The sequence below is a fragment of the Nitrosospira multiformis genome (genome assembly GCF_900111585.1).
Taxonomy (GTDB): Bacteria; Pseudomonadota; Gammaproteobacteria; order Burkholderiales; family Nitrosomonadaceae; genus Nitrosospira; species Nitrosospira multiformis_B.
The window spans coordinates 1-57671 of sequence record NZ_FOHI01000008.1 but is presented as its reverse complement, the minus strand read 5'-3'; the positions used below and the strand labels follow the sequence as shown (position 1 = coordinate 57671).

The 57671-nt window shown below is 53.3% G+C and carries 47 protein-coding genes (1 of these 47 running past the window's edge); 34 read left to right on the top strand and 13 right to left on the bottom strand.

From position 1 onward, the window contains the following. Window positions 1–784, bottom strand: the 5' portion of a protein-coding gene (locus BMW46_RS12110) for a tetratricopeptide repeat protein (RefSeq protein ID WP_074708929.1). The gene continues 152 nt to the left of window position 1, outside the view; only the first 784 of its 936 coding nucleotides appear in the window; the start codon lies at window positions 782–784; the stop codon falls past the left edge of the window. A 167-nt stretch (window positions 785–951) separates the two neighbouring features. Between BMW46_RS12110 and BMW46_RS12105 the strand changes: the two genes are divergently transcribed. The 4 genes from BMW46_RS12105 to BMW46_RS12090 are packed head-to-tail and all read left to right on the top strand — an operon-like array spanning window position 952 to window position 3844. Beyond that, window positions 952–1998, top strand: coding sequence for a quinone-dependent dihydroorotate dehydrogenase (locus BMW46_RS12105; protein WP_074708928.1), 1047 nt, complete (start codon window positions 952–954; stop codon window positions 1996–1998). Beyond that, complete coding sequence (gene rsxB / locus BMW46_RS12100; RefSeq protein WP_074708927.1) at window positions 1995–2756, top strand: electron transport complex subunit RsxB; 762 nt, start codon at window positions 1995–1997, stop codon at window positions 2754–2756. Before BMW46_RS12105 ends, rsxB begins: the two co-directional genes overlap by 4 nt. 3 nt (window positions 2757–2759) lie before the next feature. Further along, window positions 2760–3407 carry an endonuclease III gene (gene nth, locus BMW46_RS12095; RefSeq protein WP_074708926.1) on the top strand — a complete coding sequence of 216 codons (648 nt, stop codon included), beginning with the start codon at window positions 2760–2762 and terminating at the stop codon, window positions 3405–3407. A gap of 8 nt (window positions 3408–3415) precedes the next feature. Beyond that, the gene (locus BMW46_RS12090) at window positions 3416–3844 is read left to right on the top strand and encodes a DUF1841 family protein (protein ID WP_074708980.1); all 429 of its coding nucleotides are present in this window, start codon (window positions 3416–3418) and stop codon (window positions 3842–3844) included. A gap of 182 nt (window positions 3845–4026) precedes the next feature. Here the strand turns inward: BMW46_RS12090 and BMW46_RS12085 are convergent, their stop codons facing one another. The 7 genes from BMW46_RS12085 to BMW46_RS12055 all read right to left on the bottom strand — a co-directional run bounded on the left by BMW46_RS12085 (window position 4027) and on the right by BMW46_RS12055 (window position 9874). Further along, window positions 4027–4353 carry a c-type cytochrome gene (locus BMW46_RS12085; protein WP_011381981.1) on the bottom strand — a complete coding sequence of 109 codons (327 nt, stop codon included), beginning with the start codon at window positions 4351–4353 and terminating at the stop codon, window positions 4027–4029. A gap of 28 nt (window positions 4354–4381) precedes the next feature. Further along, complete coding sequence (locus BMW46_RS12080; RefSeq protein ID WP_074708924.1) at window positions 4382–4711, bottom strand: c-type cytochrome; 330 nt, start codon at window positions 4709–4711, stop codon at window positions 4382–4384. Window positions 4712–4800: 89 nt separating this feature from the next. Continuing rightward, window positions 4801–6723, bottom strand: coding sequence for an ATP-binding cassette domain-containing protein (locus BMW46_RS12075; RefSeq protein ID WP_074708979.1), 1923 nt, complete (start codon window positions 6721–6723; stop codon window positions 4801–4803). Window positions 6724–6833: 110 nt separating this feature from the next. Then, complete coding sequence (locus BMW46_RS12070; protein WP_081355794.1) at window positions 6834–7397, bottom strand: inorganic diphosphatase; 564 nt, start codon at window positions 7395–7397, stop codon at window positions 6834–6836. A 22-nt stretch (window positions 7398–7419) separates the two neighbouring features. Beyond that, on the bottom strand, window positions 7420–8256 hold the full coding sequence (locus tag BMW46_RS12065; protein WP_074708922.1) for an HlyC/CorC family transporter: 837 nt from the start codon (window positions 8254–8256) through the stop codon (window positions 7420–7422). A 72-nt stretch (window positions 8257–8328) separates the two neighbouring features. Next, a complete protein-coding gene (ybeY, locus tag BMW46_RS12060; RefSeq protein ID WP_074708920.1) occupies window positions 8329–8898 on the bottom strand; it encodes an rRNA maturation RNase YbeY in 570 nt (189 codons plus the stop codon). Continuing rightward, window positions 8882–9874, bottom strand: coding sequence for a PhoH family protein (locus tag BMW46_RS12055; RefSeq protein ID WP_371113512.1), 993 nt, complete (start codon window positions 9872–9874; stop codon window positions 8882–8884). The genes ybeY and BMW46_RS12055 overlap by 17 nt, the downstream gene beginning before the upstream one ends. 854 nt (window positions 9875–10728) lie before the next feature. Here BMW46_RS12055 and BMW46_RS12045 point away from each other — a divergent pair. The 3 genes from BMW46_RS12045 (at window position 10729) to BMW46_RS12025 (ending at window position 18325) form a co-directional block, all read left to right on the top strand. Further along, a complete protein-coding gene (locus tag BMW46_RS12045) occupies window positions 10729–14085 on the top strand; it encodes a response regulator (protein WP_074708914.1) in 3357 nt (1118 codons plus the stop codon). Further along, the gene (locus BMW46_RS12040; RefSeq protein ID WP_074708912.1) at window positions 14082–14990 is read left to right on the top strand and encodes a GGDEF domain-containing response regulator; all 909 of its coding nucleotides are present in this window, start codon (window positions 14082–14084) and stop codon (window positions 14988–14990) included. The genes BMW46_RS12045 and BMW46_RS12040 overlap by 4 nt, the downstream gene beginning before the upstream one ends. A 1355-nt stretch (window positions 14991–16345) precedes the next feature. Continuing rightward, window positions 16346–18325, top strand: a complete 1980-nt coding sequence (locus BMW46_RS12025) for a patatin-like phospholipase family protein (protein WP_074708906.1) — start codon at window positions 16346–16348, stop codon at window positions 18323–18325. Between the two features lie 271 nt (window positions 18326–18596). Here the strand turns inward: BMW46_RS12025 and miaB are convergent, their stop codons facing one another. Together miaB and ppc are read right to left on the bottom strand one after the other, a co-directional pair. Beyond that, on the bottom strand, window positions 18597–19949 hold the full coding sequence (gene miaB, locus BMW46_RS12020) for a tRNA (N6-isopentenyl adenosine(37)-C2)-methylthiotransferase MiaB (RefSeq protein ID WP_074708904.1): 1353 nt from the start codon (window positions 19947–19949) through the stop codon (window positions 18597–18599). An 89-nt stretch (window positions 19950–20038) separates the two neighbouring features. After that, window positions 20039–22852 (bottom strand): phosphoenolpyruvate carboxylase, encoded by a 2814-nt coding sequence (gene ppc, locus BMW46_RS12015; RefSeq protein ID WP_074708902.1) that lies wholly within the window; start codon window positions 22850–22852, stop codon window positions 20039–20041. 150 nt (window positions 22853–23002) lie between these two features. On the opposite strand from ppc, the gene hemC reads away from it, so the two are divergent. Genes hemC through BMW46_RS11995 form a run of 4 tightly spaced genes read left to right on the top strand, consistent with a single transcriptional unit; the run spans window position 23003 to window position 27031 of the window. Continuing rightward, window positions 23003–23968, top strand: a complete 966-nt coding sequence (gene hemC / locus BMW46_RS12010) for a hydroxymethylbilane synthase (RefSeq protein WP_074708900.1) — start codon at window positions 23003–23005, stop codon at window positions 23966–23968. After that, window positions 23965–24762, top strand: coding sequence for a uroporphyrinogen-III synthase (locus tag BMW46_RS12005; protein WP_074708899.1), 798 nt, complete (start codon window positions 23965–23967; stop codon window positions 24760–24762). Before hemC ends, BMW46_RS12005 begins: the two co-directional genes overlap by 4 nt. Then, window positions 24759–25808 (top strand): uroporphyrinogen-III C-methyltransferase, encoded by a 1050-nt coding sequence (locus BMW46_RS12000; RefSeq protein ID WP_074708898.1) that lies wholly within the window; start codon window positions 24759–24761, stop codon window positions 25806–25808. Before BMW46_RS12005 ends, BMW46_RS12000 begins: the two co-directional genes overlap by 4 nt. Beyond that, window positions 25805–27031 carry a heme biosynthesis HemY N-terminal domain-containing protein gene (locus BMW46_RS11995; protein ID WP_074708896.1) on the top strand — a complete coding sequence of 409 codons (1227 nt, stop codon included), beginning with the start codon at window positions 25805–25807 and terminating at the stop codon, window positions 27029–27031. The genes BMW46_RS12000 and BMW46_RS11995 overlap by 4 nt, the downstream gene beginning before the upstream one ends. 78 nt (window positions 27032–27109) lie before the next feature. Here the strand turns inward: BMW46_RS11995 and BMW46_RS11990 are convergent, their stop codons facing one another. Next, window positions 27110–28168 carry a CDP-6-deoxy-delta-3,4-glucoseen reductase gene (locus BMW46_RS11990; protein ID WP_074708894.1) on the bottom strand — a complete coding sequence of 353 codons (1059 nt, stop codon included), beginning with the start codon at window positions 28166–28168 and terminating at the stop codon, window positions 27110–27112. A gap of 56 nt (window positions 28169–28224) precedes the next feature. On the opposite strand from BMW46_RS11990, the gene BMW46_RS11985 reads away from it, so the two are divergent. The 4 genes from BMW46_RS11985 to BMW46_RS11970 all read left to right on the top strand — a co-directional run bounded on the left by BMW46_RS11985 (window position 28225) and on the right by BMW46_RS11970 (window position 32171). Next, on the top strand, window positions 28225–29118 hold the full coding sequence (locus BMW46_RS11985) for an SDR family oxidoreductase (RefSeq protein ID WP_074708892.1): 894 nt from the start codon (window positions 28225–28227) through the stop codon (window positions 29116–29118). A 46-nt stretch (window positions 29119–29164) separates the two neighbouring features. Further along, window positions 29165–29530 (top strand): divalent-cation tolerance protein CutA, encoded by a 366-nt coding sequence (gene cutA, locus BMW46_RS11980; protein ID WP_074708890.1) that lies wholly within the window; start codon window positions 29165–29167, stop codon window positions 29528–29530. 16 nt (window positions 29531–29546) lie between these two features. Further along, a complete protein-coding gene (gene dsbD, locus BMW46_RS11975; protein ID WP_074708888.1) occupies window positions 29547–31508 on the top strand; it encodes a protein-disulfide reductase DsbD in 1962 nt (653 codons plus the stop codon). Window positions 31509–31619: 111 nt separating this feature from the next. Continuing rightward, a complete protein-coding gene (locus BMW46_RS11970) occupies window positions 31620–32171 on the top strand; it encodes a TlpA disulfide reductase family protein (RefSeq protein ID WP_074708886.1) in 552 nt (183 codons plus the stop codon). Window positions 32172–32240: 69 nt separating this feature from the next. On the opposite strand, the gene BMW46_RS11965 is transcribed toward BMW46_RS11970, so the two are convergent. After that, window positions 32241–33218 (bottom strand): sulfite exporter TauE/SafE family protein, encoded by a 978-nt coding sequence (locus BMW46_RS11965; protein WP_074708884.1) that lies wholly within the window; start codon window positions 33216–33218, stop codon window positions 32241–32243. 131 nt (window positions 33219–33349) lie between these two features. Between BMW46_RS11965 and BMW46_RS11960 the strand changes: the two genes are divergently transcribed. Together BMW46_RS11960 and BMW46_RS11955 are read left to right on the top strand one after the other, a co-directional pair. Beyond that, window positions 33350–33721 (top strand): DUF2784 domain-containing protein, encoded by a 372-nt coding sequence (locus BMW46_RS11960; protein ID WP_074708882.1) that lies wholly within the window; start codon window positions 33350–33352, stop codon window positions 33719–33721. Between the two features lie 137 nt (window positions 33722–33858). Continuing rightward, window positions 33859–37041, top strand: a complete 3183-nt coding sequence (locus BMW46_RS11955) for a DUF748 domain-containing protein (RefSeq protein WP_074708880.1) — start codon at window positions 33859–33861, stop codon at window positions 37039–37041. A 93-nt stretch (window positions 37042–37134) separates the two neighbouring features. Here the strand turns inward: BMW46_RS11955 and BMW46_RS11950 are convergent, their stop codons facing one another. Beyond that, the gene (locus BMW46_RS11950; RefSeq protein WP_074708878.1) at window positions 37135–38814 is read right to left on the bottom strand and encodes an OprO/OprP family phosphate-selective porin; all 1680 of its coding nucleotides are present in this window, start codon (window positions 38812–38814) and stop codon (window positions 37135–37137) included. A 330-nt stretch (window positions 38815–39144) separates the two neighbouring features. On the opposite strand from BMW46_RS11950, the gene BMW46_RS11945 reads away from it, so the two are divergent. From BMW46_RS11945 to BMW46_RS11855, 17 genes are all read left to right on the top strand, one after another. Beyond that, entirely contained in the window at window positions 39145–39402 is a 258-nt protein-coding gene (locus BMW46_RS11945; protein ID WP_074708876.1) for a DUF2024 family protein, read from the top strand. 85 nt (window positions 39403–39487) lie between these two features. Next, the gene (locus tag BMW46_RS11940; RefSeq protein WP_074708874.1) at window positions 39488–40288 is read left to right on the top strand and encodes a S1 family peptidase; all 801 of its coding nucleotides are present in this window, start codon (window positions 39488–39490) and stop codon (window positions 40286–40288) included. A gap of 77 nt (window positions 40289–40365) precedes the next feature. After that, window positions 40366–40851 carry a response regulator gene (locus BMW46_RS11935; protein WP_074708872.1) on the top strand — a complete coding sequence of 162 codons (486 nt, stop codon included), beginning with the start codon at window positions 40366–40368 and terminating at the stop codon, window positions 40849–40851. Between the two features lie 27 nt (window positions 40852–40878). After that, on the top strand, window positions 40879–41544 hold the full coding sequence (locus tag BMW46_RS11930; protein ID WP_256377055.1) for a LuxR C-terminal-related transcriptional regulator: 666 nt from the start codon (window positions 40879–40881) through the stop codon (window positions 41542–41544). A 383-nt stretch (window positions 41545–41927) separates the two neighbouring features. Continuing rightward, window positions 41928–42128, top strand: coding sequence for a hypothetical protein (locus BMW46_RS11925; protein ID WP_074708870.1), 201 nt, complete (start codon window positions 41928–41930; stop codon window positions 42126–42128). A 10-nt stretch (window positions 42129–42138) separates the two neighbouring features. Beyond that, window positions 42139–43530, top strand: a complete 1392-nt coding sequence (locus BMW46_RS11920; protein ID WP_074708868.1) for a TIGR03013 family XrtA/PEP-CTERM system glycosyltransferase — start codon at window positions 42139–42141, stop codon at window positions 43528–43530. A 22-nt stretch (window positions 43531–43552) separates the two neighbouring features. Continuing rightward, window positions 43553–45634 (top strand): XrtA/PEP-CTERM system histidine kinase PrsK, encoded by a 2082-nt coding sequence (prsK, locus tag BMW46_RS11915; RefSeq protein WP_074708866.1) that lies wholly within the window; start codon window positions 43553–43555, stop codon window positions 45632–45634. A 45-nt stretch (window positions 45635–45679) separates the two neighbouring features. Further along, window positions 45680–47029 carry a PEP-CTERM-box response regulator transcription factor gene (prsR, locus tag BMW46_RS11910; protein ID WP_074708864.1) on the top strand — a complete coding sequence of 450 codons (1350 nt, stop codon included), beginning with the start codon at window positions 45680–45682 and terminating at the stop codon, window positions 47027–47029. 54 nt (window positions 47030–47083) lie between these two features. Continuing rightward, a complete protein-coding gene (locus tag BMW46_RS11905) occupies window positions 47084–48679 on the top strand; it encodes an acyl-CoA ligase (AMP-forming), exosortase A system-associated (RefSeq protein ID WP_074708862.1) in 1596 nt (531 codons plus the stop codon). Then, window positions 48676–49908 carry a pyridoxal-dependent decarboxylase, exosortase A system-associated gene (locus tag BMW46_RS11900; protein ID WP_074708860.1) on the top strand — a complete coding sequence of 411 codons (1233 nt, stop codon included), beginning with the start codon at window positions 48676–48678 and terminating at the stop codon, window positions 49906–49908. Before BMW46_RS11905 ends, BMW46_RS11900 begins: the two co-directional genes overlap by 4 nt. A 129-nt stretch (window positions 49909–50037) precedes the next feature. Beyond that, window positions 50038–51927: an asparagine synthetase B family protein gene (locus BMW46_RS11895; protein ID WP_074708858.1), complete on the top strand. Its 1890-nt coding sequence runs from the start codon at window positions 50038–50040 to the stop codon at window positions 51925–51927. Between the two features lie 373 nt (window positions 51928–52300). After that, window positions 52301–52477 (top strand): hypothetical protein, encoded by a 177-nt coding sequence (locus BMW46_RS15830; protein ID WP_371113511.1) that lies wholly within the window; start codon window positions 52301–52303, stop codon window positions 52475–52477. 734 nt (window positions 52478–53211) lie between these two features. Then, window positions 53212–53739, top strand: coding sequence for a cupredoxin domain-containing protein (locus BMW46_RS11875; RefSeq protein ID WP_081355788.1), 528 nt, complete (start codon window positions 53212–53214; stop codon window positions 53737–53739). A 12-nt stretch (window positions 53740–53751) separates the two neighbouring features. Then, window positions 53752–55239 carry a cbb3-type cytochrome c oxidase subunit I gene (locus BMW46_RS11870; RefSeq protein ID WP_074708850.1) on the top strand — a complete coding sequence of 496 codons (1488 nt, stop codon included), beginning with the start codon at window positions 53752–53754 and terminating at the stop codon, window positions 55237–55239. A gap of 30 nt (window positions 55240–55269) precedes the next feature. Continuing rightward, window positions 55270–55884: an SCO family protein gene (locus BMW46_RS11865; RefSeq protein WP_074708848.1), complete on the top strand. Its 615-nt coding sequence runs from the start codon at window positions 55270–55272 to the stop codon at window positions 55882–55884. After that, entirely contained in the window at window positions 55881–56504 is a 624-nt protein-coding gene (locus BMW46_RS11860; RefSeq protein ID WP_074708846.1) for a hypothetical protein, read from the top strand. Before BMW46_RS11865 ends, BMW46_RS11860 begins: the two co-directional genes overlap by 4 nt. Window positions 56505–56541: 37 nt before the next feature. Next, window positions 56542–57393 (top strand): formate/nitrite transporter family protein, encoded by an 852-nt coding sequence (locus tag BMW46_RS11855; protein WP_074708844.1) that lies wholly within the window; start codon window positions 56542–56544, stop codon window positions 57391–57393. The last annotated feature ends 278 nt before the right edge of the window (window positions 57394–57671 follow it).

Here is a 57671-nt window from a genome sequence, read left to right as displayed (position 1 = left end):
GCGCACGGCGAAACAGCGGTTCAGCGTGAGGATATTTACCCTGGTCCTTATATAGTCCGCCGAGATTATTCAAACTCAAGGCGACATTGGGATGATTCGGTCCGAAAGCTCTTTTCGTGATTGCAAATACACGCTTGTATAACGGTTCAGCTTTCACATACTGCTTCTGAGCATTGTAAAGCAAGGCGAGATTGTTGAGACTCATGGCCAGGTTGGGATGGTGGGGGCCTCCCGTTTTTTCCAATATTGTCACTGCCCGTTTAAGGAGGGGTTCGGCCTGAGGATATTGTCTCTCCGCCTGATATAACTGCGCCAGATTGTTCAAGCTTGCAGCGACGTTGGGATGCTCCCCTCCGAAAGCTTTCTCATCGATCGCCAGCGCGCGCTTATAAAGCGACTCGGCTTCCGCATAATCCCCTTTGTTCCGGTACAGCATGGCCAGGTTATTCAGCGTTGCCGCCACTTCCGGGCTTTCTGCGCCCAATGATTTTTCAAAAATTGCCTGCGCACGCTTGAGAAGCGGCTCCGCCTCCTTATAGTGCCCCTGAGCACTATGGATCATGGCAAGGCTGTTGAGGCTGGTAGCGATATCCGGATGATCCAGCTCCAATCCCTGTTCTGCTGCTTGCAGCGCCTTCTTCGCCGCTACCGCCGCTCCTTTATAGTCTCCCTGCTGATAAAGTGTTTCCACCTCATCATTGAATTTGTCCCATAATGTGGCGGCGCGAGCAGTTCCCGAAAATAAAATGAGAACCAGGATCAGAGAAAGGTGCTGCAACTTCATGAATGCTCCTGTTCAAGACTGATGTAACCGATATCACCGGGTAGGGTCTTCAATATGACAGGCATGGCGTCTGAACCTCGCCTGCCGCCTGTTATCATGGATCACAACTCGGTATAGACCGGATCAGGTAACAAGCGTTCACCCCGGCGGCAATGGTAAAATGAATAATGCTTTACTCATTGCTCCGTCCGCTGGTATTTGCCCTCGAACCCGAAACCGCGCATCGTATTGCCTTCAATGCGATGGAGACGGCACATCGACTTGGGCTCTACCATGGCCATCCCGTGCCCTGCCATTCTCGCAGCATAATGGGGCTGACTTTTCCCAACCCTGTCGGCCTGGCAGCGGGATTGGACAAGAATGGCGAACATATAGACGCGCTGGCGGCCCTTGGATTCGGATTTATCGAAATTGGCACAGTCACGCCCCGCCCCCAGCCGGGAAATCCGAAGCCCCGATTGTTTCGCCTACCGCAGGCAAATTCCATTATCAACCGCATGGGCTTCAATAATAACGGTATTGAGCGTCTTGTCGCAAACGTGAAGACGATGGACTACAAAGGCATTCTGGGAATCAACATCGGGAAAAACTTCGACACGCCGGTAGAAAAAGCCGTGGATGACTATCTGATATGCCTGCAAAAGGCGTATCGCTACGCCAGTTATATCACCGTCAACATTTCTTCTCCAAATACCCCTAATCTTCGGCAACTGCAACAGGCCACCGAACTGGACTCCTTGCTCGCCACGCTGAAACTGAATCAGCAGCGTCTGGCTGACGAACATGGGAAATACACGCCATTTCTGGTGAAAATCGCTCCTGATCTCGAGTTGCCGGAAATCGATTCCATCGCCGCACTGTTGATGAAGCATCGGATTGACGGTGTTATTGCCACCAATACCACCCTCTCCCGGGCAGGTGTGGAAACACTTTCCCATGGACGGGAAGCGGGCGGATTGAGCGGCGCGCCGCTTGCAAAACGCGCGACATCAGTCGTCGCGCGCCTCCACCATGCCCTGCAAGGGACTCTGCCCATTATCGGGGTGGGCGGCATCATGGATGCGGCCGGCGCTACCGAAAAAATCGAGGCCGGCGCTAGCCTGATACAGGTATACAGCGGCCTCGTTTATCGCGGCCCTCATCTCGTACGTGAGATTGCACAGGTACTGTGCAATGCAGATGGGGGACGTCTCGATGTCGCCAGTTCGACATGAAAGACATTTCTCTGGCAGAGGAAATTGACGCCATCCTTCCGCAAACCCAATGCCGACAGTGCGGGTTTTCGGGTTGCAGGCCTTACGCCGAAGCAATTGCAGAGGAGCGGGCACAGATCAACCAATGTCCCCCGGGTGGAGAAGACGGCATCCATCAACTGGCTCGACTGCTGGGGGTAGAGCCCCTTCCTTTGAATACAGCTCATGGCGTGTTCAAACCGAAGGAGGTGGCATTGATTGATGAGCAAGCGTGCATAGGTTGTACCTTATGCATACAGGTCTGCCCGGTGGATGCGATTGTGGGGGCGGCGAGACAAATGCATACGGTTATTTCCGGGGAGTGCACCGGCTGCTCGTTATGCCTGGAACCCTGCCCAGTAGACTGTATCCAGATGGTTCTCCCGAAGGAGCGTTCATCGAGCGCAGAGATCGGCGTTCACGTTGCGTGGACTGAACCGGACCATCAAGACTACGCAGTGGAAAAGGTGGAAAAAAAGAAAGCAGCCGACCGTGCACGCGCGCGCTACCAGTTGCGGTTGCAGCGGCTGGAACGCGAGAAACAGGGAAGGGAGGAAAGGCTGGCAAAAAGAACCGAAGCAACAGTCACCATGGCGCGTTTATCATCCGCGGCCAGTCTGAAAAAAGTCACCATTCAGGCGGCGCTGGAGCGCGCAAGAGGTGCCAAGGCGCAGGCATCGCCCGGAATATCAAAAAAGGAGGACTGGAGTGACAGAACGTCAGACATTTCTTCCCGCTGATTCATGAATTCAAGCATACGGCGTGAGATTTTTACCCGCTTCAGGGCTGCTAATCCTCATCCTACCACTGAGCTGGAGTACAACTCCCCATTTGAACTGCTGGTAGCAGTGGCGCTCTCCGCCCAGGCGACCGACAAAAGCGTGAACCTTGCCACCCGGAAGCTCTTTCCCAAGGCCAATACACCCGAGGCAATACTTGCAATGGGGGAAGAAGCGTTGAGGGAACACATCAAGAGCATCGGTTTGTACAAAACAAAGGCAAGGAACATCCTTGCGACATGCCGCATACTCATTGATCAGTATGGCGGAAAAGTACCCGAAACGCGGGAGCAGCTGGAAAAACTGCCCGGCGTAGGGCGTAAGACCGCAAATGTGTTATTGAATACTGCCTTTGGTCAGCCCACTATTGCGGTGGATACCCATATTTTCCGCGTGGCTAATCGTACGGGAATTGCAAGGGGAAAGAACGTGCTGGAAGTGGAGTCAAAGCTCCTCAAGTGCGTCCCTAAAGAATTCCGCCAGGATGCCCACCACTGGTTGATTTTGCATGGGCGCTACATCTGCGTGGCAAGAAAACCAAAATGCGCGATCTGCCTGATAAACGACCTATGTGAATACGAGTCAAAAAACTTTGAGGATACTCCTCGTTAAAAAACTTGATATTCAATCCTTCCAGAGACCAGGCGCGTCAATTTTTTTTCGAGACCTGGCGCAAATACAAGCAACGGGAAATGCTCAGCGCGATGGAGGACATGGCGCTTGAGGTGATTTTGCAGCACCCGGAATACCATGCGCTGCTTGATGATGTGGAACATCATCAGGATAAGGATTATCTGCCTGAAATGGGCGAAACCAACCCGTTTCTGCACATGGGGATGCATATTGCAATCAAGGAGCAGCTTTCAATAGATCAACCGGCAGGAATCCGCGCGCGGTTCGAGCGTCTGCTGAAGAAAACCGGCAATGAGCATACAGCCATGCACCAAGCCATGGAATGCCTGGCGGAAATGATCTGGCAGGCACAACGAAACCACACCACGTATGATGTCATGGTTTATTTCGAATGCCTGGATAGACAGGGAATTTGATATTCGAAGCGACTTTTTCGGATGCTTCGGCGGGTTATTCGAGTGTCAGACAAGCGGGCAAGAAAGTTACCTGCTTTTTTCCACCCGGGCCTTCCGTCCTGAAGGCCTTTGGGCAAGTCCTCCGAACAAGTTCTCCGCGGAGCGCATTGAAGCACCCGCGGGACTTTATTCAGAGACTCCAATCAATACTTCGTTTTGAGGCCTTTTTGGGTGGCAAAGTACGCAGCCACGTTTTCGATGTCTTCCTTGCTCAGAGCTGCCGCCATACCTGCCATCACAGGGTCTTGCCGAACCCCGGATTTATACTCATTCAAGGTCTTTGCGAGGTAACTCGCCTGTTGCCCGGCCAGTATCGGAAACGCCGGCGCAGGACTATTGCCATCCGGACCATGACAGGCGGCACACACCTCGGCCGCTTTTTTCTTTCCCGCTTCTATATCCGTTGCCATTCCCTGGCTGGAAATCAGCATTAAGGCTGCGCTTGCAGCGCCAATAATAAGATGTTTCATGAGGCTTTCCTTGCTTGGTCAGTGGTTGTTATTTGCCAGCGCCGGCATAGTACGCGGCCAGATCTTCCATATCCTGTTGAGACAATGTGGCGGCTATCCCCTTCATGCTGGGGTGATTACGTGCCCCGGTCTTGTATGCTTGCAGGGCTTTTACCAGATATTCAGCATGCTGACCGCCGAGTCTCGGCACGTGATATACACTAGGATAGGATGTCCGGTATCCTTCTATTCCATGGCAGCCGATGCACATGGCATTCTTCTGCTTTCCTGCCTCCGGATTACCTACTGCCTGAGCAGTGCCCGCCAGCGCGAGAAGCAATCCGCATGCAAGTAAACTGACTATTGCAGGTCTTTTCATTATCAGTCCCTCTTTACAAAAAGAGCGACTCTAAACGATGTGCCATTTCTGGTCAATGAATAAAACGCTAGAATAACGGGAACTTACCGTTATTTTTTCTGTCCTGCGGCAGAGTTTTTCACTTCGAGTTCCTCCCACCGGGTAAGACAGTTCGTCAGCTCCTCTTCAATCGCAGTAAAACGCCGCTGCAAAACAGCAGCTTTTTCCGGGGAATCGCGGTAGATATCCGGCAAGCATAACTGACGGGTAACCTCCGTCTGCTCCTTCTCCAGGAGTTCGACTTTTCCAGGCAATTCCTCAAGTTCGCGGCTTTCCTTGTAACCCAGTTTAACGGAAGGTTTGGACCCATGTGTTTTAAGGGGCATCGGTTGACATGGTTTGGGAGTCGGTTGTTTGGCCGCCACCTTCTGGAAATTTCTGGTGCGCACCCAATCTTCATAACCACCTACATGTTCCCGCAATATACCGGCCCCTTCGAAAGCAATTACCTGGGTCACTACATTGTCGAGAAATTCTCGATCGTGGCTTACCAGGAACAGCGTTCCCGAGTAATTCTGCAGCAATGCTTCAAGCAGTTCCAGCGTTTCGATATCAAGATCGTTGGTTGGCTCGTCCAGAACCAGTACGTTGGCGGGACGAGTGAACAACCTTGCCAGCAGCAACCGGTTGCGTTCGCCGCCGGAGAGCGATTTTACGGGCGAGCGTGCCCGCTGCGGAGCGAACAGGAAATCTTCCAGGTAGCTGATGACATGCTTTCTGCTGCCACCGATATCGATGAAATCCGAGCCTTGACTGATGGTATCGACCAGCGTTGCATCCTCATTGAGTTGCTCCCGCATCTGGTCGAAATAGGCAACGGCTACTTTCGTGCCTAGCCGGACGCTACCGCTGTCCGGCTGCAACTCGCCCAGGATCAGTTTGAGCAGCGTGGATTTTCCGGCGCCATTGGGTCCGAGCAATCCCACGCGGTCTCCCCGCATGATCCGGCATGAAAAATCCTTGATAACCGCTTTGCTTCCGTAGCTTTTGCTGACATGCTCCAGTTCAGCCACCATCCCCCCGGATTTAATGCCTTCTTCCAGGCTTAAGCTAACCTTTCCCGCCTGCTCGCGCCGGGCGGCACGCTCCTGCCGCAGTGCTTCGAGCCGTCGTACCCGTCCCTCGTTACGCGTGCAACGCGCCTGCACCCCCTTACGTATCCATACTTCTTCCTGTGCCAGCACCTTATCGAACTTCTGGTTATGGGTCGCCTCGATTTCGAGCATTTCCATCTTCTTTCGCTGGTACGCGGAAAAATCGCCTGGAAAGCTCGTCAGTTTTCCCCGATCGAGTTCGACGATGCGGGTAGCCACACGGGTGAGGAAGCGGCGATCATGAGTGACGAATACGACACTCCCCGAAAAATCCTTGAGCAATCCTTCCAGCCATTCGATTGCCAGAAAATCCAGATGGTTGGTTGGCTCATCCAGCAACAGCACCTCGGGTGATATCACCAGGGCGCGCGCCAGTGCCACCCGTTTTTTTTGTCCCCCGGAAAGCTGTCCGATCAGGGCATCGGCAGGAAGGTTAAGCTTATCGATAGCCGTTTCCACCTTCGCCTGGATACGCCAGCCATCCTGAGCTTCCAGCTCGGCCTGCAGTTTCTCCAGGCGCAACAGAAGAGCGTCTGTGTCATCTGCACCATCGCCCAGGAGGTGAGATGCTTCGTGGTACTGGATCAGTACCCGGCTGACCGAACCTAGCCCTTTGGATACTTCCTGAAACACGGTGAGCTCGGTGTCCAGTTCCGGTTCCTGCGCGACATAAGCCAGTTTCAGTCCCGGCGCATACCACACTCTGCCATCGTCAGGCTGGGCCTCACCTGCCAGCACGCGCAGCAGACTCGACTTGCCCCCGCCGTTCCGACCGATGAGCCCGATGCGCTCACCGGAATCAAGCTGTAGATCCACCTGATCGAGCAAGGCATGATGACCGAAGGCCAGACTTGTTTTTTCAAGCGTGAGCAGAGGCATAAGGGGAAATAAAGGGAAATAAGGGGAAAAATGGCAAACAGGGTAATTTATAAGGGGCGCAATTCTGCCACGTTCATACCGGCTTGGCAAAATCAGCAAGGGAGCTGCGATCAACTGGATGAGGGTGTCCGCGAGGAACTGCCAAGCGGCCGTGCCCGTGCTATCGCTTGAGTCGCATCACGCCACCCTTCGCACGCGTTTCGTCCTAAGCGGCCACGCGCCACATTGAGCAGTCCTTTGCATTTTGCATAGAACCGAAAAAATCGCAGTACTTTTTGGCGCTGCAATAGGTCCGGTGGCAAGTCGCTACAGATAAGCTTGTCATCCAGCATGCCGTGATCCACCATGCGAACAGCGCCCCAAGCCTTTGCCCGTATGCGGGTACCGGCAGGCAAACGGGGACCGAGCACCAGTGCATCCAGGAGATCTCCATCGAGACCGAGATAGTCCGGGAGTGAGCCGTAGTTGAACGGGCACGGGAGGGGTGAGATAAAATCCATTTTTCCGGTGGAGTCGCGTTTGATAAAACTGCCGCGAGGAATCTCGATGATCACTTCCACCAGCGGCGGCTCTCGTTGCATCTCACTGACCAGGCGTCGGTCCGGGTTTGTACTGCTTGCTTCAAGGTTGTCCTGCATTCCTGACTTATTCCTGTCCAGTCTGATCTCAACCATTTTTTTGAAACCCTGCCGCATCCTACTGCTCGAGTTGGCCGTTGCTTCTTTCCACCAGCAACGTATGCAATCTGCGGCTGTCCGCGCGAAGCACCGTAAACTTGAAACCTCCGACAATGACTGATTCTCCCCGTTTCGGCAGACGCCCAAATTCGTGCAGTACCAGACCTCCGATCGTGTCGTAATCGGCTTCGTTTAATTCCGTTCCAAGCCTTTCATTGAAATCCGCGATCTCGGTAATCGCCTTGACCCGATAATGGCCGCTTGGCGTCTGCACAATGTTGTCTTCCACCTCATCGAAATCATGTTCGTCCTCGATATCGCCGACAATCTGCTCCAGCACGTCCTCGATCGTCAGCAATCCTGCAACTCCGCCATACTCGTCCACGACGATTGCGATGTGATTGCGATTGGTACGAAAGTCGCGAAGCAGGACATTGAGGCGCTTGGATTCAGGAATGAATACCACTGGCCGCAACATGTCGCGCACGTCAAACTCTTCCTCTGCCGCGTAATACCGCAACAGGTCCTTTGCCAGCAATATACCGATAACATTGTTTTTGTCATTTTCGGTAACCGGAAAACGCGAATGCGCTTTCTCGATCACGTCGGGAATGAATTTCTCGGGCGGATCGCTGATGTCGATGACATCCATCTGCGAGCGGGGAACCATGATGTCGCGTGCCTGGATCTCTGATACCTGTATTACACCTTCTATCATGCTCAACGCATCGGAATCGAATAAATTGCGTTCGTACGCGGCATGCAGCAGGGACATCAATTGGACCCGGTTTCCCGGTTCGCGCATGAGCATGCCACTTATGCGTTCCAGCCAGCCAGGTTGGGGAGGATCATCCATTTGTAAAAGTTAACATAGCCATAAAAATCCAATCCGTTGAAATCTCGCGGTCAGCCATCAACTGTGCTCGCATTATCCACAATCCACCGCTTCCGCCGACTGATAGCCTGCATAAGGATCCTCATATCCCAACCACGCGAGAATCCGGGTTTCCGTTTCCTCCATGTTTTTGGCATCCTCATCCTCCTGATGATCATAGCCCTGCAGATGCAGGACTCCATGCACTGTCAAATGCGCATAATGCGCCATCAGATCCTTTTGCTGCTGACCTGCTTCATTTTCCACTACCGGCGCACAGAGTACGATATCGCCGGTCAGAGGGTAAGCATCTTGCTTTTCTCCGAGTGGAACCTCAGGATCAATTTGCCCATCCCTGTAAACGAAGGTCAGGACATTGGTTGCATAATCCTTGTTGCGAAAGTCCCGGTTGAGGCGGCGGCCTTCCTCTTCGTCCACGATGCGTAATGCGATTTCCGCATCATGCGCCAGAGCCGCTTTGACCCATTTACGAAGCAAGGCTCTGGGAGGAAGCGGCTCTCGTGTGGAAGTCGCATATTGGACAGTCATTTTCAATTTCGCCGGTTTCGGCTTGGGGTGCACAATGCTATCGGGGGTCCCCGTAGAATTACTCCTTTCTTTCATATTTTTCGTATGCGTTGACAATTCTTTGCACCAGCGGATGCCGCACCACATCCTCCGCATCGAATCGGGTAAACGCGATCCCCCGTACTTTTTCAAGGACCTGCTGAGCTTCCACCAGGCCGCTTTTCTGATGTTTTGCCAAGTCAATCTGCGTGACATCCCCTGTCACCACGGCCTTGGAGCCAAAGCCGATGCGGGTCAGGAACATTTTCATCTGTTCCGGCGTGGTATTCTGCGCCTCATCCAGAATGATGAAAGACTGGTTCAGCGTTCGTCCGCGCATGAACGCGAGCGGCGCCACCTCGATTGCGTTCCGTTCAAACTGTTTGCTGGTTTTATCGAACCCCATCAGATCGTAGAGTGCATCGTAAAGGGGGCGCAAATAAGGGTCCACTTTCTGCACCATATCGCCCGGTAAAAACCCCAGGCGTTCGCCCGCTTCCACCGCCGGCCGCACCAGTATGATACGCGCCACGATATCCCGCTCAAGTGCATCCACTGCGCTTGCAACCGCAAGATACGTTTTCCCGGTGCCTGCGGGGCCGATGGAAAAAGTGATGTCATGTGTCTGGATCTGGTGCAGATACTCCACCTGACGGGGTGTGCGCCCGCGCAGATCGCTACGCCGCGTATACAGGGCGGGCTCCACTATTTCCTTGTCATCTGGCCCCTGTTTCTTCTGGTGATAGGGATTCATCCCCTCGATCAGGCCCAATTGAATCTGTTCGATACCGAGATGATGGTGTGACTGATCGTAGAAGTTCTGCAGAGCTTCCGCGGCAAGTGAAGTCTGAGCTGGTTTCCCGCGGATACTGAAATGTTCTCCCCGCCTTGCAATCGCGACATCAAGAACCGTCTCGATCTGCCTCAGGTTTTCATCCAGCACACCACACAGGTTCGCCAGACGCTGGTTGTCAGCGGGGGAAAAGGAAATTTCTACGGGTTTGGGCTTCAATGGCGCGGTAAAGCGACACAATATGGAAGTGAGTTCTTAATTCTGGCAGCGACCGACCTTCTTTGCAACTCATCCTATTCAGGAAAGGTTGGAAATCGCCTTGCCTATTGGTTGATCCTCTGCTCCGGCAAGGAAATGGGGGAAGAGAAGGCAGCGGAGGTGAGATGATAGTCAGTAGAGGCACGGTTGGGAAGAGCGGGCAAATCTTGTTGCCTCAAGGATCATTCATTTGGCACTATGCTCCTCCGCCTCATTATCACTATGCACCTGTAAGATACTCCAGTTGCTTGGAACTTGCTTTTGTTATCTGATAGCGGTATTAAGAGGCGGCTTGAAAAGCCAGGTACAGACCAGACCAGGCGCGCGGAAAGAAGATCATTGCCTCAGGTGTTGATTGAACAGGGAGTCCATGAATTTTTTTGAGATTCGAGTTCGACCTCCGCTAAAAAGCTCAGTTCCCTTTGATGCGCACGCCAGCTCCATTCAAGGCCGGAACGGGCAATTCCAGCCGGGACGAAATCTAAGGAATCACTGAACAAATCCTCCGCAGTGCGCGTTGCTGTTAAAATCGCGATGATCACGAGGCGCGCGAAGAAGGTCGCAGCTTGCGCATTTAAGTGTTATAGCGATGCCAAGGAGCGCTGGGAAGTGGCGCCCCAAAGCGAGCCCGAGGATTCCGCGAAGCGGATGGGGCAGTGGTGTAACGACCGCGCAAGACCGAAGCTGGAGCGCCAGCATCCTGCTGCGAGGCTGCATCTTCCTGGCAAGACACTGCTCCTCTCTCCGAGGTCCTCGCCTCTCGTGCATCTCATCCCGCAAAGCCCTCCGTTGCGCCTGCGAGGGATTTATTCAGCGGTTCCCAAGGAAGGAGATCGATGACAATTCGGAAAATGAGTTATATTTTTTACTTCGTAACCGGAGTACTTATTTCCCTGCTTACCCTGTTTGTTGCGCTTCGTTTCTTCGAGCTCCGGAAACTGAATGAGGCCGAAAACGTGCGCTATGCCGCCTTCCTTGCAGTGGATGAGCTGCGCCAATCTTCCGATGACTTGACCCGCACGGCTCGTGCCTATGTCGCCACAGGCAACCCAAAGTTTGAGCAAATCTACTTCGATATACTGGCCATCCGCAACGGCGACAAGGAACGCCCGCTGCATTACGAGCGCGGCCACTGGGATTTGATCCTCGGTCATTTGACCCCGGAGTCCGCGCCCGGGCGCAGGATTTCCTTGAGATCGCAAATAAAGAAACTCGGATTTACGGCGGCTGAGCTTGCGAAACTTACGAAAGCCGAGAGTCGCTCAAACCAGTTGACGGAGCGAGAGCACAAGGCATTCAATGCAATGAAAGGGCTATTTCAGGATTCAGCCGGAGAATTCAACGTGAAGGGGGCTCCCGACGCTGCATTGGCCAACAGCCTGCTGCATGATGAGAGCTACCATACGGCCAAGGCTGAGATCATGCGTTTGTTGAACGAGTTTCATGAATTGCTCGACAAGCGTACCCGCAATACCGCGACCCTCGCCCAAAACCGCGCCAATCTCTACATATCCGGCGTGTTCTTCATGCTTGCCTTTCTCATGGCCTGGTTCGCCTTTTCGTATCGTGTCGTGCGTCGGAAGGTGCAGAATCTTGCATGGCTCGAAGATAAAGCCAGGAATATCGGAGAGGCGAGCAGCTCGCCCAGTTTCTACATTGATTCGAACGACGAGATAGGCAGCCTTTCCCGCGCCTTCATCGTAGCTCAGGCTGAACGTGATCGCTATTTTAATCAGTCTCTCAACTTTCTTGCGATTTCCGGGTTCGATAATCGTTTCAAGCGGGTGAATGCAGCCTGGACCAAAGTTTTTGGCTATTCGGAGGAAGAACTGCTGTCCAAACCTTTTATGGACCTTGTCTTCTCCGGTTCACGCGCAGATACGACGGCAGAGCTGGACAAGCTTGTCATGGGTAGCAATGTTTCCTTTGAAAGCCAGATGCGCTGTAAGGATGGCTCCTTCCGCTGGGTCTTGTGGAATATAGCTGCTGCGCAGGATGTCCGTGAATTCTATTTTTCGGGCCAGGATATCACCGCAAGGAAGAATATCGAGAGAGAGCTCCATAATGCCCGAAAAGCGGCAGAGGCTGCCAACCGGGCCAAAAGCGAGTTTCTGGCAAATATGAGTCACGAGATCCGCACACCGATGAATGGCGTGCTTGGCGCAGTCGGGCTGCTTTTGAACACCACGCTAACCGCATCACAGCGCGAGCTGGCGGGACTGGCGCGCGCGAGTGGCGAGACGCTGCTTTCCATAATCAATGACATTCTCGATTTCTCCAAAATCGAGGCCGGTAAACTCGTTATTTCACCGGTTCCTTTTGATCTGCTTCAGGCCGTTGAAGAAGTAGCCAGCATGGTTGCCATGCAGCCGGCAAGAAAGGCAAATGTGAATGTAATAGTACGTTACCTGCCGAATGTGCCGCGTTATGTATTCGGCGACCTGGGACGCATTCGCCAGGTACTGATAAACTTGACCAACAATGCAATCAAGTTTACAGACAAGGGCCACGTACTCATCGATGTAGAAGCCGAGGCTCTCAGTGAAGATGAAGTATCACTCCGCATCAGCATCGAAGATAGCGGACTGGGAATCGCGCCAGATAAGCTGCAAAGCATCTTCGACAAATTCACGCAGGCAGATGCCTCTACCACGCGGCGTTATGGGGGGACAGGCCTGGGACTGGCTATCAGCAAGCAGCTGGTCCAGCTAATGGGGGGTGCCATCGCTGCGAAGAGCCGGGTGGGCGCTGGATCAACGTTCTGGTTTACGCTGCCTTTGGTCTTGCAGAAAGATTGGCCGACGGATGTGGGTCTGCACGTGGACCTGACACATGTTCGGGTGCTGATTGTGGATGATAACTCAGCTAATCGCCTGGTCCTGCAAGAGCAGCTGCGCAGCTGGAGGATGCGTATCGGCAGCTGCGCGTCCGGGGCAGAAGCCTTGCGGGCTTTGCACACATCTCACGCCTCCGGCGATCCCTACAGGATTGCAATCCTTGATCATCAGATGCCAGATATGGACGGAGAAATGCTGGGCCGGACCATCAAGGCGGACCCCTTGCTCCGCAGCATTCATCTGGTGATGTTGAGTTCCCTGGGACAAGAAGGCGATCTCAGAGAGCGGCTTCAGAAGATCGGCTTCGCGGCCTATCTGGTCAAGCCGGCGCGGCAATCGGAATTGCTGTCGACTCTGGTAAATATCTGGGACGCGCAACGCCATCAGCGAACTATAAATCTCATCAGTCAGCCTTTCTTCCCGGTGAATCCCGAGATGCAGGCCGCCGACTCGAATTGTCTGTTTGCCGGTACCCGCGTGCTGCTTGCTGAGGACAATGCTACTAATCAGATCGTCGGAGCGATGATATTGCGCAATCTGGGCTGTGTGGTGGATGTTGCCGCTAATGGGCGGGAAGCCATGGAGATGGTGGATGCATTCCTCTATGATATGGTGTTTATGGATTGCGAGATGCCAGAGATGGATGGTTTTGAAGCCACTGCCGCACTTCGCCGGCGGCTCGACAGCAAATCGCGGCTTCCCGTCATTGCGGTAACGGCACAAGCCATGCAGGGTGATCGAGAACGTTGCCTGCGCGCGGGCATGGACGATTACATCAGCAAACCGGTAAAGCTGGAGGACTTTGCGGCAGCGTTGAAGCGCTGGATGCCGGGCAGGGAACAGGGGCAGAAAAGTGAAACACCTCCTCCCACGGCAAGGCATGAAAAGTCGATGGCAGGCAGCACCCCGAATCATTCCCCACCAATAGTCTCTTCCTCTCTACCTGTTTCTTCATCCCTTTCGATGTCTTCCGCATCCTCTGCATTGAATGCGGAAGTCGTTGCGAGACTTCGATCGCTCGCGGAAGCGACGGACCCATCCTTGATTACCCAGATATTCGCATCGTTTCTGAGCGATGGGGCGGAGCGCATCGATGCGCTGAAGGAGGCCCTGGCAGGAAGAAATATGGAACTTCTGTACAAGACTGCTCATGCCATCAAAGGCGCCAGCGCCAATATCGGTGCGCATTCCATGGCGGATATGGCTCAAAAGCTGGAGCTTGCAGGCAAAGCCGGCGACATGACTGGAGCAGTCACTTTGATTGAGCAAATTGAAATGGAATTTGGACGCGTGCAGCATGAAATTACCCAGGCAGATCCCCATTGCGTAGCGCTGCCGGAGGCAACTCGGTCATGAAGATACTTATTGCCGAAGACGACACGACCTCGCGCCTGTTGTTTGCCGCCACCCTCAGGAAATTGGGCCATGCCGTAACGGCAGTAGAGGATGGGCGTAAGGCATGGGAAGCCTGGCAAAAGGACGAATATCCGCTGCTCATCTCCGACTGGATGATGCCTGATATCGATGGTCTGCAGTTATGCAGAATGATTCGCAGCGAACCTAGCCTGCAATATACCTACATCATCCTTCTTACGGCGCTGGACAGCAAGGGCAGCTATCTCGAAGGCATGGACGCAGGGGCGGATGATTTCATTACCAAACCGTTCGATGAAGAACAGCTGGCAGCTCGGCTACGGGTGGCTGAACGAATACTTGGCCTGCATCAAAAGCTACATATCCAGGCCACGCGGGATTATCTGACGGGCGTATGGAACCGAGCCTCTATCATGGATTATCTGCAGAAGGAGTTGAAGCGAGGAGCGCGTCAGGATATCTGCACGAGCGTGATGATGGCGGATCTCGATCACTTCAAGCGAATCAACGATACCTATGGGCATCTAACGGGCGACGAAATACTGCAAGAGGCAGCCCGCCGTATGTCAGGTGTATTGCGGGGTTATGACCGGATCGGACGCTATGGAGGCGAGGAATTTCTCATTACGGCATCGGGTTGTGACAGGAGCGAGGCCATGGCCCTGGGCGAAAGAATCTGTAGCTCCATCAGGAGCGAGCCTGTCAACAGCCGTGCAGGACAAATTGACATGACTGTGAGCATAGGTATCGCGACGAGTTGTGGACAGGTTAATGATATAAGTGAGCTTATCGCAGCCGCCGATCAAGCTCTCTATCAAGCAAAAGAGGCTGGGCGTAATCGCGTTGAATTGTCACGGCTGACGACTGAATCAAGACCCAGGACATAGCGCCGAAAAGTTGCCGCCTCCGGCTCTTGTTTCTCTGGTTTTTAATAAAACTGTAGCAGAGCTTATCAATTCTCTGTAGTTCTCTCCCGAAACTCACACCGGGAGTCCTCCTATAGGTATTTGGTCGAACTCCACCCTCGCGTAGCCTCAAATCCGGTCCCCTTAACTTTGAATTCCCACCCGCCACGTACTTTTCTCATCTCGTCCGATGTGAAGCCTGGAAATCAGGTTGAGCGAACGGCTCGTCAGCATGGATGTACATAGTGAAGGGGTTGTTCAAGAGCGCGCGCAAGTAGTATTGTTTTCGGAAAATCACGTTGTCCGAAAATCCCACCCCGTAGATATCTCGTTCGCCCAGGTAGACGTCCAAGCGCATAACCATATCTTTTACTGTAATGCTCTTGTCTTCCAGGATTGAACTGGTATCAAGATACCCTTCCAGATCAGGCGATCAGGCCCGGCCCACGAAAAAGCGACTTGTCATCGCTCAGGTTATCTTTGTGGAACAGGCCGTAGCAATTCTCAGCTTCGGCACTTTGGTGAATAGTTCGAAGTTGACACGGCGTGGTTTGATCGAAACCCCGAAGAAGAATTCGCTTTTGCCGAAAAAATCCTGACCGCGAAGGATTTTTGCCTTTACAAGGCGGAGCCTCGCTCGGACATTGCCGAAGAAGAAGCGTATCGCCACTTCAAAAGATTCACGAGCGGTTACAAGTGAGTCAAATTCTCCATGGCACTTGTGAATAAAAGTACGGGGCGCTTTGGGAATCTGCGCGTACTGTTGTTTTACAAGCCCATCACTACGGTTTTAGGTGGGACCAAACTCTCCTGAGATAGACGGTGCCGTCGTTGAAGCCTTGGTAAGCAATCCGCTTTTCGTCTTCAACATCGAGTCCTCCAAATCCCTGAATGAGAATTAAAGGAAGGCGATCCCGAGTAGGTAGAGCCATATTTCCCCTTGGCTGTCCTTTTATTTACCGACTTCAACATGATTGATGATCCTTCACAAATAGCCAGCGAAAGGAGCATCGTGCATTAAGGTAGCGCAGAGAAAAGAATGGCTCTTTTAATGCTAGATTCTCTTCTAGAGAGGGGTATCGGGATATCGCCATTTCTATGGGGATATCGATCTCAATCTAACTTTTTTGAATGTGACACAGTTATTTATAGACTGAATCGAGCTTGAAGGTTTTCAGTTTGCCAGCCAATTGGTGCAAAGAGACCAGAAGAGGATATATTGTTTTCTCCATTTTCTAATCTATAAATGAAATATGAATAGCATTGAATCGAGTTCCTATTTAATTAATGCTAATAGCCGCCCTATTTAATAAAGTACTAAAAATCAGAGGTGCATAATGAGTGCAGAGAATATTGTTGGCGTCACTAGAGAGAAAGTGTCAACACTCGGGAGCTCCGAGCCGCCAGATGATCGTTTCTGCGATTTGGTAATGAAGGGGGGGATCACGAGTGGGGTGGTATATCCGCGTGCCATCAGTTTGTTATCACATCATTATCGCTTCAGGGGTATCGGGGGCACCTCAGCCGGTGCAATAGCAGCTGCAATTACCGCAGCTGCTGAATATCAACGCCGAGAAAAAAATGGCTCTCGCAAAGGTTTCAATCTTCTTGAGAATCTTCCTAGGCAACTGGGAAGCGAGGCAAAAAAGGGGAAACGCAAGCTTCTCAGCCTGTTTCAGCCGCAGCCAAGTACACGTCGGTTATTTGCAGTATTAGTCAGAACCCTAAACAAGGGCAGCACAAAAAGCCGGTGGTTCAGTGTATTCAAGGGATTGCTGATAGCGTATTGGCCTGCGACCGTACTTTCGATAATAGTAACGTGGGCAATTGCTCAAAGCGGAGCATGGTTTGCTGCATTTTTACTACTGGTCATTGCACTGCCGCTGAGCATAGGCACTTGGGTTTACTTGGACATTACGGAGAAAATGGTTGCCAATGGATTCGGATTGTGCAACGGAATGTCCGAGGAAAAAGATGTTGACGCTCTTACACCCTGGTTGCACGACATGATTCAGAAGGCAGCGGGACTGGGCAAGGAGGATGACCCTTTAACGTTTGGTGACCTATGGAATGCAAAAGGATTTCCACCTACTTGGATCAAGATACCAGAAGGGGTAACAAAGCGTTCCATTGATCTCCAGATGTTTTCAACCAATCTTGCTCACGGACGGCCATACGTTTTTCCATTAGCCGAACCAGAAACTGGAGAGAGTCGCTTCAAAGGCCACGAGCGATTGTATTTTACTGAAGCGGAAATGCGGCAGTATTTTCCTCCTGAAGTCGTGAAGTGGATGGTGGATCATTCTCCTACGGAGATAGAGAGAAAAAGAAAGGAAAAATCAACTCCGGGGGAAGAGACAAAGGAAAAGACACTGTCAGTAGAAGACGGAAAGGACATGCTCGAGTTGCCAGAACCAAAGAATTTTCCCGTGCTGCTGGCTACGCGAATGAGCCTTGCTTTTCCATTCTTAATCTCGGCCATTCCCCTATATGCTCTAGATCCTGATCTCTCACCAGAGGAGCGGAAGTTTCACCGGTGCTGGTTTTCAGATGGAGGAATCAGTTCAAATTTTCCTATCCATCTTTTTGATGGCTTGGTTCCAATTTGGCCTACATTTGGGATCCATTTAGAACCCGCAATAGATGGCCAGGAGGAATCTTATTTACCATCTATATATGATGAAGGTTATGCGGAATCCTGGAGTCTGTTTGCGGAGAAGGTTGAGCCCGCTGGCAGGTTAGGGGGATTCATCAGCGCGATCGTTAATGCCATGCAGAACTGGAACGACAATACCGTCAGGCTTATGCCCGGCTTCAGGGATCGTGTCGCCCGCGTAAGGCTTAAGGAAGGAGAGGGAGGCATGAACCTGGACATGGAACCCCCTATAATCGACACGCTTGCTGAGCGCGGTAAGGCCGCCGCTAATAAGCTCATCCAATGCTATGCAATTCAACCCTCCCAGGGAGAGGAAGCACCAGGTTGGGACCAGCATCGTTTTGTTCGATTCAATAATCTTCTCATGATGATGAAAGCGAGGACCCCCGGTTTAGTGGAAGCACTTGGTAACGACTGCAGGTACGCAACAAAGCTGGAGGATTTGCTTCAAAAATTCAGTTGTGCCACGGATGAAAGTGGGATGCTGACTCCTCCACCTGGTTATGAAGAACCAATGACTCAGAAAGAAAAGGATGCATATAAAAGGTTAGTAGCTGCTTTAAATGCCTTGGCGACGGAAATGCTCGAGGTGGAGAATAATATTCCATTCAAACCAATTCCCAAGCCGGAACCAGAGCTTAGGGTTAGACCCCCTCTGTAGTTTGTCCCTAATCCGCTTGGTGCCTGCTTGGGGCCTCGTTGGGTTCGGTCGGCTTGATTCTGACCTGCCGCCTCACGACCATCTTGCGCCGTCTGGGCAATTTTGAGCGAAGCCGCAGCTGCTCTTTGCTAAAAAGCTACGCCAGGTATTTACCCAGTTGCCAGCCTTCGCGCTTGAGAAGCACATGGATCGTCGAAGACAAGTCGTTCTTCTCTATTTTTTATACCTTGCCAGGATGATTTTTTCCTGAAAACCCCTTCGCCTGCCGCTTCTATTGAGGGGTTATATCAGCTTCCACGCTTTCGCCACGTAGAGTGTGGGACAGGGCTGCGGTAATTTTTAGATCTGCAAATTTTCCTATCATTTCGGGCGGACCGGGAAAATTGACCACCCGGTTATTATCGGTGCGCCCGCTCAATTCGCCGGGATCTTTTCTGGACAAGCCTTCCACCAGAACGCGTTGTATTGTCCCAACCATCCTGACGCTGATCGCTTGCGCCTGTAGCTCCACTTTTTCCTGCAACCGCTGCAGCCGCTCCAGTTTGACCTGCTGCGGCGTAGTATCTTCCAATCCGGCTGCTGGGGTCCCCGGACGGGAACTGTAAATAAAGCTGAAGGAACCATCGAAGTTCAGCGCCTCGATCAGTTTCATCGTTGCCTCAAAGTCTGCTTCGGTTTCCCCAGGAAAACCGACAATGAAATCAGAGGTAATCGAAATGTCTGCCCGGGCAGCACGCAACCGGCGAATGATCGATTTGTATTCCAGCGAAGTGTAGCCTCGCTTCATGGCCGCCAGGATGCGATCCGAACCAGACTGAACCGGCAAATGCACGTGACTTACCAGCTTGGGAGAAGTCTTGTAAGCCTCGATGAGGCGAGGTGTGAATTCCCTCGGATGAGAGGTGGTATAACGAATGCGTTCGAGACCCGGGATTTCATGGAGATATTCCAGCAACAGCGCAAAGTCGGCTAATTCGCCCTCTTTTGCATATTGCATCCTGCCGCGATAGGCGTTGACGTTTTGTCCCAGCAGAGTTACTTCCTTGACACCCAGATCTGCCAGACTCGCGATTTCCGTCAGGATATCGTCGAGCGGACGTGAGATTTCCTCACCGCGTGTATAAGGAACCACGCAAAAGCTGCAATACTTGCTGCACCCTTCCATAATGGACACGAAGGCGGTCACGCCCTCCGTGCGCGCTGGCGGCAGATGATCGAATTTCTCGATCTCGGGAAAAGAAATATCCACCTGCGGCTGGCCCGTAATCTGACGCGTCGAAATCATCTGTGGCAACCGGTGCAGCGTCTGCGGACCAAATACCAGGTCTACATAGGGCGCGCGTTTGACGATTTCCGCCCCTTCCTGGCTGGCCACGCATCCGCCCACGCCTATCAACAGATCGGGATTGGCCGTCTTGAGATGTCTCACGCGCCCAAGGTCATGAAACACCTTTTCCTGCGCTTTTTCCCGCACCGAGCAAGTATTGAAAAGAATTACGTCAGCCTCGGTGGGATCATCCGTTTTTTCCATGTGCTCCGCATCACGCAGCACGTCCGCCATCTTTTCCGAGTCATACTCGTTCATCTGGCAGCCAAATGTTTTGATGTAAAGTTTTTTTGCCACGACCTTACTTGCTGTTTCAGTAAATCATGATGAGCGCCAAGGCAATTTGCAATTTAGAAGTGTCCGGGCGATATCGTTCCTGACCGGAGTTACCCGCTGTTCCTCAGTCCGGCGGCAACTCCATTGATAGTAAGCTGGATGGCGCGTGTTACCGCATCTGTAGCGTCTCCGGACCGGTATCGGCGCAACAGCTCCACCTGCAAATGATTGAGTGGATCGATATAAGGGGTACGATTGCGAATGCTGCGCGCAAGCGTGGGATTATCCTGCAATAGTTCAGTTCGGCCGGTCACGGCAAAAAGCCATTTCACGCTAAGTTCCCATTCTTTTTGTATCCGCCCGAAAACTTCACGCCGCAGTTCCACATCCGTAACCAGTTCAGCGTAGCGCGAAGCAATACCCATGTCAGTTTTGGCCAGTACCATGTCCATATTCGACAGCAATGTCTGCAGGAACGGCCAGGCCTGATACATTTTCTGCAGGAGTCCCAGTCCGTTGTCGCCCCTGCCTTCGCGTTGCACGAACATTTCCACGGCTGTGCCGAAACCATACCAGCCGGTAATCATCGCGCGGTTGACACCCCAGCTGAACGTCCATGGAATGGCGCGCAGATCCTCTATCAGGTCGGATTTTTTGCGGGAAGGAGGACGGCTGCCGATATTGAGTCCCGCAATTTCCTTTATCGGAGTCGATTCCTGAAAATACCGGTTAAATCCAGGGGTTTCATATACTAGGCTGCGATAAGCCCGCAGGGCATCGCCTGCCAGTACTTCCATGACCCCATAATATTCATCCGCGCATTGGCCAAGCGTATCATGGCTCAGCAGCGTTGCCTCGATGGTTGCTGCGACCAGTGTTTCCAGATTACGCCGTCCGATCTCCGGATCGGAATATTTGCTGCCGATGACCTCGCCCTGCTCGGTGATGCGTATCTGTCCGTTGACGCTCCCCGGCGGCTGCGCCAGTATTGCCTGATAACTGGGTCCGCCGCCGCGGCCGACTGTGCCGCCGCGTCCATGGAACAGCCGCAGCTCGACTTTATGCTTGGCAAAGACCTTTGTGAGTTCGGTTTCGGCCTTGTAAAGTTCCCAGTTGGCTGCGAGAAATCCGCCATCCTTGTTGCTATCGGAGTAGCCGAGCATCACCTCCTGAACGTCATTGCGCGAATCCACCAGCTTGCGGTAATAAGGGATCGAGAACAACTCATCCATGATGCGGGCACAGCCACGCAGGTCGGCAATGGTTTCGAACAACGGAACAATATTGACATGCAGGCAGGGTTTTTCTCCTGCGCGCAGCAGCCCTACTTCTTTCAACAGCAGCGCAACTTCCAGGATATCGGATATGCCATCAGCCTTGGAAATGACGTAATTGGGCAATGCCGCCGGACCAAAGCGTCGATGGATTTCGGCCGCCGTCTCCACGATATGCAATTCACTCTGGGCAAGCTCCGAATAGTCGAGGTAAGGCGAGCGCAGGAGACGCGGACTGCTGACCTCGGTCAGGAGGCAGCGCACACGTTCCGCTTCCGGCAAGTCTGAATAGCCTTTCAGGTTGGCGCCGCGTTCGAACAGTTCGGCCACGACCTGCTCATGAATGTGGCTGTGCTGACGCATATCCAACGGCGCGAGATGAAAACCGAATACTTCGGCCGCCCGCCGCACGCGGCGCAGATCGCCCCGCGCCAGTAACTCCGACTTATGCTGTTCGAGCGAATGGATGACGATATCGAGATCGCGAACGAGTTCCAGGCTGTCAATGTAAGGCTCCGCCGGACCGACCGGACGCCGTTGCCTGATTGCATGACCAAGCCCCATGCTGGTGGCAGCGAGCCGCGCGTAAATACCGATCAGGGCGCGTCGATAAGGCTCATCAGCGCGACTTGGCGCCCGATCCGGCGAAGCCTCAGCCAGCGCCGCCAAGGCATCATCCACGTCGACCAGGCGATCAGTCAGGCTTAACCGGCGGCCGATCCGGTGGACCTCGCCCATGTAAAAATCCAGTGCCAGGGCGGATTGCCGCTCAGCGGCGTGCAGTAATACCTCATGAGTAACGAAGGGATTGCCGTCGCGATCGCCGCCTATCCAGCTGCCAATACGAAGAAACGGAGGAACACGGGGGGCTTTATCGCCCATCCGGCGTTCAAGCAGATCTTCGATTTCCGCATACAGATGCGGCACTTCTGTAAGAAAAGTGTAGTGATAATAGGCCAGGCCATTTTTGATTTCGTCATATACGGACAGGCGCGCCGAGCGCAGCATGCGAGTCTGCCATAATATCTGAATGTTGGTGCGCAATCCTTCTTCGTTCTTGCTTAGCTCATCCGGCGTGAGCTGCACCCGGTCGCGCTCGTTCAACAGGCGAGCAATTGCCAATTGGCAATCAAGTATGCTTCTCCGCTGCACTTCCGTCGGATGGGCCGTCAACACCGGCGAAACGAGCGCTTTGTCAAAGAACCGGCCAAGAGTTACGCTGCTTGTTTCCTTGGAGAAAACCAGATCGAGCGCGCGCGCCACACTGCCTGCCTGCGGTTGCGACCGGGCTAGAAGGTAGCTGCGCCGCCGGCGGTTGTGATGCATATCCTCGGCTATGTTCGATAGCTGCGAGAACTGGCTGAATGCGCGAACCACTGCTTCGGTAGCCTTGTTGCTCAACTGATTAAGCAGCCTGTCCAGTTCCTGCCGCGCCTTCGGATCCTGGTCGCGGCGAAACCGGATGGCTGTCTGGCGAATGTTTTCCACCAGATCAAAAGTAGGCTCGCCCTCCTGTTCACGCAGGGTATCGCCCAGCATGCGTCCGAGCAGGCGGATGTCCTCCCGTAGAGGATCATCCTTCGGCTCCTTGTCATGGATGTAATTAGGATTAGTATCAATACTTTCGCTTGGGGAAGCGAGCGATGCCATAAACAACCTCTTCTCTGGAAGATGGGGGCTCATGCCCTAAGTACTTACTTAGTTTGGCACTTCAGTTTGCTACTTCAGTCCGGCTTTGGCATCCACCATGGTAAAATAAGCGCCGGCAGGATTTCCAAACTTTTGTTTATTTTAATAGGAATGCCTAATTCATCCGCACTCACTAAAATAGTTATCGCGACACGGGAAAGCGCCCTTGCCCTGTGGCAGGCCAATTTCATCCGGGATCGACTGGCAGAATTATACCCGCAAACGGAATTTCAAATATCCGGAATGACAACCCGGGGTGATCAGATTCTTGATGTGACGCTATCCAAAATTGGTGGAAAAGGTTTGTTCATCAAAGAACTGGAACAGGCGCTGGAGGACGGGCGCGCTGACATCGCCGTGCATTCGATGAAGGATGTGCCGATGGATATGCCGATCGGATTCGCGCTGGCAGCGATCACGGAGCGTGAAGATCCGCGGGATGCATTTGTCTCCAACAAGTATGCGACGCTGGATGCGCTTCCGCCGGGGAGCGTGGTGGGCACTTCCAGTCTTCGGCGTGAAAGCCAGTTGCGCGCGCGCTTTCCTCATTTGCAGGTGCAGCCGCTGCGGGGCAACGTCCAGACGCGTTTGCGCAAGCTGGATGAGGGCCAATTCGCAGCGATCATTCTGGCGGCAGCGGGATTGAAACGACTGGGACTTGCGGATCGTATCACGGCGCTGCTAAGCCCCGATCTCAGCCTGCCCGCAGTAGGGCAAGGCGCTTTGGGTATTGAGTGCCGTGCAGATCGCTCGGATTTGATCAAGCTCATGGAACCGCTGCATCATATTCCCACTGCGCGCTGCGTCGAAGCCGAGCGCGCCATGAGTCGCGCCCTAGGTGGCAGTTGCGAAGTGCCATTGGGAGGCTTTGCCGAAATCAAGGGAAATGTGCTTAGGCTGCGTGGATTTGTCGCCAGCCAGGACGGAATACGCATGATAAGCGATGAACTGAACGGGAGTCCCGATGATTGCGCTTCGATGGGAGCGCAGCTGGCAAAGAACCTGAAGGCAAAGGGTGCGGAAGAGATTCTGGTAGCGCTGGAATCGAAAGCGGTTGAACCCGTGAGCCATCCGTGAGCAAGCCGCTGACCGGGATCCATATCCTGGTCACGCGTCCTTCCCATCAGGCGGGGGAGCTTGCTGAGAAAATACGAGCAGCAGGTGGAGAACCCTACCTGTTTCCGGTCCTGGAGATTCAGGATATCTCCGACCCGCGTCCATTGCTCGAATTGATCGAGCGCCTGGACGAATTCTATCTGGCGATTTTTGTCAGCCCCAACGCCGTCAATAAGGCGATGAACGTTATATGCGCGAAACGTGCATTGCCGTTCGATCTCAAAATTGCGACAGTCGGTCAGGGCACTGCCAGAACATTGCAACGATTCGGGGTGAGCGGAGTAATCGTGCCTGCGGTGCGATTCGACAGCGAAGCCTTGCTCGATATGGCAGAATTGAATCATATCCATGTAGCGGGCAAGCGCATCATCATTTTTCGGGGCGACAACGGACGCGAACTGCTGGGGGAAACGCTGAGGAAACGCGGCGCTTTTGTCGAATACGCGGAGTGTTATCGCCGGATACGGCCGGAAGTGGAAGTTGCACCGCTTCTCGCAGCCTGGGCGCGTGGTGAGATGAATGCGGTTACCGTTACCAGCAGTGAAGGGTTGCGCAATTTATGGGAGATGGTGGGCGACTCAGGTAGAACATGGCTTGAAAACATGCCCTTGTTCGTTTCCCATGAGCGCATCGCGGGGGTGGCGCGGAAATTGGGATTTAACCGCGTGATTGTTACTGCTGCCGGAGACGATGGGCTGGTGGCGGGTTTGCAGGATTATTTTTCCGGCCATATTGTTGCTCCTACGCAATCATGAGCGTGGAAACTCAGTCTGCTGATATCGATCGACCGCAGAAAGCAGGGGCGAGATGGCTTGCGCACGCCAACCCCCTGCTGGTTTTTGCTTTGATTCTGATCCTGGTTTTCGCTTGGCAGTGGTACGACACGCGCAGCGAAATCGCAGGGCTGCGGCATGAGCTGGCAAGACGGCTAGCCGAGGCAGATACTTCAGGCAAGGAGGCGCGTAATACCGCAGCTGATGCAGTCGAAGCGGGACGCCGTGCGGAAACGAAGCTCGACCTCCTTGAAGACAAACTGGCTGAATCGCAGAGCCAGCAAGTTGCCCTGGAAGCGCTTTACCAGGAACTTACGCGAAGCCGCGATGAAGCAATGCTGGAAGAAGTGGAGCAATTACTGCTTATCGCCAATCAGCAACTGCAACTGGCAAGCAACGTCAAATCCGCACTGATTGCAATGCAGGAGGCGGATAGCCGGCTCCAGCGCACTGATCGTCCGCAACTGGCTTCTTTGCGAAAAACCATTGCAAAGGATATGGATCTGCTGAAATCGGTGCCGTATGTTGACACCACGGAAATCAGCCTGCGCCTGGATAATCTTGCCGCCTCCGTCGATACGCTGCCGCTGGCAATGGAGTTTCGACCCCCTGAGAGTGCCTCTTCCCCGCTTTCCGTTCCCATCTCTGAAAATGTATGGCTGCGTTTTCTGCGTCAAGTATGGGAGGATTTCAAACAACTGGTGCGGATACAGCATATGGACAGCCCGGATGTCGCCCTGCTGTCGCCATCGCAAGCGTATTTTCTGCGCGAGAATTTGAAGTTGCGGCTGTTATCCGCGCGGTATGCGCTGCTTGCGCACAACGGACCCAGCTTCAAGGCTGACCTCGATGCGTCCAGGGAGCAGATCAGGCGTTATTACAACACTCAAGCCCAACCCGTCGTCGATTTCCGGGAAGCATTGCAGCAATTGGGCGAGACTGATATCGGCGCTGAGTTGCCGCGCATCTCGGCAAGTCTTGATGCGGTTCGTAACTACAGGTTGACGCGAGACCGGGGAAACAGGTGAAGGGGGCGTTCTGGCTTCTGGCCCTGTTCATGATTGCCGTGGCGGTTACCATCGCTGCCACTTATAACAGCGGCTATGTGCTGATTGTCGCCCAACCTTATCGTATAGAGCTGTCGCTCAACCTGCTGGTGTTATTGCTGCTGGCCATCATTTTGATGGGTTACCTGGGGATGCGGCTTATTGCATTTACCGCTCGGCTGCCTGCCGAACTGAGTGAATTTCGCACCCGCAGACGTCGGGAAAAGGCTCTGGAAGGAACGCTGGACGGTCTCAAGGCGTTTTTCGAGCGGCGGTATGCGAAGGCGGAGAAATCCGCCGCCACCGCCCTGAAAATGGAGGATTCCACCGCTTTCAGCGCCATCAATGCCATCGTTGCCGCGCGCTCGGCCCATGGATTGCGAAATTATTCCCGGCGGGACGAGTTCATTGCCCAGGCCGAAACCAGCGCGCCGCAAGAAGTGGCATTGCGGCTGATGACGCAGGCTGAATTGCTTCTGGACGAACATCGACCTGAAGAAGCGCTCGATCTGCTGCACCAGCTGCCCTCCGGCGAGTTGCGCCGACATCCGGGTGCGCTGAGGTTGGAGCTGGAAGCCCAGCAGAATGTTGGAAACTGGGATGTCGTGCTTGAACTGATCGGCCAGCTGGAACAGCGCGATGGTCCTGAGGCCGACCTCATAAAACAACTGCGGTGCAGAGCGCACATAGAGAATCTCAGAAGCAGAATGTTGAATCCGCAGGCGCTGAAGGAGTATTGGGAGAACCTATCCCCGTCGGAAAAAAAGGATGGCAAAGTCGCTGCTGCTGCCGCGCGCGCGTTTTCTGCAACAGGAGACTGCGCCATGGTTCATCATCTGGTCGAGCAGAGCCTGGAGAGTCAATGGGATTCGGAATTGGCAAAGCTCTATGCGGAATGCATCGGCAGCGATCCCTTGCGGCAGATAGAACGTGCCGAGGCATGGCTTGAAGGGCATCCCAGTGATGCATTCCTGCTGCTTGCTCTGGGAAAGCTCTGCGTCAATGCGGAACTGTGGGGCAAGGCTCAGAGCTATCTTGAAGCCAGTCTATCGGTCAAACCGGGATATGCGGCGCACCTCGCGTTGGGACAGCTGAATGAAAAGCTCGGGCAGCCCGAACTGGCAAGGGAGCACTACGGCAAAGGATTGGAGCTGGCTGTAAGGCAGCTGGAACGGCCGCAAGGGCCGAATAATGCCATGGAATAGTGCCGGAAGCCGTTCAGCTTCGGTTCCATTCTCGATGTCGCTTCGGAGAGCTGGGAAGAGGACGCAAGGAAGAAAACGTCACGCTTTTGCCGGACTTGCTGAAGTGGTTGAAGTGATTGAAGTGGTGAATGCATCCGAAAAGAATTCTTCTTCCGGAAGGCCGCGCAAGCGCGTGAAATCCCTGTGAGCGGCCTCGACCATTGCCGGCGTGCCGCAAGCATACACCTGATAGCCGCTGAGATCGTCGAAATCCTGCAGCACAGCCTGATGCACCAGGCCGGTCCTTCCGTTCCAGTTGTCAGAGGGTAGCGGCTCCGACAGCACAGGAATAAAAGTAAAATTGTCATGTTCCTGTTGCCAGCTTCCTGCCAGTTCGGGTGCATACAAGTCAGCTCTGGTACGGTTTCCCCAATAGAGCACGATCTGCCGCTCATGGCCGCGGGGACTGCGCCCGTGAAATACATGCTCGAGAATGCTCTTGACCGGTGCAAATCCTGTGCCGCTGGCGACAAAGATGATCGGCTTATCCGAGTCCTCGCGCAGAAAGAACGTGCCGAGCGGTCCTTCAAAGCGGAGAATATCCCTCTCCTTCATCTGCATGAACACATGCTCGGCGAATGCACCGCCCGGATAATTACGCACATGTAACTGAAGCAGCTCATCGTCATGGGGCGCATTGGCCAGTGAAAAACTGCGGCGCTTGCCATTTTTCATCAGGATGTCGATATACTGCCCCGCCAGAAATTGCAGCCGTTCGTTGGTGGGAAGCTTGAGGGAGATGATCATCACATCGGGTGCGACCCGTTCGAGCTTCTGCACCCGGCATGGAAGGGTTTTGATCTTGATATCCTTTATGGCGCCGATTTCGCGGCATTCAATGACAAGTTCCGAGAGGGGTACAGCCCGGCAAAACAATGCCATTCCCGCCTGTTTTTCCGTTTCCGTCAGCGCGCTCTCGTTATAGCTGCCGAAATCCACTGTTCCCTGTATGATTTTGCCCTTGCAGGTTCCGCAAGCGCCATTGCGGCAGCCATAGGGGAGCGGAAAACCTTCCCGGAGCGCAGCCTGGAGAACAGTCTCGCCGGGTTGGGCGAAAAACCTGTGTCCGCTCGGCTGGATGGTAATTTGATGAGACATCTGATTACGATTACGGATGATCCAGCAAAAATAAAAATGGAATGTCGGTAACTAACATGAAAACGATAAAGCGAACACTCTTGATCGTGGGTTGTGGTGATATCGCTCTGCGTGCGGCTCCCCTGCTGCTAACACATTACCGATTGCTGGGCCTGTACCGGAAGCCCGAGCAATGTGCTTCGCTGCGTTCGCTGGGGATTACGCCTGTATCCGGCGATCTCGACATACCCGACAGCCTTGATAAACTTGCGGGTGCGGCAGATGCCGTTTTACATCTTGCTCCGCCTCCTGCCCGCGGTCGCACTGACACCCGTACCGCACATCTTCTGGCGGCCCTGACAAGGCGACCAAAAATGAAGCGCTCAATGTTACCACAACGCTTTATTTACATCAGCACCAGCGGGGTATATGGGGATTGCAAGGGGGCCCTGGTAAACGAGACGCGGGCGATCAATCCTCTGACGGAACGTGCAGTGCGCCGGGCGGATGCGGAAAGGCGTGTTCGCAACTGGGGGTTGCGCAACGGTGTGAATGTTTCGATTCTTCGTGTACCCGGGATTTATGCCGGCGATCGCTTGCCGCTCGCGCGCCTGCGTGAGGGAGCGCCAGTGCTGGTGTCGGAAGATGATGGTTATACGAATCATATTCATGCGGACGATCTTGCGCGCATCGTCGTTGCTGCGCTCCGATATGCGCGGCCGGGCAGGGTTTACCATGCGTGCGACGATTCAAACCTGAAAATGGGCGAATATTTCGATCTGGTAGCGGACCGATTTACTTTGCCGCGTCCTTCGCGCGTTCGTCGTGCCGAAGCAGAAGGCTGCATCGCGCCCGGCATTCTCTCATTCATGCAGGAGTCGCGACGGCTGACCAATATGCGGATCAAGCAGGAGTTGCGCGTACATCTGCGCTATCCCACAGTCGCGGAGTGCCTGTACGCGGCGGGATAGACCGTAAAGCAGGTAAAATAAATCCATTTTCGATGGAAGCAAACAGATGCCCCAACCGCTCCAACCCCCCTCCGATCCGGAAACGGGATACATACTTGTCATTACCGGTCTTCCCGACAAGGCGCAGGCGGTCTCGCTTGCGCATAAGCTGATCGAAGAGCGCTTGGCCGCCTGCGTCAACATACAGGGCGAGTGCACTTCCATCTACCGCTGGCAAGGCAAAATGGAAAGCGGGGTCGAGGTACCGGTCTTTATTAAAACGGTTGCGCAGCATTATTCTGCAGTGGAGCGTCTGATAAAGTCCATGCACCCCTACGAACTCCCTGAAATCGTTGCTGTCCCAATAAGCAGCGGATTGCCCGCATATCTGCATTGGATTTCCGGCGAAACGTCGAATCCGGATAAAAATTGAAGAGAATCTGGTTGTCATGCCCCTGAACCGATATAGCCGATATTTCCTGCTGTTTCTCTGCCTTTTCAGCACAAGCGTCTTTTCGGAAGAAGGAAAAACTTCCGGATTTCTTTCGGGTTTGCAGCAACTGCGCTCGACCCTTGGCCAGGATCAGGAGGAGCAGGAATTGCTGCCCCCTGACGAGGCTTTCAAGCTGAAGGTTAAGGTACGGGACGCAAATACGCTTGTGGCGCACTTCGAGCCGGCGAAGAACTACTATCTTTACAAGGATAAAGTTGCGTTCAAACCGCAGACCCCCGGAACCACCGTCGAAAACATCTCCCTGCCACAGGGAGAGATGAAAAGCGATGTGACCTTTGGGGAGGTCGAGGTTTTTCACGAGCCGTTTGAAGCGCTGATTTCCCTGAAGCGGAATGCGTCTTCTGACAACAAGGTGACTCTTGTTGCCACTTATCAGGGTTGCAACGAGCCCATCGGTGTCTGCTATGCGCCCATAAGCAAGGTAATCGATCTGACGCTGCCGGTTGCAAAGGCAGCGGGGGCGGTCGCCAATGCAATGAGCACCGATGCATCCGCCGCAACAGGTACCGCTGGAGTACGAGTTGACGCAACTGACGAGTTGTTCCAGTCGAAGGACGGTTCGGCTGCCATTGAGACAGAATCGGTGGAAATCGAGAGAATGTTCCAGACCGGCAACTTCTGGCTGATTCTCACCGGCTTCTTCGGTATTGGCCTGCTTCTCTCCTTTACTCCCTGTGTATTTCCCATGTTCCCCATTCTGTCCGGCATTATCGCCAAAGGGGGACAGCACGTTACCAAGCAGCGCGGCTTCATCCTGGCCCTGGCCTACGTACTTGGAATGGCCATTACCTATGCTATCGCCGGGGTGGCAGCGGGACTCTCCGGAGCAATGCTGTCGGCAACCCTTCAGAACGCCTGGGTACTTGGCGCATTCGCACTGATCTTTGTAACACTCGCATTTTCCATGTTCGGGTTCTATGAGCTGCAGCTCCCCACCTTTTTCCAGAGCAAGATTTCGGAAGAGGCTGGACATCTCAAAGGGGGGCACCTGACCAGTGTATTCGGCATGGGTGCCTTGTCCGCACTGATTGTCGGACCGTGTGTGGCAGCGCCTCTTGCAGGCGCGCTGCTGTATATCAGCCAGACCCGGGATGTAGTGCTCGGGGGTTCGGCGCTCTTTGCCATGGCACTGGGCATGGGCTTGCCCTTGCTGTTGCTGGGTGCTTCCGCCGGCGCCCTCTTGCCGAAAGCAGGTGCATGGATGGAAGGAGTCAAGCAGTCGTTCGGGGTATTGCTGCTGGGGGTGGCAATATGGCTGATATCGCCGGTGATTCCTGCCGTGGTACACATGCTGCTATGGGCCGCCCTGCTGATCGTGTCGGCCATTTACCTGCATGCGGTTGACCCGCTGGGGCCGGGTGCTCCCGGTTTTCAGAAATTCCTCAAGGGGGTGGGCATGATTGCCCTGCTGACAGGCATCGCCTTGCTCATCGGCGTGTTTTCCGGCAGCCGCGATATCCTGCAACCTCTTTCAAAGCTGAATATTTCAGCGGCTGACATGGAAGGCGTAAAAAAGGACGGTATCAACTCAAACGAGCATTTGCCGTTCCAGAGAGTAAAGTCGGTAGCGGAACTGAATCAGCAGATCCTCCAGTCGAGAAACAAATACGTAATGCTGGATTTTTATGCAGACTGGTGCATCTCCTGCAAGGAAATGGAGCGTTTCACCTTTACCGACCCAGCTGTCCAGGCACGATTGAAAGACGTTGTGCTGCTGCAGGTTGATGTGACAGCAGGTACGCCTGAGGACATGGAGCTTCTCAAGCGCTTCAAGCTGTTCGGGCCTCCGGCCATTCTCTTCATGGACAAAGAGGGGCGTCAAGTTCCCAACGTCAAAATCATCGGCTATCAGGATACGCCGGCTTTTCTGAAAATACTCAACGCGGTGCTGATCTAGCTTTCCCCCAGCAGCGTAATTTAATTGATCCGGAGTGCGCACAGGCAAGCCGAACTCGTGAGTTGCGGTCGCCGAGTCAGGATTTGAAGCTTATTTTTCTCAGGAATAACAATGACAAAATTGCGACAGGTATTGTTGTACACGGGTGTTGCCATACTTGCGGTGGCAGCAGGAGTCTTATTGCGCGGCCAGTTGGCGAGCAATGATGTGGCATCCCCTCCTGATGCCGCCGTCGCTACTAAAGGTGCTGAAGCGATACTGGCGGCGAGTTTTCCTGATCTCGAGGGAAATATCCAGCCTGTTTCCCAGTGGCGGGGAAAAGTCATGGTGGTGAATTTCTGGGCGAGTTGGTGCGCGCCATGCCGCGAGGAAATACCCGAGTTTATCTCCTTTCAGGACAAATTTCGTGATAAGGGACTGGTCTTCATAGGCATTGCGGTGGATCAGAAAGAAAGGGCGGCAGCATTCAGCAAGGAAATGGGCATCAATTATCCGGTGCTCGTGGGAGATATGAAAGCGATGCAGATCGCGGGTGCTGCGGGAAATATCCAGGGTGCGCTGCCTTTTACCGTCGTGATTGACCGGAACGGTAAAATGATCGGTAGCAAACTCGGTCGGCTGAGTGAGAGCAAGCTCGAATCCATGATCGGACCTTTACTCTAGGGAATCGCTGAAAAAATCCGTCGCAGGCGCGGAAGATCGCATTTCGATTATATTCCTTCGGCTTCTGCGCTAGCTCCCGAGCGCCCTGTACAGGTTATAAAGACTGGTTATAATGATCAGGGAACCCACGAGTATGAGCAGGGTCTTCGCGTGCAGCTTTTTGCATAGAACTGCCGCAAACGGCGCGGCGAACAAACCGCCGAAGACCAATCCCGCAATGATGGGCCATGTATTGGTTTCCATCAGCAAGGTGAAAACGGCGGCGCCGGTCAGCGTCAGGAAGAATTCGGCGAAATTGACGGAGCCTATGGTCGTGCGCGGATCGTTTCCCGTACTGACCAGCGTGGATGTTACCACCGGTCCCCATCCGCCGCCTCCTGCCGCATCGACGAATCCGCCAAACAGGGCGAGCTTTCCCACATGCTTCGGTGGATTCTTGCGCAGACGCAAAGACCGGAACGCTTTGCTCAGAATGTAAATTCCCAGCAGCAACAGATACGCGGAAACATAGGGCTTGAAGAGGGCGCCATCGACCTGCGTCACCAGCACTGCTCCCAGGATACCGCCAAGGATGCCGGGAACGAGCAGTCGGACGAACAAATCCTTGTTCACGTTGCCGAACTTGACATGCGAAATGCCGGAAACGCCGGTGGTAAAAATCTCGGCGATATGGACGCTGGCGCTGGCCACCCCGGGTGTGGCGCCCGAAGCAAGCAGGAAGGTAGTGGCTGTCACCCCATAAGCCATTCCCAGAGCGCCATCCACGACCTGGGCGAAGAACCCGACTATCGCAGCATTCCAGAAAATACTGCTGCTCAGGGTTTCGCCAATGATCTGCCAGCCCCCTAACCAGTTATTGGAAATAAAAAAACGACCGGCCAGAAAAAGGATCAATAAGATCAATACTGCCACGGCAAACCAGGCCGCCGCGTGAAGGAGCGGGTGAGTGCCGGGATGGGAGACCGGTTCCTCGACGGGAGGAATCCCCAATTGCTGATGTTCGATATTGATCGGGTTGCCTGACAGATCCAGGTTGCGAATCTTCATACCTTATTCCTGCCTCTTCTATAAGCGCAACACTATACCGACAGGCATGAATATCCAGAAATAACCTAATAGAATATGTTTATTCTTTTGTTATTTCCGCGAACGGACCAATCCACACACTTGTTCGACAGATGGCCGATATCATCCTAGTTATTCATCTTCTGTTCGTGCTGTTTGTCGTCGGCGGTCTGCCCCTGATCTGGGTGGGTAACTGGATAGGGTTGAGCTTTGTGCGAAATCGAAGGTTCCGGTTTGCCCATCTTGCCGCTATCCTGTACGTTACCGCCGAGTCCCTTCTTGGCGTGGTATGTCCGCTGACATGGCTGGAAGACGCGTTGCGTGGGAGGGCAACCGAAACAGGTTTCATCGAGCGCTGGCTGCACCTCATCCTCTTCCATGATCTTCCGGAATGGGTATTTCTGGTAGCGTATGTACTGTTCGCGCTCCTGGTGGTCATTACTTTCCGACTCATTCCGCCGCAGCCGCGCCGCTCCTCGCAATGATTTCCGGTCGTAATTGACCCGTTTTTCTGCACAGCGTAAAGTCATGCATAGAAAGAAGTTCATCTACAGAGAGGTTGAAGCCTCTACACCCTTTTACCCTTTTGCGCACCGGCAGCTACTTTCCGAAAACTCTCATCATGTCTTCCCTCACAACGTTCTTGCATCGCTTCATCCGTCACCGCCGTTTCATGATCGGTCTGAGCGTTTTCGCCGGGATAATTATCCTGTTTGGTCTGCTCGGCTATTTCTGGTTGCCCGGATATGCCAAGGCAAAACTGGAAGACGCTTTATCGGACGTTCTGCATCGCCCAGTTACTGTACAGTCGATCGACATTCAGCCCTATACGCTGGAGTTGACGGTTCGTGGTTTTCGAATAGGCGAAAAAGAGACAAGCGTAGACGCAGACAGGAATCTTTTTTCCTTTGATGAACTTTACCTCGATCTGAGTATTGCCTCTATTGCTCATCGTGCGCCCGTGATCAGTTCGGTTTCGCTCAAAGGACCGGCTGTGCGCCTCGTTCGCGAAGCGCAGCAGCAGTTCAATATCACCGATCTGATAGAAGACTTCATGAAACGGCCGAAAGAAGAGGAGGAAGAGGGCGGCAAGAGCATGTTCTCGGTACAGAATATTGTTATCGAAGACGGGCGCTTCGAATTCGTCGACCATGTGAAAAAAAGTCAGCAGGAGATATCCGACATTCAAATCGGTGTACCTTTTATCGCCAATTTCGAAAGCGCGGAGGAAACATGGGTGGAACCGCGCTTCAGCGCCAAGGTGAACGGTGCCCCGTTCAATCTCACCGGGAAGCTGCGGCCTTTCACCACAAACCGTGAAGCGACACTTGAGATCAAGTTGAGCGATGTGGATCTGACGCGTATAGACGAGTATTCCCCCATTCCAGTCGGTATTCACCTTCTCTCCGGGTATTTCGACAGCGAACTCTTGTTGACGTTTACCCAAGTCGACGGCCAATCGCCTGCCTTGGTTCTCACAGGCAATGCCGCCTTAAAGAAGCTGAAAGTCGAGAATCATTCGGTGGAGGCGCCATATGCTGCCACGCTGGGCGAATTCAACGTCCAATTGACTGAAATAAACCTGAATGCGGTGAAGCCTTCGCGAGCTGCCGTAGTCCTGACGGAAATTGCGGTGACGCCAGAAGGCAGCGCTGAACCCACACTCAACCTGCCGAAGCTTACGCTGGATGAGATCGTGGCTGATACCGGACAGAAGAATGTTAGTCTCGGCGCTGCAACTCTGGATCGCTTCAATGCCTCATTGCGACGCCTTAAAGATGGTCGGCTCGATCTTGCCAAGCTTTTTACCCCGATAAACAGGGCGGAAAAGGCATCCCAATCCTCTGCCCCTCCTTCTCTCAAAGCGGACACAGGCAAGCCATGGACGGTAAAACTTGGAAGCTTCAAGCTGGCGGATGCCGCGCTGCGCTTTGAAGATGCCACTTTGCCGGACGTAGCCCCCATGGTGGTCAATACCCTGGACCTGGCAGTCAATCAGATCGACTTCAGCGGCGCAACGCCATCCCAACTTGAGCTAAAGGCGGAAGTAAACAAAACAGGCAGCCTGGAAACAAAAGGTACCCTTGCCTGGGCACCGGTCGCCGCGGATCTGGCAGTCAATGCCAAGGATGTTGATCTTGTTGCATTGCAAGGCTGGGCTGGAGACCGGTTGAATGTGCTGTTCTCGCGCGGTGCATTATCCTTCCGCGGCAAGATCAAAGCGGATGGGGGCAAGGGGCAGGAGCCGGGAGAAAAGGCATCGCCGTTAAAAGTAGCGGTGCGCGGGGATGGAAGGCTCACTAATTTCAACATGCTGGACAAGGCGGATGCCACCAACCTCATGCGTTGGCGAAGTGTCGATATCAAGGGCATCGAGTTTGCCAATGAGCCTCTCAGCATCAACGCCGCTGCGATCACGCTTACCGACTTTTTTGCCCATGTCGTCATTACTCCTCAAGGCGAGTTGAATCTCAAATACATCGTGCGGCAGGAGGAAACAGCGGTTTCTCCCTCGCAGGCTGCTGCTGCGCCGGCACCGACGCCCGAGCCGGAACCAGCGAGCACATCTCCCGAAATATCACGAGCTGCGCCTGTTCCTTCACAGCCCTCTCCGCGCAAGAATCTACCCGTCCGCATAGGTCGTATCGTGATGCAGGGAGGACACGTCAATTTTCAGGACCAGTTCATCCAGCCCAACTATCGCGCCTACTTGACCGACCTGGCGGGACGCATAGGACCGCTCAATCCCCGAAAAACCGGAGAAGTGGATATTCGCGGCGCGGTAGATAAAACGGCCCCATTGAAAATCAGCGGGTCGGTCGATGCCTTCGGCAGAGAACTCAACCTTGATATTACGGCCTCGGCCAAAGGTATCGATATGCCTACGTTCAGCCCCTATTCCGGAAAATATATCGGATACGCAATCGAGAAAGGCAAACTATCGGTCGACGTCCACTATCATGTTGAACATGGCGAGTTAACAGCGGAAAACAGTATCTTCCTGGATCAACTGACTTTCGGTGAGAAAATCGAAAGTCCGGATGCGATCTCGATTCCGGTCAACCTGGCATTGGCGTTGCTAAAAAACCGACGCGGAGAAATAGATATTCGCCTTCCTGTAAGCGGTTCCATCAACGATCCGAAATTCAGCCTGGGAGGCATAATTGTCAAAGCCATCCTCAACTTGCTGACCAAAGCAGCTACGGCGCCTTTCACGGTGCTCGGATCGCTTTTCGGGGGAGAAGAACTATCGGAGATCAATTTTCCCGCAGGTGAGGTAAAGATTCCGCCAGAGGCAGAAGAAAGACTCCAGAAGTTAGCCCAGGCACTGACAGATCGGCCAGCGCTCAATCTCGAGATCATCGGTCATGCCGATGCCTCAAGTGATCCGGAGCCTTTGAAGCGGGGTGTACTTGAACGCAAAATCAAGGCGGAAAAATTGTCAGTGGATATCAAAAAAGGAAAATCTTACGATTCTCTGGAAGATGTAACGCTGACACCGGAGGAATATGAAAAATACCTGGAGCAGATTTACAAGGATGCCAAGTTCGAGAAGCCGAAAAACTTCATCGGTCTGTCAAAAAGCTTGCCTGCGGAAGAGATGGAGAAGCTGATGCTTGCCAACATCGACGCGGGCGATGCAGAACTGCAGGAGCTTGCCGAAAGCCGGGCGATGAGTGCACGAGACTGGCTGATCGAGCATGGGGGAATCCCTGATGCTCGAATTTTCGTACTTTCACCGAAAGTTGAAGCAGGGACGAACCGCGAGAAGGCGGGTAATCGCGTGGAGTTCTCACTCAGGTAAGTCCCCGGCAGAAGCGGCATTTCCGCCCTTGTCAGCTACGGAAATGTCCGCTGTCTGCCGTATGCTTTTAAGCTACTGTATCTTCCGGCGACTTTAAAAATCCACCTGAAAGCGTGTCAACCACATATCGAGATTGGCATTGTTAAAGCCGGCACTGCGGCGATCCGTCACCCCCGCCGTGTTTACATCGAGGACATGAATATAATTGGTCATGACGCGAACATTGGAATGAGGATACCAGTTCAGACCGAACTTGATGAGGTCGGCCTTTCCGCCCCTGATGACCCCGTCGTTCATATTCATGTAATCGTACCCCGCGGCAATTTCCCAGGCTCCCCAACCCGGGCCATTGAGCTGAAAAGCCTGGAGGGGTTTTATTCTGTTCCATGCTCCATTCTTGACATGGTAAACACGGGATTCGCCGGTCAGGAAGTAGCTTAAGTAACCGTAGAAGCCGAACAGCGATTCCCCGCTGTAGCCATGGCCATTTACATGGGTTTGCAGATACTCTCCCTGTGCCGAGAACGGACCATAGACTAGGGCAGTTTCCGCACCCCAGCGAGTATAGCTTTCCACGCGGCGCGAGTTTGGATCGTTCTTGTTGCCGATGCTCAGATTGCTGGTATTCAGCACATTGGTTCGGTCAACGTTGGCGCCGGGAAAAGATGCGAAGCTCATCCCGCCGTTGGCGAAGTCGCCATCTCCTTCGTACTGCGTATTGACCCTGGTGTATGCTGCTGACGCTCCTACATGCCAGAACTTGGTCTCGCTCTCCATCCAGGGCCTGCCGGAGATACGACCGACTCCTTCCCAGCTGGTGTCGCCCGAGCCATTATTGCGGCTGTTGTTGCCATTGGGATTGACTGACGTCGAGGCGCTGGACCAGCTTCCCACCGGCTCGGTCTGGAAGGAGATTCCAGTTTGCCAGCGCGGCACGGCATAGTTGACGCCTATCCCGGTCTTGTAGACGTTGGGATTATCGAGAAATGTGTTCACGGCCATATTCCGTTCGATAAACGTCAGAAAGCGATTGCTGGTCGCTTCCTCCATGCTAAACGGCTCCTTGAACGACCCTACCTTTACGGATAACGGACTATTGAAGTTATAACGGATGAATGCGTCCGTGATCCCCGATGCCACCGATCCGTTTCCGCGGCTGAAGTCGAACTCGAACTTGTAGTCCCATTTTTTGAACATCGTGCCTTCCACGCCGAGACGGGCACGCCGGATATTGGCGCCACTGTTCAGCTCATAAGGACGATCATTGGGTGCGGGCGGCAGGACGTCGTTGGTAATGTTATATTGCGAATCTACTTGCATTCGTCCGTCGACTTCCGCCGTAAAGTTTCCATCAGCACTTTCAAAATGCAATCCAGGTCCATATTTCATCTTGGTTTTTTCAGTTTGCTTGACCCGCTCTTCCAATGATGCCATATCGCTGACGAGACGCGCTTCCCGCATCTTCGCCTTCATTTCGATGTCTCTACGGGCTGCCATCAGTTCTGCCGGATCTGTTTTTTCGGTTGCCCTTTCTGCTATCCGGCTGTCGGAGTTTTCCACCGGTGCATCAGCGGTTTTACTGGTTTTACCGGCAGTTTTTGTCGCAGCATCCTCTTCCCTAACGAAAGAACCGATATGCACACGTCCGGGTCCCGGTTTCGCATAGATTTGCTCGGTTTTAGTATCGACATAAAGATCAAGGGCGAAAGCTGCGGACGATAAGCTTGAACCCAGAGCGGTAGCGAGTGCCAGTGTAAGCTTGCGTAATTTCATCGGTGTATTCTCTTTTCGGATGTTTGATAAAAACCGAGGGGAGAATAATTCCGGCAGATGTCTGTTTCATTGCAGTTTTGTCACAGTTTTATGACAAACCTGATGATTTCGGGCCAGATCGGCGCGCCTGAAAAGGGTTTGACGTCATGTCAACCGTGCATCGTTTTGAATCGGAAGCAGGCGCAGAGAGGGGCAATATAATGAAGTGACATAGAAAAACAATGGCTCGGCATGCGCTACATTTCACTTTTTCTTTTGCCGTGATAGTCTATGTGCTGTTATTGAATTACCAACTCCGGTAAGACTTGAAACCATCGAAGAGGAAAGTTTATGGAAATGCATGTATATGATACTTGGGTGAAAGCCAAGGATGGCCGCACGATGCACTTTGACGTGTTCACAAACACGAGAGACGACAAGAAAGCGATCGAGTATGCGAAGCAGTGGCTGACTTCTGTTGGTGAAGGCGATGCAACGGTTAGCAGCAGGGAGTGCAGGTTCTGCCACAGCGAAAAGGCCCCTGCCAATGTCGAGGAAGCAATCAGCAAGGACGGTTACTTCATCTACAAGATGGAAGGGTGCAGGTGAGCCTGCGGGCCGCTGCGCGAATAATACAGGAAGAAATTGGAGGGGGTCTCAGGGGATCGGTTGAAGTTGTAAATGAATTCGAGGGATGATACGCATCCGCAAAGCCTTGCTGGTTCTCCACATCGGCTCTGTTCAATACCTCAGCGTTTTGGCGCTCATGTTCGTTACCCCGCTCTGGGGTAGCGATCTCGTCAAAACCATTGAACGTGTCAAGCCCTCGATCGTAGGGGTGGGTACTTTCCAGAAAACACGTTCGCCCGCTCTGAATTTCCTCGGAACCGGTTTTGTATTGAATGATGGCCTCCATGTGGTTACGAATGCTCATGTTGTTCCCGAGGTGCTGGACGTTGCCAATCATGAGTCATATACCGTCATTACCGGCAAGGGAAAACAGGGTGAACTCAGGTCTGCCAATATTGCTGCAATCGACAAGGAGCACGATCTGGCGGTGCTCAGAATTTCCGGCGAGGCTCTGCCAGCCATGGAACTGGGAGATGCCCGCAAAGTGCGTGAAGGGCAGAATCTGGCTTTCACCGGTTTCCCGATCGGGATGGTCCTTGGGTTTTACCCGGTTACCCATCGTGCCATGGTTTCATCCATCACGCCGATTATTTTGCCCGCGCATAATTCGCGGCAACTCGACGCGAAGATGATCAATCAGTTACAAAAGCCCATTTATGCGGTTTTTCAGCTCGACGGCACTGCGTATCCGGGCAATAGCGGGAGTCCGCTTTATGATCCCGAGTCCGGGGTAGTCTATGGCGTAATCAACATGGTATTCGTGAAGGGGAAGAAGGAGGCGGCGCTCAGCAATCCGAGCGGCATAACCTATGCTATCCCTGCGACTTATATCCAGGAACTGCTGCGTCGCATCGAACCGGAGTAAAGACGTGATTGAAAATCTGCTCATACCCGCAACTCGACTGATTTTTGGATATTGAGAAGTAATTGGAAGGAGAAACAATGCAAACCGTTACCGTGGCAATAGCGGACACTGACGCCGGCAGGCGTTCGAAATTGGAGCAGTCTTTGCAGGAAGGGTCGGGTATCGAGGTGTTGACAGATGTGATGTCCGACGGGGACGGCATTCCTGCAGCCCATGAGCCTGAGCCTGATAAAAACCTTGTATCAATTGAAGATGTGGTTGCCAGGATTACCCAACTCAAGCCGCGTATTCTTTTTGTCAATCTCGATTTATCCATTGAAAGGGAATGCGCGCTGCTGGAAGCTTTACACCGGACATGCCCCGAAACGCTCGTGTTACTGCTGACCGATAAATCAGTTCAGGAGGAGCAGATCATCCAGGCCCTGGCGAATGGGGCGCGCGGCTGTCTCAGCCACGAGACTGATCCTTTTTATTTTTTGAAGGCTGTTCGTGTCGTGGACCGTGGTGAGATCTGGGTGACACGGCAGATGCTGGGCAAAATAATGGATAGAGTGCTGCACTGATGACTTGTTTTTTTCCGGGAGAACTCCTTGATCCTGCTGGCTAGCGCTTCTCAGGACGATCTGTATCATTGGGAGCAGGGGGTGCGCACCCTGTCTCCGATATTCTGCTCGACCAATCTTGAATCTCTCAAGGTTGAACTGGCTCGTTTAAAGCCTTCAGTTCTGCTGCTGGATTATGATTTGCCGCAATTGAATGCTCCAGGTGGAATTTCGGCACTTATAAAATTGCATCCAGAGGCTAAAGTGATAATCTTGAGTCACTCCCTTCCGGACGAGGCTGAGTGGGCGTTGTTCAGAACCGGTGTCAAGGGAGTTTGCCGGCGCGATATCGATGGAGAGCAGCTACACAGTGTGGTGACAGCGGTGCAACGCGGCGAACTCTGGATTCGAAGAACGCTCAGCTGGCATCTGCTGAATGAGCTTGTTACGATCACCCAGGAAAAGACCAAAATCAAACAGGCGATTGGAGAGCTGCTTGCCAATTTGACTCAACGTGAATATGAAATTGCAACGCTTGTGGGAAACGGTGAATCGAACAAGCAGATTGCCCGTCGGTTGGATATTACGGAGCGCACGGTAAAAGCTCACCTGACGGAAGTCTTTCGCAAGCTGGATATTGCCGACCGGCTCAAGCTGGCTTTGATTGTCAAGGGATCCATCTACCCCGGGGACTCCTCGAAAATGAGCCATTGAGTGTTTCGCATCCGCGGCAGGCTTCCCTGACATCACCCAGCTCTTCAGCATGAAAGCCTGGAAGGTTCGCTAGAGTATTCAAAAAAGATTTCGCTCAATAGCCAATAGTCCGTCCAATACTTCAGCCCAATATCCTTTTCACCTCTGGTTCCTGCTGGTTTCTGTTCCCCTTCTCCTTTTCATGTTTTCGTAGTGTTTGATGCGGAAGACTGCCCAGTGCTCCGGACGACGCCCCTTTCCGATTCTTGGCGTACTAAAGTCCAATTGTCCCTGCTGTAGAAATTGATATGATGTAGCGATCCAGTTCGGAAAACGGATCCTCATTCGAAGAATGTCTCATATAATCCAGGAAGTTAGATACTTATGAGTGCAGGAATGGCGCCATGCGTCACACTGGCATCGGAGAATTGAATGGGCGGCCCAGCAGTACTTTAAGCAGTGTGTTTAATCCGGCAGATAATTTTTCGCACGTGTCGGACCTGAAGTCTCTCTGCCAGATCTTCGGTTCGACAAAAGGAAAGAGACGGCTGAAAGAGGCGGCGCGAGCTGTCTTGCTCATTGTTGCCCGTTGCGGCATAGGATGAGGGGTGAAAATTGTTTCGTATTTCTAATCATTACATATCAAGAACGGTAGTCCTGCTCATCGGCGCGGAAGTATTCGTACTGATGTTCGTAGTGTATCTTGGAACAGGCCTTCGTTTTTTTAACTACGTTGAGCCATTTTCTCTCTCTTCCTTGCTTCCGGAAGCTGGCACCTTTGCTTTTGTCATGATTCTGTGCATGGCCGCGATGGGACTGTATCAGCTCGATTCGCGGCTGGATATCAAGGATACCCTGTTCCGCCTGATGCCATCCTTACTGGCCGGATTCGGGATCATGACCCTGATATTCTATCTGGTGCCCGATCTCTATCTCGGGCGAGGCATATTGGGACTGGTAATGCTCCTTGCCTTTTCCGGCATTCTCATGACGCGCGCGGCTTTTCTTAAATGGTCGAGCCTGCGGCTTCTCGAATCCCAGGCCATTGTGCTGGGAATAGGCGGAAGGGCCAGAGAGTTCGTCGAGCGGGCGAAAGATGGTTCCAGACACAGGGGCCTGAAGATCGTCGGTTTCGTTCCCCTAGCCGATGAAGAGCTGCAGGTCCCGGCCTCCTCGGTATTGCCCAGAGTGGATTCCCTGATGTCCCTGGTGAACCGTCTCAAGGTGAGGGAGATCATCATCGCGATCCAAGAACGAAGAGGAGGATGCTTCCCGATACAGGATTTGCTGGAATGCAAGCTGAACGGTGTCAAGGTTACCGATTCAGCCGCTTTTTTCGAGCGTGAGCAAGGCAAGATTCGTGTCAATTCCCTTTACCCGAGTTGGCTGATTTTTGGCGGGGGATTTGATCAGAGCCTTCTTCGAACCGCCATCAAGCGTGTTTTCGATGTGGTTGCGAGCAGCATACTGTTGATTATTACGTTACCCGTCATGGTCGTCACTGCGCTTTGTATTCTTCTGGAGGATGGCAGTCCGATTTTTTACCGCCAGGAAAGGGTAGGAAAGGGTGGTAAGACCTTTATGGTCGCCAAATTTCGCAGCATGCGGAATGATGCCGAGAGGGGGGGGAAGCCGCAGTGGGCGCTGACAAATGATCCGCGAGTGACACGTGTCGGTAGAATTATCCGCAAACTGCGGATTGATGAGCTTCCCCAGATATTCAACGTGCTTAACGGGGATATGAGCTTCGTCGGGCCACGTCCGGAGAGACCTTATTTCGTGAACCAGTTGATTGCGGAAATTCCCTATTACAACGTCAGGCACAGCGTAAAACCGGGAATAACGGGATGGGCGCAAGTTCGCTATCAATATGGGGCCTCAGTGGAAGACGCGATCGAAAAGCTTCAGTACGATCTCTACTATGTGAAGAACCACAGTTTGTTCCTTGATGTCATTATCCTGATAGAAACCATCGAGGTTGTCCTGTTAGGCAAGGGTGGAAGATGATTTTGAGGAACTCTAGTCCGAGATGCTGACGACGGTAGCCACCGCCAGCTATGCAATGGCTGGAATGGCGCATCTGGTCTTGGCTGCGCTCCTGCTTACAAGCTGGCGAGGGCGGCTGCATGGCATGATGCTCCTTGTCGCGTGCCTGCTTTCGGTACTGTGGGCCGCCTTCTTTGCTTATCAGGCAAACCAGAATGCTCCTCTTTCCCTTTCATCGGATGTGCTGGAGATTCTGAGAAATGCTGGATGGACAGGTTTTCTGATCGTGCTGCTGGGACTCCACCAGCAGGAAAAAAATTCCTCCGGTGCAAGAACTTCCCCGGCTCTCACGGCCATTGCATTGCTATACACCGGTTGTCTTTTTGTAACGGCGTATTCGCACGGGAAAGATGACCATGCGTTCCACGCCACGGCTGATTTCACGAGCACTATAGTCGGAAGTCTTGCCATGGCCATACTGGGTATGATCCTCGTCGAGCAGGTTTATCGTAACACTCCTCTACGACAACGATGGGGCATAAAGTTTGCGTGTCTCGGCATCGGCGGTATCTTTGCTTACGATTTTTATCTCTACAGTGATGCTTTGCTTCTCAAGCAGATCAATCCCGAGATATGGGCAGCACGTGGAATAATCAATGCCCTGGTCATTCCGCTTATCGCGGTTTCTGCTGCACGCAATCCCGACTGGTCGCTGGGGATTGCGGTGTCGCGCCGAATTCTTTTCTATTCGGCTGCGCTGTTCGGCGCCGCCGCTTATTTGCTGGCAATGGCGGCCACCGGTTACTACCTTCGATTTTTCGGAGGAAGCTGGGGTACCGTCATGCAGGTCAGTTTCCTGTTTGGCGCAATCGTTCTTCTTCTGGCGGTGCTATTCTCCGGAACGCTGCGCTCCTGGCTCAGGGTCTTCATCAGTAAGCATTTTTTCAGTTACAACTATGACTATCGGGAAGAATGGCTGCATTTTACCCGCACTCTCGCTGAAGGCGAGCATGGGCTGGAGGAGCGCGTAATCCAGGCTCTGGCGCAATTGGTGGAAAGCCCGGGCGGAAGCTTGTGGATCCGAAAGGAATCGGGGAGCTTCGAACCCGTCGCGCATTTGAATATACCGCCAGTAGGTGGGGTGGAGTCCTCAAGCAGCCCCTTCTGTCAATTTCTGGAAAACAAGGAGTGGGTAATCGATCTGGGAGAATATGCGGCAGGTCCCGAAAAGTACGCAATTCCTCTGCCCCAATGGCTGCAAGCAATTTCCAGGGCATGGCTGGTCGTGCCGCTGATTCAGCATCGAAAATTGTTCGGCTTCGTAGTGCTGGTCCAACCGCGGAGCAAGGTTAAGCTGAACTGGGAAGTAAGCGATCTGCTCAAGGTCGCCGGGAAACAGGCAGCAAGCTATCTGGCGCAGCACGAGGCTGCGAATGCCCTGATGGTTGCCCGCCAATTCGAGTCTTTCAACCGCATGTCGACTTTCGTCGTGCATGATCTGAAGAATCTCGTTTCACAGTTGTCCCTCTTGCTCTCGAATGCTGAGAAGCACAGGAAAAATCCCGAATTTCAGCAGGACATGATAGAAACCGTATATCTCTCGGTGCAAAAGATGAAGCGTCTCCTGGAAAAATTGAGCAGTGGCGATTCGCCGGAGAAGCCCGCCCCCCTCGTTATTGCCGAGTTGCTGCAGGCGGTAGTGAAAAGCAAATCCATTACCGAGCTCAAACCTGTTCTCGAGATACTGGATCCCGATCTTTCCGTATATGCAAACGCTGCACGACTGGAGCGCGTAGTGGGCCATCTCATTCAAAATGCAATTGAAGCCACTGCACGCAATGGACAAGTATGGGTTCGGCTAATGCGAAAGAATGATTTTGCCGTAATAGAAATAAAAGACACAGGACATGGCATGAGCGAGAAATTCATTCGTGAAAAGCTGTTCAAACCTTTCGAATCCACCAAGTCGGCAGGCATGGGAATAGGTGTTTTTGAAAGCAGGGAATACGTTTCCGAATTGGGCGGAGAGGTGGAAGTCAGCAGCAGCGCCTCGAGTGGTACGATTTTCCGGATCATTCTGCCTCTTTATGGAGTGCGGACTGCGGGCATTCAGAAGGCGGGCTGATTTAATGAATTCGAGGGACCGTAATACCGGTAATAAGAGGACTGAATGAGTCAGGATAAGAAGAGTTTGTTGGTGATCGAGGATGATCCCGGATTGCAACGCCAATTGCGCTGGAGCTTCGATGCTTATGAAGTGTTGGTGGCAAGCGACCGCGAAAGCGCGCTTGCTCTGGTCAGACGGCATGAGCCCGCCGTTGTTACCATGGACCTGGGGCTTCCTCCCGATGCGGATGGTGCTTCGGAAGGCCTGGCTACGTTGGAACAGATACTTGAACTCGTGCCAGATACGAAGGTAATTGTCCTCACCGGGAATCAGGACCATGGAAATGCTCTCAAGGCTATCGCTGCAGGGGCTTATGACTTTCATCAGAAGCCTTTTGATCCCAATATCCTGAGCCTGGTGATAGAACGGGCATACTATCTCTATGCTCTGCAGCAGGAGAATCGCAAGCTGTTGCAGGCCCAGATGAACTCTCCCATCAGCGGCCTCATAACCCGCGATCCCGTTTTGAGCAAGGTATGCCGCAACGTGGAAAAAGTCGCACCCTCGGATGCTACGGTTATACTGCTGGGTGAGAGTGGTACCGGCAAGGAAATTCTGGCGCGGGCGCTCCATCAGTTGAGCGCCAGGCGGGAGAAGCGCTTCATGGCCATTAATTGTGCAGCCATCCCGGAGGCGTTGCTGGAAAGTGAATTGTTCGGCTATGAAAAGGGTGCTTATACGGGAGCCATCAAGCAGACGCCCGGAAAAATCGAGCTCGCGCACGAAGGCACTTTTTTTCTTGACGAAGTGGGCGATCTGCCCATGCCCTTGCAGGCCAAGCTTCTCCGTTTTTTGCAGGAAAGGGTGATCGAGCGAATAGGGGGTCGGAAGGAAATACCCGTGGACGTGCGCGTGGTATGTGCCACGCATCAGAATCTCAAGAAACTGATCGAGGATGGACGTTTTCGCGAAGATTTGTATTACCGCTTGAGTGAAATTGTGATAACCATTCCTCCCTTGCGACAGCGGGTGGGGGATGCCGCGCTACTTGCCCATCATTTCAAGAACAAGTTTTGCATGCAGGAGAAACGTTCCTCTCTGAATTTCAGCCAGGAAGCGCTGGCTGCCATTGAAAATCATTCATGGCCAGGCAACGTGCGTGAAATGGAGAATTGTATCAAGCGCGCGGTCATCATGGCAGAGGGCTCGGTAATCGGCGCGGATGATCTCGGCCTATACGGCACAAGCGCAGCTGAACCTATCAATCTTCGCCAGATACGGGACAGGGCAGAATGCAGTGCGCTGATGAAAGCATTGGCGAGAGTGGATGGGAACGTGGTGAAGGCGGCTGAATTACTGGGCGTCAGCCGTCCCACCATTTATGATCTGATGAATCGCCACGGCTTGAAGTAATTCCATGCAGACACGCATTCCATATCAAAATTACAGTCAACAGGCTCGCTTCCAATGACGCACCTTATCCAGGATCTCGTTTTCGAATCTGCCAATCGTTTTTCAGATAAGGAAGCGCTGGTTTACCAGCGAAACAGACTGAGTTACGCTGATCTTGCGCGCGAAATCGGCTTGGTGCGAGCGGGTCTGCTGGCACTGGGGCTGGATCGAGGCGAGCGTGTCGCGGTCTACCTGGAGAAACGTATAGAGGCAGTGACGAGTCTGTTTGGGGCAGCGGCCGCGGGAGGCGCCTTCGTGCCAGTCAATCCGCTTCTGAAACCGGAACAGGTGGCCTACATCCTGCGCGACTGTAACGTAAGAATTCTCGTGACTTCGGTCGAGCGGTTGAAGTTGCTTGTCGAAGCGCTGCCTCAGTGTCATGATCTCCATGCGGTGATCGTAACCGATCGGGCAGAAGCCACCATGTCTGTTCCCGGTCTGACTGTCGTATCCTGGAATGACGTTGTCACCGCCGGCAAACCTGATGGGCGGGCAGTTCCGCACCATGCCACCGATGCTGACATGGCTGCTATCCTCTACACCTCAGGAAGCACGGGGAAGCCGAAAGGAGTCGTTCTTTCCCATCGTAATCTCGTAGCCGGCGCGGCAAGCGTATCTCAATATTTGAAGAACAGTCCGGACGACCGTATTCTGTCCGTGTTGCCGCTCAGTTTCGATTATGGACTGAGTCAGCTTACTACCGCGTTTCGCGTCGGAGCGACTGGCGTTCTGATGAACTATCTGCTCCCGCGCGATATCATCGATGCATTGAAGGAAGAAAAGATTACCGGGCTGGCGGCGGTTCCGCCTCTGTGGATTCAACTGGCGCAATTAAGCTGGCCGAAGGGTATTTCGTTACGTTATATCACCAATTCCGGCGGGGCGATGCCGAGGGCGACGCTTGATCTGCTGCGAAATGTGTTGCCCAATGCCGCCGTGTTTCTCATGTATGGGCTTACCGAAGCCTTTCGCTCCACTTTTCTTCCGCCTGAAGAAGTCGATACCCGTCCGGACTCCATCGGCAAAGCAATTCCTAATGCTGAGGTCCTGGTGGTACGGGAGGACGGGTCGCCTTGCGCTCCCGGCGAACCGGGCGAACTGGTGCATAGAGGTCCTCTTGTTTCCATGGGGTATTGGAATGACAAGGAAAAAACCGCTGAGCGCTTCAGGCCCGTTCCTTACCGGGAGTCAGGTCTGACTATCCCCGAACTGGCAGTATGGTCGGGAGATACGGTTCGCATGGATGAAGCAGGCTTTCTTTATTTTATCGGTCGTCGCGATGAAATGATCAAGACATCTGGTTATCGTGTCAGTCCGACAGAGGTCGAAGAAGTCGTTTATGGCACGGAACTGGTGGGAGAAGTCGCCGCGGTGGGAGTGCCCCACCCTGTGCTGGGTCATGCTATTGTCCTGATTGCGACCCCGAGGGCGGGTTTGAAGGCAGCCGACGATGCGTTGCTCGCTGCGTGCAAGACTCATCTTCCCGCCTTCATGCTACCCAGCCGGATCGAGTACAGAGAGGGCAGTTTGCCGCGCAACCCCAATGGCAAGATAGATCGCAAGCGTCTTGCTCAGGAATTGCACGATATTTTCATGGAACCCGGCGCATGACGGATTCTCGGCCAAGACACGCCCCCATTCAATTTTCCATAAACGATGATTGCCTCGAGATCGGAGGGCTGTCTCTCACACGCCTGGCGCAGCGCGCGGGAAAGACACCTTTCTACGCGTATGACCGGCAAAGGCTGACGGATCGCGTGGCGTTCCTGCGCCAGCATCTGCCTGCGGAAATTCACTTGCACTATGCGATGAAAGCCAATCCCATGCCGGCTGTCGTGCAGCATATGGCTCGATTGGTGGATGGATTGGACGTCGCTTCAGCGGGGGAAATGAAGGTTGCGCTCGATACCCCTATGCCACCCGGTGAAATCAGCTTCGCCGGGCCGGGCAAGAGCGACAGCGAACTTTCCTGCGCCATTGCCGCCGGCATCGTTCTCAATATGGAATCCGAGCAGGAAATGGAGCGAATCGCCACCCTGGGTGATTATCTTGGGGTACGCCCAAAAGTGGCTGTTCGCGTCAATCCGGATTTTGAACTTAAATCATCCAGCATGAAAATGGGTGGTGGTCCCAAGCAGTTTGGGGTGGATGCCGAACGCGTTCCTGCCATGCTGGCCCGACTGGGAAGACTGGCGCTCGATTTCGAAGGATTTCATATTTTCAGCGGCTCTCAGAACCTGAGAGTAGCCGCCCTGCAGGAAGCGCATGAAAAGACCTTCCAGTTGGGCATTGCGCTCGCGAAACATGCTCCCGCTCCCGTCCGCATGCTGAACATAGGCGGTGGTTTCGGTACGCCTTATTTTCCCGGGGATGAAGCGTTGGATCTGGCGGCGGTTGGCGAGAATCTGCGGCGCCTCATACCCGGAGTGAGACAGGCGCTACCGGAAGGGCGCATCGTCATCGAGCTTGGCCGATACCTCGTGGCGGAGGCGGGCATCTACGTTTGCCGGGTGCTCGAACGCAAGGAATCCAGAGGGCAGATATTCCTGATCACGGATGGAGGATTGCATCATCATCTGGCGGCTTCCGGCAATTTCGGTCAAGTGATACGCAAGAATTATCCGGTCGTAGTGGGAAATCGGGTACAGGGAACCGACAGAGAAATTGTTTCGGTGGTGGGACCGCTTTGCACGCCGCTGGATCTTCTGGCCGACCGCATGGAGATGAGCAGGGCGGAAGCGGGTGATCTTATCGTCGTGTTTCAATCCGGCGCATACGGCTTGACCGCCAGTCCTACGGCGTTTCTCAGTCATCCGCCGCCCATGGAAGTGCTGGTCTAGCAAATTCAGCACCGTCATGCATGAGGACCGTTATGCCTTTTGACCAAGAGGACGGCAAAAAGCAAATAATCCACAAAGAATCCATCAGATAACGAGAAGCACAATGCCAAGAAAACGTGGAGAATTTCTGTGAGTGGACTATGCGGCTGGCTGGGATATGGCCATTCTGTTACTGAAAACCTGGCGCTGCTCCGGCAAATGGCAAGCCCGCTCGTACGGTTTGACAGTTGTAAGTTGCATGCGTGCGCGAGCGGGAATAGTGCTTTGGCAACCGCTGCTCCGGACGGGCGCGCTCACATTTATCAGAGGGATGGGCTTTTTGCCGCGTTGTGGGGGCGGGGAAATTTTCTGGAACCTCGCCTGGATGAACAGGCGCAACGCGAAGGCATAGCGAGAACGCTGGCTGAAAATTGGCGGGGAAGGAGTGGAGGAGACGGAAGAGGCGCAAAGATTTTCGAGAGCCTGAGCGGTGCGTTTGCATGCTGTATTGTTGATGAGAATGCGAATGAGGTCGTTCTGGCGACAGACCGGATGGGCACTTACCCACTCTCCTACCAGGCTGTGGCCGGAGGCTTGGTATTTGCGTCGTCATCAGATGCCATACGCCTGCATCCTTCGATCAGCTCGGAAATCGACCTCCAGAGTCTGTATAACTACATCTACTTTCATATGGTGCCTAGTCCTGACACCATTTATCAGGGGCAGAAACGCCTTCTGCCGGGCGAATATCTCGTCTACAGTAAGGGCGGCATCAAGACCGGAAAATACTGGGAGATGCGGTTTCGGGAAGATGAAAGACGCCCTTTCTCGGAACTCAAGCAGGAGTTTCTCGAAGTATTGCATTCCAGTGTGCGGACCGCCATTGGCGATGACGAAACAGGTGCCTTTCTCAGTGGCGGAACCGACAGTTCGACGATTGCCGGGATATTGGGTGAGGTGAGCGGGCAACCGGCACGCACCTATTCCATTGGTTTCGATGCAACGGGTTATGATGAAATGGGATATGCCCGGATCGCAGCCAAGCATTTTGGCACCCGTCATCAGGAGTACTACGTTACCCCGGAGGATATCGTCTCCGCCATTCCCCAGGTTGCAGCGGTATTCGACCAGCCCTTCGGCAACTCTTCCGCGTTACCCGCCTATTACTGCGCGCAGATGGCAAAATCCGACGGCCTCAGCAGAATGCTCGGCGGAGATGGGGGCGATGAGCTTTTTGGCGGTAACGTACGTTATGCCAAGCAACACATTTTCTCGCTGTATGAGCAGACTCCCTTGTTATTGCGCAAGGGACTCATCGAACCGGTTGTTTTTGGTCTTCCTGGAGGAGGGGCGCTTCCCTTGATACGGAAAGCGCGCAGTTATGTTGAACAGGCGTCCATCCCCATGCCCGCGCGCACAGAGACCTACAATCTTCTTGAACGTTACGGACGCGACGCTATCTTTACCCCTGAATTTCTCGATGCGGTAAATCCGGGTTATCCGGCCCGGCTGCTGGACGAGACCTATCATGAGAATGATGCTAGAAGCTTGATTAATCAAATGCTTGCATTTGACCGCAAATTCACGCTCGCCGATAACGACTTGCCCAAGGTCGCCAAGGCGTGCGAGTTGGCGGGAATGGACGTTGCGTTTCCGCTTATCAGCGATGAGATTGTTGCTTTTTCCCTGCGGCTCGAACCTCACCTGAAGCTCAAGGGGACGAAGTTGCGCTACTTCTTCAAGGAAGCCCTGCGGGGATTTTTGCCGGACGATATTATTGCCAAGCAAAAACATGGTTTTGGGTTACCTTTCGGAGTGTGGCTTCAAACCCACAAAAACCTGCAGGACCTGGCATGGGATAGCCTGAGCGATCTCAAATCGAGAAATATCATCCGCGGTGACTTTATCGAGAAGCTGCTGCAGCAGCACCTGGAGGAGCATGCCGGATATCACGGCACCATGGTATGGGTGCTCATGATGCTGGAGCAATGGTACAGGCAGCGACAGGACTCTCGAAGTGCAATACATTCTCAGGCATGAGAACCGGGATAAGTAACAGATGATCAGTTGCGTTTCCAGGCACGAAACGCTTCTCCTGTAGTCCTCCGATCATAGCCTGGATGTCTGAGGTTGGAACTTTCATCCGCGCTATTCGCAGGCAGGAGGATTGCAGGCACAAGAAGTGCAGAATAAGAGAGCAGGCACCCTGAATATCCCTTGCCCTGACGGCTCGCTCCGCGGGATATCGCCTTGTGACTCGCTTCGATCTCTATCTCTTCGAACATCCCTTCACTCGCATCAACCAGATTTCCAGCCAAAATTCCTGTACCTGGCAGGCAAATGATAGCTACCATCATGTAAGAATCGTATTCTGGGCGTAACGATCGTATCCGAACGCGCCGGCGACCTGCTGGTGGAATTCGTGCCGGCAATGAAACAGGGTCTGGTTCTGAACAAGATACTGGGCACCATTCATACTTATCCGACCTACCCGGGGCCGGCAAATATGCGGCAGATGAATGGAGACGCGCTTATCTGCCTTCCCATCTGCTGCATTGGGTGGAAAGTACCATGCCTGCGGTGCGGCTGAAAGATGGAAAGGGCGCCCCGTCTAGGCCCGGAAAAGACTCCTGCAGCGATTGAAACCGCATTGCCCATGACCTCTTTCGAGAGAATTTAACCCTACATTTCCTATGGTTACGAATTTAGGCCGTCTATATGTCGCGCTTGACATCGAACTCTTCATCCAGCATACTCCAGCCCTCACGCAGTAATCAATATGCATACCAGCGTAGCAAGTATGGGTATTGCAGGTATGATATTGTCGGTGTGGGATCGGAAAGGATTATTTCCGGCAAGAGGGGTGGAACGGTTCAAGTCAGCTGTTCAATGGTCGCGAAAGAAGTTTGGAAATACTGCTTTTTTCGCCTGCATACAACCGCATGATAGGCCACGACAAGAGGTAAAAAGTGCGGGGTCAGAGGTAAGAGGCGTGGAGATTGCAGGCTCAGCCATTCGATAATTTTCTTTATCTTTTTTCTGACGGTATCGACCGGGTAGGATATTCTGATGCATGCCAATACGTCGATTCCAGATCGGAATAAAGTGGGTATGAATAGTTTCGGATGCATCGCGGCTGTGTGAACGTTTCAGCGGATTGTCTGTGTTCCTGAACGGATTCTCATGCAATCTGGAAAATCATCTGAAAAGAGCACATTGTCAATCGCGCCAGGATCATCGCATGCACCCGGGCTCCCTGTCGGCCGATATTCCATGATTTAACTGGGCATTAAAGATGAAATATACAGAAAGAAGGAGAATATAATGCAAGAAACCGCGTGGCAGGTTTCCCTTGTATTGATGCTGATGATCACGTTTGGTGTCGTGTTCGTCGCCATCAATTCCGGAAAGCGCGAAGAAGAATATGGGCCGCTGGTGAAGCGTGCATACAGTTTTCGCACCAAATTGTTCTGGGTGGTCGCGCTGGTCTTCTTCCCGGCGATGATCTACAACCTGATGGGCTTGCCTTATAGTCCCAAGGCCGTGGCCAGTAGTGGTCCTGCCCAGGTTATCAATGTTACCGGTCATATGTGGTACTGGGAAATGGACCGCGACCAGGTCGAGCCCAATCAGCCGGTCGACATACGTGTCACCAGCGCCGACGTGAACCATGGCTTCGGCATTTATGATCCTGACTTGCGTCTGATTGCGCAGGCCCAGGCAATGCCCGGCTACACCAACGTAATCCACATCACCTTCCCCAAGGAGGGTACCTACCGGGTATTGTGCATGGAGTATTGCGGTGTTGCTCATCACAATATGATGACCGAAATCAAAGTTGGGAAATCTTAAAAAGGAATAAGCATGGCAACTTATACTTATACCCCGGTTCCCGATCAGGGAGCCAAGGCGGGGGTGCTGGCCTATCTGGTCATCTCCTGTGTGGTATTGCTACTGATGATGCTTTTCGGCCTGCTTATGAGGATGGAGCAGGCGCAAATGATCTCTATCGGGGCACTCTGGTTTTATAAAATCATGACGTTGCACGGTGCCGGAATGGTGGGTATCGTCGCGCTGGCCGGAGCGGCCGTCATGTGGCATTTTCTGCGTCAGTATGTCGATCTGTCGACAGGTATATTCATGGCCAACCTGATCCTGTTTCTGACAGGTGTCGTCATGATCCTGGCAAGTGTCCTGCTTGGCGATTTCCACGCCGCCTGGACCTTCCTCTTCCCATTGCCAAGCACTTCCATGGGTATGTGGAGTCCGGGAGCCGCCGCGCTGTTCATGGGCGGACTGCTGGTCATCGGCGTCGGTTTCGTGCTGCTGCATCTGGATATCGCTCGCGCCATCATCAGCCGCTACGGCGGTCTGGGTCGCGGGCTTGGCTGGCCCCAGCTTTTCGGTCCTGATGACGGCAACGCACCGCCGCCGGCTGTGGTTGCCAGCACTATGGTCACCATCGTCAACCTGATTGGCCTGGTGGTAGGCGCCAGCATCTTGGTTATGATGCTGATCAATGTTTACGTTCCGACTTTCGAAATCGATCCGCTGCTGGCCAAGGGCATGATCTACTTCTTCGGACACGTATTCATCAATGCCGTTATCTACATGGCTGTGATCGCGGTCTATGAAATCCTGCCGCGCTATACGCAACGTCCCTGGAAGTCGAACAAGGTGTTTCTTGCCTCCTGGACCGCTTCCACAATAATGGTCATGTTCATCTTCCCGCATCACCTGTTGATGGATTATGCCTATCCCAAGTGGTTCCTGATCATGGGTCACATCATCGGCTATCTCAATACCTTCCCGATCCTGATCGTGACGGGTTATGGCGCCATGATGATCGTGTACCGTTCGGGTATTCGCTGGGATATGTGCTCACGGCTGCTGTTCGTGTCGCTCTTCGGTTGGGCAGTCGGCGCCATGCCCGCGTTCATCGACGGCACCATCACGGTCAACTATGTCATGCACAACACGTTGTGGGTGCCGGGACACTTCCATACCTATCTGTTGCTCGGCATGGTTGCGATGGTCTTCGGGTTCATGTATTACCTTGGCAAGCCGAACGAGAATGCGCCGGATAGCGCCCTTGACGTCGCTGCTTTCTGGGGATTCGTTATCGGCACGATGGGTTTCACCATGAGCTTCCTCTATTCCGGGAAAATCAGCGCGGCGCGCCGCTACGCGGAACATCTTCCGGAATGGGTGCCTTACGACAAAATTGCTTCATATTTCGCAATGCTGTTGATCGCTTCTGTGCTAGTATTCATCTTCCGCTTTCTTACGCGGTTGGGGCTGGCAAGCCGCGATTATCAACGTGCCTCCCTTGCGCGAAGTATGGCTACATAACACCTACATGGTAAGGGCGTGACATAACCCATGAGCCTGGCAAAACGCAGCGTACTTATTTCAGCGCTGGTGACTTCGCTGGGCACATGGGTTTTTTGGTGGGGGACTGACGGATTCACGGCATTTACGGCCGAAACGGCAAGACGCGTGGAAATACTTCGCTCTCCGCGTGCGCTGCCGGATGTTACACTTGAAGATCAGAACGGAAAAATCTTTCGCCTGAAAGATTACCAGGGAAAGTTGCTTGCGGTAGACTTCATTTTCACGCGCTGCACCACCTTGTGTCGGAGCATGGGCATGATCTTCAAGCAGATTCGGGACCTGATACCAGAGGAGTCGTTGGGGCGCGATTTTGCCCTGCTTAGCATCAGCTTTGATCCTGAGCACGACGATCCCGCCAGTTTGAAGAAGTATGGCGAAGCCTATGGTGCCGACGGCGAGATCTGGCGTATCGCAAGAGTACGCGATAAGGCGGAGCTTCAATCGCTGCTGGATGCGTTTGGCATTATCGTGATACCGGACCAGTTTGGCGGATTTGAGCATAACACCGCTCTCCATCTCGTTGGGCGGGATGGAAGACTCAGGCTGATCAGCGATATCGATAAAGCGGTCCCATTCGCCGAGCAAGTCGTAGCGTTGCTATGATTGGAACCCTATCTCATCATCCCGGCAGAAGCGCGCTTGCGCTTGGAGTGTTCTACCTGCTCCTTGCCACACCTATTGCACGAGATTGGCTGGAAGCCTCCATGAGCAGGCATATGCTGGTGCAGATGCCTTTGCTTGTAGTAATCGGAATCATTGCTGCCCGCCTGGTACCTGGGCGTATGCAGGACTCTCTCCTGATCCGGTTCGGTGGCGCTTGGCCTTGTGTAATAGCGGCCTTGTTTGCTTCAAGTTACTGGATGCTTCCTCGGGCACTGGATGCAGCATTGACAGATCCATGGGCCGAAGTGGCAAAATTCCTGAGCCTACCATTTCTCGTCGGATTTCTTCTGGTTTTGGCCTGGAGGCGCCTCACCCTTATTGGCCGGGGCTTTGTCTGGACCAATTTTTTCAGTATGCTGGCGGTACTCGGATGGTTATATATTGTTGCACCTGTGCGTGTCTGCAACAGTTACCTGGTGAATGATCAGGAGAATGCCGGGTGGTATATGGTCATAGCTTCGGTGCTGCTTTTCTTTTGGTGGCTCGGGACTTTGCTAGTAGGTGGCGGTGTTGGTCCGGATAAACCCGATCAAGGCGGGTCAGGCCGAACATTCGCATAAATCGTAAACTTTCCGTTAGGAGAATTGAGAGAAAAGTATGGACTATCATCCGCCATTGAAACTCATGGAAGAGGTGGAAGCTGCCAGCAAGAAAAAGGCGGGACTGGACGTGGGCACGATGTTGGTCAAAGGCTTCATGTCAGGCGCGCTTCTGGCGTACGGGACTGCCCTTGCGTTCAAGGTTTCCGCCGGTCTTCCTGAAAACGTTGGTGCACTGGTTTCAGGCGCCGTCTTCCCGGTCGGTTTTGCCATGATCATATTGCTCGGCATGGAGCTTGCCACCGGCAATTTCGCAGTGCTGCCCATCGGTGTGCTGCGGGGTAAAACCACACTCGATAAGCTGTTCCGCAACTGGACTTGGGTATATATCGGTAATTTTTTTGGTTGTGTCTTTGTCGGGTTGCTGCTCGCTATCGCCTTGACCGAAGCGTTTGTCGAGGGACATGGCGCACTTGGGGAAAAGATCATCGCCGTAGCCAAATCCAAAACACTGGTATATGAGCACGCGGGCGCGAACGGCTGGTTGACCGCCTTCGTCAAAGGCATATTGTGCAACTGGATGGTGGCGATGGGTACCATCCTGGGCATGATTTCCACATCCGCTACTGGCAAGGTGGTTGCCATCTGGTTGCCGGTTTCAACCTTTTTTGCCTTGGCCTTCGAGCACTCCATCGTAAACATGTTTGTCATGCCCACGGCTATTCTCCTCGGCGCTGACATCACTGTCGGACAATGGCTGTTCTGGAACCAGGTTCCGGTAACGCTCGGTAATATCGTGGGGGGTGCAGTATTGACAGGCATGGTGCTGCATTACGTCAATAAGTCTGCTCCTTATCCTGCCACCACAGAAGAAAAGCCGGTGAGCGGCGCGACGCGCACGGCACCTTAAAGAAATATCTCCGAAACGTCGCGGCGCTTGGCGTCGCGATGCTCAATTTCCTTGACACAGGGTATCTGTCCAGTTAGGCTACGCGCTGTTTTAGTCTGGCCCGGGAATTGCGCGGGATTTTGGCTGAGACATGGATATGTGTAGCGAGGGAAGGCCGTATCGGAATGATGCGGTGACGCGGTATCCAGACACAACAACATCATTACGGAGTAAAGGAGAGAAGCAGATGTTAATGAAGCCTTGGCTGAGGCTGGTTACGCTTGCGTGTGGGGTGCTGT

Excerpts from the sequence above, each read along its gene's own strand:
- BMW46_RS12105 (WP_074708928.1), top strand. The coding sequence starts at position 952 with ATGCTTTACTCATTGCTCCGTCCGCTGGTATTTGCCCTCGAACCCGAA.
- rsxB (WP_074708927.1), top strand. The coding sequence starts at position 1,995 with ATGAAAGACATTTCTCTGGCAGAGGAAATTGACGCCATCCTTCCGCAA.
- nth (WP_074708926.1), top strand. The coding sequence starts at position 2,760 with ATGAATTCAAGCATACGGCGTGAGATTTTTACCCGCTTCAGGGCTGCT.
- BMW46_RS12085 (WP_011381981.1), bottom strand. The coding sequence starts at position 4,353 with ATGAAACATCTTATTATTGGCGCTGCAAGCGCAGCCTTAATGCTGATT.
- BMW46_RS12080 (WP_074708924.1), bottom strand. The coding sequence starts at position 4,711 with ATGAAAAGACCTGCAATAGTCAGTTTACTTGCATGCGGATTGCTTCTC.
- BMW46_RS12075 (WP_074708979.1), bottom strand. The coding sequence starts at position 6,723 with ATGCCTCTGCTCACGCTTGAAAAAACAAGTCTGGCCTTCGGTCATCAT.
- BMW46_RS12070 (WP_081355794.1), bottom strand. The coding sequence starts at position 7,397 with ATGGTTGAGATCAGACTGGACAGGAATAAGTCAGGAATGCAGGACAAC.
- BMW46_RS12065 (WP_074708922.1), bottom strand. The coding sequence starts at position 8,256 with ATGGATGATCCTCCCCAACCTGGCTGGCTGGAACGCATAAGTGGCATG.
- ybeY (WP_074708920.1), bottom strand. The coding sequence starts at position 8,898 with ATGAAAGAAAGGAGTAATTCTACGGGGACCCCCGATAGCATTGTGCAC.
- BMW46_RS12045 (WP_074708914.1), top strand. The coding sequence starts at position 10,729 with ATGACAATTCGGAAAATGAGTTATATTTTTTACTTCGTAACCGGAGTA.
- BMW46_RS12040 (WP_074708912.1), top strand. The coding sequence starts at position 14,082 with ATGAAGATACTTATTGCCGAAGACGACACGACCTCGCGCCTGTTGTTT.
- BMW46_RS12025 (WP_074708906.1), top strand. The coding sequence starts at position 16,346 with ATGAGTGCAGAGAATATTGTTGGCGTCACTAGAGAGAAAGTGTCAACA.
- ppc (WP_074708902.1), bottom strand. The coding sequence starts at position 22,852 with ATGGCATCGCTCGCTTCCCCAAGCGAAAGTATTGATACTAATCCTAAT.
- hemC (WP_074708900.1), top strand. The coding sequence starts at position 23,003 with ATGCCTAATTCATCCGCACTCACTAAAATAGTTATCGCGACACGGGAA.
- BMW46_RS12000 (WP_074708898.1), top strand. The coding sequence starts at position 24,759 with ATGAGCGTGGAAACTCAGTCTGCTGATATCGATCGACCGCAGAAAGCA.
- BMW46_RS11990 (WP_074708894.1), bottom strand. The coding sequence starts at position 28,168 with ATGTCTCATCAAATTACCATCCAGCCGAGCGGACACAGGTTTTTCGCC.
- BMW46_RS11985 (WP_074708892.1), top strand. The coding sequence starts at position 28,225 with ATGAAAACGATAAAGCGAACACTCTTGATCGTGGGTTGTGGTGATATC.
- cutA (WP_074708890.1), top strand. The coding sequence starts at position 29,165 with ATGCCCCAACCGCTCCAACCCCCCTCCGATCCGGAAACGGGATACATA.
- dsbD (WP_074708888.1), top strand. The coding sequence starts at position 29,547 with ATGCCCCTGAACCGATATAGCCGATATTTCCTGCTGTTTCTCTGCCTT.
- BMW46_RS11970 (WP_074708886.1), top strand. The coding sequence starts at position 31,620 with ATGACAAAATTGCGACAGGTATTGTTGTACACGGGTGTTGCCATACTT.
- BMW46_RS11965 (WP_074708884.1), bottom strand. The coding sequence starts at position 33,218 with ATGAAGATTCGCAACCTGGATCTGTCAGGCAACCCGATCAATATCGAA.
- BMW46_RS11960 (WP_074708882.1), top strand. The coding sequence starts at position 33,350 with ATGGCCGATATCATCCTAGTTATTCATCTTCTGTTCGTGCTGTTTGTC.
- BMW46_RS11955 (WP_074708880.1), top strand. The coding sequence starts at position 33,859 with ATGTCTTCCCTCACAACGTTCTTGCATCGCTTCATCCGTCACCGCCGT.
- BMW46_RS11950 (WP_074708878.1), bottom strand. The coding sequence starts at position 38,814 with ATGAAATTACGCAAGCTTACACTGGCACTCGCTACCGCTCTGGGTTCA.
- BMW46_RS11945 (WP_074708876.1), top strand. The coding sequence starts at position 39,145 with ATGGAAATGCATGTATATGATACTTGGGTGAAAGCCAAGGATGGCCGC.
- BMW46_RS11940 (WP_074708874.1), top strand. The coding sequence starts at position 39,488 with ATGATACGCATCCGCAAAGCCTTGCTGGTTCTCCACATCGGCTCTGTT.
- BMW46_RS11935 (WP_074708872.1), top strand. The coding sequence starts at position 40,366 with ATGCAAACCGTTACCGTGGCAATAGCGGACACTGACGCCGGCAGGCGT.
- BMW46_RS11925 (WP_074708870.1), top strand. The coding sequence starts at position 41,928 with ATGCGTCACACTGGCATCGGAGAATTGAATGGGCGGCCCAGCAGTACT.
- prsK (WP_074708866.1), top strand. The coding sequence starts at position 43,553 with ATGCTGACGACGGTAGCCACCGCCAGCTATGCAATGGCTGGAATGGCG.
- prsR (WP_074708864.1), top strand. The coding sequence starts at position 45,680 with ATGAGTCAGGATAAGAAGAGTTTGTTGGTGATCGAGGATGATCCCGGA.
- BMW46_RS11905 (WP_074708862.1), top strand. The coding sequence starts at position 47,084 with ATGACGCACCTTATCCAGGATCTCGTTTTCGAATCTGCCAATCGTTTT.
- BMW46_RS11900 (WP_074708860.1), top strand. The coding sequence starts at position 48,676 with ATGACGGATTCTCGGCCAAGACACGCCCCCATTCAATTTTCCATAAAC.
- BMW46_RS11875 (WP_081355788.1), top strand. The coding sequence starts at position 53,212 with ATGCAAGAAACCGCGTGGCAGGTTTCCCTTGTATTGATGCTGATGATC.
- BMW46_RS11870 (WP_074708850.1), top strand. The coding sequence starts at position 53,752 with ATGGCAACTTATACTTATACCCCGGTTCCCGATCAGGGAGCCAAGGCG.
- BMW46_RS11865 (WP_074708848.1), top strand. The coding sequence starts at position 55,270 with ATGAGCCTGGCAAAACGCAGCGTACTTATTTCAGCGCTGGTGACTTCG.
- BMW46_RS11860 (WP_074708846.1), top strand. The coding sequence starts at position 55,881 with ATGATTGGAACCCTATCTCATCATCCCGGCAGAAGCGCGCTTGCGCTT.
- BMW46_RS11855 (WP_074708844.1), top strand. The coding sequence starts at position 56,542 with ATGGACTATCATCCGCCATTGAAACTCATGGAAGAGGTGGAAGCTGCC.